Here is a 56,322-nt window from a genome sequence, read left to right on the forward strand (position 1 = left end):
GAAGGGCCGCAGCTAACCGAGACTCAGAAGCTGCCCGTGAACTGATAACGCCCGCCCGGATGCCACATGGTCGCCACCGAGGCGACCTGGCCTTGCGACAACGTTTTTCGCCGCAGCATCAGGCAGGGCTCGCGCACGTCCATGTGCAGCATTTCGGCGATCTCGCGAGTGGGCAGGCGCGCCTCGATGCCGTAATCCACGCCCTGCAACGGGGCGGCACGCATCAGGTAGGCGTTGGGCGTAGTCTGCGTGAAATCCTGCTCCATGTATTCGGGCGCCAACGCCGCGTTGACCCAACGGTCTTCCACCTGGATCGGCAGGTCGTTTTCGAAGTGCACGATCAGTGAATGAAACAGCACGCGGCCGGCGGGCACGCCAAACGAAGCTGCCATCGCTTCGTTGGCGCGGGCGCGTTCCAGCTTGTGCAGTTCGGCGCGGTGCCGATGGCCGCGCGCTGCAATCTCCTCGGCGATATTGCGGATCGCCACCAGCGTCGCCTGGTATTTCTGCTGCGCGACGAACGTTCCCAAGCCTTGCACGCGCGTGAGGATCTGCTCGGCGGTCAACTCACGCAGCGCGCGATTGACCGTCATGCGCGACACGCCAAAGGTCTGCGCGAGCGTCGTCTCCCCGGAATCATTTCCCCTTCCTGCCACTCCCCGCTGCGAATGCGCGTGAGGATGTCTTCCTTGATGCGCTGGAAGGCGGGGGTGCTGGCGGACGGGTCGTGTGACATGGGCGTGGCTTGCAGTGCGGCGGTGGCCGCGGATGTGATGTGCGGATGGCGGTCATCATCAGGGTTTGCTCTTAGCTTGTAAAGTTTTCTTGCCTAAGTTGTATATACAACATAAGATGCGCTCCATGACAAAGGAGTTCGCAGGAGACCTCACATGAACGCCCCGACCCACGCTGCCCACCTGACCGACGATCCGCGCTACGACGCTTCGCGTGAAATCCGCGCCCCGCGCGGCACCGAGCTGCACTGCAAGAGCTGGCTGACCGAAGCGGCTTACCGGATGCTGCAGAACAACCTCGACCCGGATGTGGCCGAGAACCCGAAGCACCTCGTCGTGTATGGCGGCATCGGCCGCGCCGCGCGCGACTGGGCCTGCTTCGACAAGATCCTGGAAACGCTGCACGAGCTGAACGACGACGAATCGCTGCTCGTGCAATCGGGCAAGCCGGTGGGCGTGTTCAAGACCCATCCGGACGCGCCGCGCGTCCTGATCGCCAACTCCAACCTCGTGCCCAAGTGGGCGAACTGGGAACACTTCAACGAGCTGGATCGCAAGGGCCTGTTCATGTACGGCCAGATGACGGCCGGCAGCTGGATCTACATCGGCAGCCAGGGCATCGTGCAAGGCACGTACGAGACGTTTGCCGAAGCCGGCCGCCAACATTACGACGGCAAGCTGGCCGGCAAGTGGATCCTGACCGCCGGCCTGGGCGGCATGGGCGGCGCCCAGCCGCTGGCCGCCACGCTGGCCGGCGCCGTGTCGCTGAACATCGAATGCCAGCAATCGAGCATCGATTTCCGCCTGCGTACGCGCTACCTCGACAAGCAAGCCAAGGACATCGACGACGCATTCAACCTGATTCGCCACCATTGCGAGCGCGGCGAGGCCGTGTCCATCGGTCTGCTCGGCAATGCGGCGGAAATCCTGCCGGAGCTGGTCAAGCGTGCCCGCGCCGGCGGCCTGAAGCCGGATCTGGTGACCGACCAGACCTCGGCGCATGATCTGGTCAACGGCTATCTGCCGATTGGCTGGACGGTCGAGCAATGGCGTGCTGCTCAACGCGACCCGTCGCAGCACGCCCGCCTGACCGACGAGGCCGCCAAGTCCTGCGCCGTGCACGTGCAGGCCATGCTGGATTTCCAGGCCATGGGCATCCCGACCGTCGACTACGGCAACAACATCCGCCAGGTCGCGTTCGATCAGGGCGTGAAGAACGCCTTCGACTTCCCGGGCTTCGTGCCGGCCTACATCCGTCCGCTGTTCTGCGAGGGCAAGGGCCCGTTCCGCTGGGTGGCGCTGTCGGGCGATCCGGAAGACATCTACAAGACCGACGCCAAGATCAAGGAACTCTTCCCGCACAACACGCACGTGCATCGCTGGCTCGACATGGCGCGTGATCGCATCGCCTTCCAGGGCCTGCCCGCGCGCATCTGCTGGCTGGGCCTGGGTGAGCGTCACCTGGCCGGCCTGGCGTTCAACGAGATGGTCAAGAATGGCGAGCTGAAGGCGCCGATCGTGATCGGCCGCGACCACCTCGACACGGGCTCGGTCGCCAGCCCCAACCGCGAAACCGAAGCCATGCGAGACGGCACCGACGCCGTGTCGGACTGGCCGCTGCTCAACGCGCTGCTCAACACGGCCGGGGGTGCCACGTGGGTGTCGCTGCACCATGGCGGCGGTGTCGGCATGGGCTATTCGCAGCACTCGGGCGTGGTGATCGTCGCCGACGGCACCGACGCTGCGGCCAAGCGCCTGGGCCGTGTGCTCGTCAACGACTCGGGCTCGGGCGTCATGCGCCATGCCGATGCCGGGTACGAAACCGCCATCGCCTGCGCCAAGCGCAACGGTTTGAACCTGCCGATGATCGGCTAAGTTAAAGACATCCTCTCGCATTGCTATGAACACCATGACCACGCCCCCATCATCACGTTGCAGCCGGGCGAAATGTCCTTCGCCGACTTGCGCCGCGTCTGGCTCGCCCCGACGCCTGTTGCGCTGTCGGGCGATTGCGCGGCCGCCATCGAAGCGTCTGCGGCCACCGTGCAGGCCATCGTTGCCAAGGCGACCCGGCCTACGGCATCAACACCGGGTTCGGCCTGCTGGCCAAGACGCAGATCCCCACGCACGAGCTGGAGCGCCTGCAACGCAACCTCATCCTCTCGCACGCCGTCGGCACGGGTGAAGACCTGAGCGACAACGTCGCGCGTCTGGTGCTGCTGATGAAGGCCGCCAGCCTGGCGCGCGGCTATTCGGGCGTGCGCCGTGTCGTGATCGACACGCTGCTGGCACTCCTGAACGCCGGCATCGTGCCGTGCATTCCGTCCAAGGGTTCGGTGGGCGCGTCGGGCGATCTGGCGCCGCTGGCGCACATGACGCTGGCCCTGCTGGGCGAGGGCGACGTGCGCGTGAACGGCGTGCGCACGCCGGCGCGTGCCGCATTGGCCGCCGCCGGTATTGAGCCGATCGCGCTGGCCGCCAAGGAAGGCCTGGCGCTCATCAACGGCACGCAGGTGTCGACGGCGCTGGCGCTCAACGGCCTGTTCCTGGCCGAGCGACTGCTGCAAGCCGCTACCGTGTCGGGTGCGTTGTCGGTGGATGCCGCGAAGGGCAGCGATGCGCCGTTCGACCCGCGCGTGCACACCGTGCGCGGACAAGCCGGCCAGATCGCCACCGCCGCCGTGTACCGCAACCTGCTGGCCGGTAGCGCCATCCGCCAGTCGCACCTCGTGGGCGACAAGCGCGTGCAAGACCCGTACAGCCTGCGCTGCCAGCCGCAAGTCATGGGCGCATGTTTCGACCTGATCCGTCAGGCCGGCGCCACGCTGCTCACCGAAGCCAACGCAGTCACCGACAACCCGCTCGTCTACGCCGACGCCGGTGAAGTGATCTCGGGCGGCAACTTCCACGCCGAACCGGTGGCGTTTGCGGCCGACATGCTTGCGCTGGCGATTGCCGAGATCGGTGCGCTGTCGGAGCGCCGCATCGCGCTGCTGATCGACTCCACGCTGTCTGGCCTGCCGCCGTTCCTGGTCGAGCAGCCGGGCCTGAACTCGGGCTTCATGATCGCGCACGTCACGGCCGCGGCGCTGGCCTCGGAAAACAAGACGTTCGCCCACCCAGCCAGCGTCGACAGCCTGCCGACGTCCGCCAACCAGGAAGACCACGTCAGCATGGCGACCTTCGCGGGCCGCCGTTTGCAGGACATGGCAGAGAACACCGCCACCATCGTCGGCATCGAAGCGCTGGCGGCGGCGCAGGGCATCGACTTCCACAAGCCATTGGCGACGTCCGACACGCTGCAGAAGGCACATGGCTGCATCGCGCGCGCGTGGCCTACTACGGTGAAGATCGGCTGTTCGCCCCCGACATCGAAGCCGCCCGCCGCCTCGTGCTCGATGGCGACCTTGGCGATTCGTGCCGCGCGCACGTCGGCGAACTCGCACTCGTCTGACCATGCTCGCCCAAGCCGAACCGAACGTCTGGCAAGGCCGCGTCGATGCGGAAGAAGGCCCGCTGGGCTTGCGTTGGCACCAGACGGTGCGCCGCATCGATGCAGCGACGCCGTTGGCCAACACCGTCGCCCTGGCGGGCTTTGCCTGCGATGCGGGTGTCGCACGCAATCACGGGCGAACCGGTGCACAGGCGGGCCCGGCCGCCATCCGCAAGATGCTCGCGAACTTGCCCGCGCGTGCCGGCCGTGGTCGTCGACGCAGGCGATGTGACTTGCCAGGGCGATGCGCTGGAAGACGCGCAGAGCGAATTGTCGGGTGTGCTCCACGATCTGCTCGACCGCGGCGCATTTCCGATCGCGCTCGGCGGCGGGCATGAGATCGCGTGGGCCTCGTTTGGCGGCTTGGCGCGGCATCTGGCGGCGAAATCCGACCAGCCCCCGCGTATCGGCATTCTCAATCTGGACGCGCATTTCGATTTGCGCGCGGGCGAGCGGGGCAGCTCCGGCACGCCATTCCGCCAGATCGCCGAAGACTGCGCGCGGCGCGGATGGCCGTTCCACTACGCCTGCCTCGGCGTGAGCACTTACGCCAACACCGAGGCGCTGTTCGCGCGTGCGCGCCAGCTCGGCGTGCGCTGGATGCACGACGACGAGATGGACGTCATGCAACTCGCGCACGTGTTGAAGGTGGTGGAGGTGTTCCTGAGCCAGGTCGACCACGTCTATCTGACGATGTGCCTCGACGTGCTACCGGCCGCCGTGGCCCCCGGCGTGAGCGCGCCGTCCGCACGCGGCGTGGGGATGGACGTGATCGAGCCCATCGTGGATCGCGTGGTCAGCTCGGGCAAGCTGCGGCTGGCAGATGTGGCAGAACTGAACCCGTCGCTCGACATTGACAACCGCACGGCACGTGTCGCCGCCCGTCTCGTGGCGCGCGTGGCAGACGGCATTGGCCTGCAGGGAGCTGCGCATGACTGATCCGGCCAACCCGCACTGGGACGCGCTCTGGACCAACGTCCACCTCGCCACGCTCGCCGCCGATGCCGACGGCTACGGTGAGATCCGCGACGGTGCCATCGCCGTCAAGGATGGCCGCATTGCGTGGCTTGGCTATCGCGCCGATCTGCCCGTTAACGCCCACGCCACACGGCAGCACGATGGCGGCGGCGCGTGGCTCACGCCCGGCCTGATCGATTGCCACACACACCTCGTCTACGCCGGCAACCGCAGCAATGAATTCGAAGCGCGCCTGAACGGCGTGCCATACGAAGAGATCGCGCGCGCGGGCGGCGGCATCCTCTCGACCGTTCGCGCCACGCGGGCCGCCAGCGAAGACGCGTTGGCCGACGCCAGCCTGCCGCGCCTGAATGCCCTGCGCGCCGAAGGTGTCACCACCGTCGAGATCAAGTCCGGCTACGGCCTGAACCTGGAAACCGAGCGCCGCATGCTGCGCGTTGCACGGCGCTTCGGCCAGTCATTGCCGGTGCGCGTGCGCACGACGTTCCTCGGCGCGCATGCGGTGCCGCCCGAATTCGCCGGCCGCGCGGATGACTACATCGATCATCTCTGCGCCGATGTGCTGCCCGCGCTCGCTGCGGAGGGCCTGGTCGATGCTGTTGACGCCTTCTGCGAAACCATTGGCTTCACGCCCGCACAGACGGCGCGCATGTTCGACGCGGCGCAGCGCCACGGCTTGCCGGTCAAGCTGCACGCCGAGCAGCTCTCCGATCAGGGCGGCGCGGCGCTGGTGGCTCGCTACGGCGGGCTGTCAGCGGATCACCTCGAATGCCTGACCGAGGCCGGCATCGCAGGCATGGCGCAAGCCGGCACGGTGGCCGTGCTGCTGCCCGGCGCGTTCTACTGCCTGCGCGAAACGCGCCTCCCGCCGATGGCCGCGCTGCGCGCCGCCGGTGTGCCCATGGCCGTGTCGACCGACTGCAACCCTGGTACCTCGCCGTTGTCGTCGCTGCTGCTGGCGATGAACATGGCGTGCACGCTGTTCCGCCTGACGCCGCTGGAAGCGCTGACCGGCGCGACGCGTCATGCTGCCGCAGCGCTGGGCCTGTCTGGCACGTGTGGCGTGCTGGCTCCGGGCTGCGCGGCCGATTTCGCCCTGTGGCGCATCGACCGGCCTGCCGATCTGGCCTACGCGATGGGGCTCAACCCGTGTGTGGGCGTGATCAAGGACGGCACCGTGGTGGCGTAAGGAACACGCGAGGACGCGGCTCGTATAATCGGCCGGTCTATCGCGAACCCGCGCCCATGCCCTTCTTGCCCGAACCCCTGTTCCAGCACGGTCAGCCCGATCGCACGGCGATCCTGCTCGTCAACCTCGGTACGCCTGACGGCACATCGCCGCGCGAGGTCGGCCGCTACCTGCGTCAGTTCCTGTCCGACCCCCGCGTTGTGGAAATTCCGCGCGCGGTGTGGTGGTTCATCCTCAACGGGCTGATCGTGCCGCTGCGTTCGCGCACGTCGGCGCACAAATACGAAAGCATCTGGCTGCGCGAGGCCAACATGACGGGCTCGCCGCTGCTCGTCTACAGCGAGCGCCAGGCGCATGCGCTGCAGCAGTTGCTGAACGCGCAGGGCCACGATGTGGTGGTCGCCTGTGCAATGCGCTATGGCAATCCGTCGATTCCGTCCGTCATGCAGGCGCTGCGCAAACAGGGCGTCGAGCGCATCCTCGTGCTGCCGATGTATCCGCAGTATTCCGGCACCACCACCGCCACGGCCTTCGACGAGGTCTTCCGCGTGCTGGGCGAAATGCGCAATCAGCCGGAGTTGCGGCTGGTCAAGCATTTTCACGATGACCCCGCTTACATCAACGCACTGCACCAGCAGGTGGGGGCGTATTGGGCGCAGCACGGCGCTCCAGATTTTGCGCACGGCGACAAGCTGGTGCTGTCATTCCATGGTGTGCCGCGACGGACGCTGGAATTGGGCGATCCGTATCACTGCGAATGCCTGAAGACCGGCCGCTTGCTGGGCGAAGCGCTCGGCCTGCAGCCGGGTCAGTACCTGGTCACGTTCCAGTCACGCTTTGGCCGCGCCGAATGGTTGCAGCCGTACACCGCGCCCACGCTGGAAGAGCTTGGCCGCGTCGGCACCCATCGCGTCGACGTGTTCTGCCCGGGCTTTCCGGCCGATTGCCTGGAAACGCTGGAAGAGATCGCCATGGAAGGGCAGTCCACTTTCCGTGTCGCCGGCGGCAAGGAATTCCATTACATCCCGTGCCTGAACGACAGCGAGGTGTGGATCGCCGGCATTGCCGACATTGCGCTGGCGCATCTGCAGGGCTGGCCGCTCACGCTCACGCATCCGCATGTGCTGGAGGCGAGCCGCACGCGTGCGCAGAGCAAGGGGGCCGCCGCATGAAAGTGAGCACGGACGCGGCCGATCGCGTGCGCATCGACAAATGGCTGTGGGCGGCGCGCTTCTTCAAGACACGTTCGCAGGCGACGGATGCGGTCGAACGCGGTCGCGTGCAGATCAACGATCAGCCGGTCCGCCCCGCCAAGGATGTCAAAATTGGTGACCGCGTGCGGGTGCACGCGCATGAACAGCAGTGGGAAGTCGAGGTATTGGCGCTGGCGGAAGTGCGCGGCCCGGCTTCGGTCGCGCAAACGCTCTACGCCGAGACGGACACCAGTCGCTTAAAACGCGAAGAGAACGCCGACAAGCGCCGCCTGTATCGGGAACCCGCCACACAAATTGCCGGCCGGCCGACCAAGCGAGACCGGCGACGCATCGACAAACTTGGCGGAGAATGAAGCGCTCCGCGCAAGTGTGTGCTAACTTGATACGCTCATCAGGCCGCGCGGCAACTGCTGCATCTGTGCGGGCTTGATAATGTAGTGCTTGAAGAATGCCTTGCCGCTGCCGTACTCCGTATAACGCGGCGTGACGGCGCCAGACAGGCAGATGAACGTTGTGGCTGCGGTCAGCGTCAACAGCAGGAGCACGGTCAGAACGGGCAATTTGTTGTGCATGGTACGAACCCTCAAAGAAGCTCGCGCCCCCCAGTTTTTTCTTGCATCATAGGTGGCTCATCAGGGCGCCGCAATTGCTGTGCCGTGGCAGTCTGATGAAAGTTGTAACCCCATATTTCGTGATGCACGGCGCACAGTTACCGCGCATCCGGCGCCCTTGAAAAGCGCGCCAATTGCCCCATAACGGGGACAAATCGTTTGTAAAAATCCAGCGGATCGTCTTCGGGTACATCCCGTGCGTCGATGCCCTTTATCCAGCGCTATGAATCACTCTTCGCACACCCCTTCTAACTCGGACATGCCAGCGGACACTCAAGCCACCCAGCCGAACCCATCGGCGACGGGCCAGGCGGCCCACGCCTATTCGAGCCAGGCTCAGCGCGCGAGCGCCGATGCCCAGGCTGTCGCCGGTGACGAAGCCGCCGTGGCGGAGGCCGCGGCCGACGTGGACGTTGCTGAACTGCGCCGTCAGCTCGAGGCCGCTGAAGAAAAGGCTCGTCAGAACTACGAGAACTGGGCGCGCGCCACGGCCGAAGGCGAGAACATTCGCCGCCGTGGCCAGGAGGATGTGGCCAAGGCGCACAAATTCGCCATCGAAGGCTTCGCCGAATATCTGCTGCCCGTGATGGATAGCCTGCAGGCCGCCTTGGCGGACACTTCGGGCGACGCCACCAAGCTGCGCGAGGGCGTTGAACTGACGCTCAAGCAGCTGTACGCCGCGTTCGAAAAGGGCCGTGTGACCGAGTTGAACCCGGTGGGCGAAAAGTTCGATCCGCATCGCCATCAAGCCATCTCGATGGTGCCGGCCGATCAGGAAGCCAATACCGTGGTGGCGGTGCTTCAGCGCGGCTACACGCTGGCCGACCGCGTGCTGCGCCCGGCTCTCGTGACCGTGGCGGCGCCGAAGTAAGCCAACGCCCCGTGATCCAGAACACAGCCACGTCGCATGATGCCCAACGCGCGATTCCGGTCGACAAGACCGCGTTCGCGGCGTTTGGCATGCGCGAGGTAAACACCGCCACCTTCGACGCGGCCATTGCGGCTGCGGGCGATGCGCTCGTGTGCGTGTTCTTCTGGGGCGTCGATTGCTTCAACTGCGAGATGGCCAAGAAGGCCATGCTCGCGCAACCGGGCGCCGTGCGTGAGCTGGGGCTGACGTGGCTGCATGCCGACGTCTATGGGCACCCGGAACTGGGCCAGCGCTTTGGCCTGCACGGTGTTCCGGTATTCATGTTCTTCCATCGTGGCAAGAAGCTCGGCCGAGCGACCGGCTGGCATGGCCACGCGCAATTTGCCGCCGCCGTTGCCAATGCGCGCAACAAGCTGGCCGGCAAGCCGCTCATTTGAGGCAGCGACCGTCATGACGTCGATGCCGATGGCTGCGGCCCTCTTCCTCGTTTCGCCTTCCCGTGCTGTGCGCCCCAAGCGCATGGCGCGCACCTTGCCGCGCGCCGCTCAGGCGATGACCGCGGCCCTTGCCGCCGCCCGGCGGTCGTTCTAGTGCCCCTGCGGCACGTTGCCGCCGGGCTCTCTCTTTCACCAGCAGTTTTAGTTCGTATTACCGCCGGCCGGCCTGTGTGCCTGCCGGTTTCCTTGCCGCTGCTTTGCGTTGGCCTGCGGGGCTATCGGCAGCGGCTTTGCCTCGTGTTGAACACAGACTTGTAGGAGATCGTCATGTCCAAAGCAGCCGCCATCTACCTGACCGAGCTTGACCTCACCCGCCTCGAAAATGCCGCCGCGCGCGCTGGCAGCAACTCGCCGCTGGCCGACCTCGTCGACGACCTGATCGCCCGTGCCAACGTTGTGCCTGGCGACAAGATTCCCGCCGACGTGGTCACCATGAACTCGGTCGTGTGCGTGGTGGATGACACCGGCGCTGAGCAAGAGTGGACGCTCGTCTACCCGGAAGAGGCCAACGTGACGTCGGCCAAGTTGTCGGTGCTCTCGCCGATGGGCGCTGCGCTGTTGGGTGCGCGTGCGGGCAAGTCGGTCAAATACTCGGCGCCAAATGGCGCACAGCGCTCCTTGCGCATCGACCGCGTGGCATTCCAGCCAGAGGCCAGCGGCCAGCACACGCTCTAAGCCGGCTGCGTTCTATCGCGAGAGGCTGTACCCGACACGCACCTGCGAGCCCAGCTTGTGGTTGTAGTCGAGCAGGCTCTCGCCGTAGCCGGTGAAATACTGGATGAACAGATAGCCCGCCGTGCCAGTGAAGATCCGGCTCATCGGATACGTCAATTGCGCGTCGACGCTGCCATAGGCCTTGCGGGTGCCCTTGCGCAGCGTGGCGGCCAATTCCCAGCCGTTGGGCGCGCCGTACGACACGCGGAAATCCCCAAAGCCGCGGTAGTGCGCGATATCGGTGTTGCCCGTGCGCGTGAGGTAGGCGTAGAGCTTCGGTTCGAACTTCCAGTGGTAATCGTTCAGGTCACCAAAGTGGAACGTGGGGCGTACGAAGACGGTGTTGATGGCGCGTGACGCGTTGCCGTCGCGGCCGTTCGATTCGTGCTCGATGCCGCCCGCGAACGACAGCCGTGTGAGCGCGCCGCCATGGATGCCCGTGTCGGGGCGGTAATAGAAGATGCTGGGCCGGTAATTCGTATCGCGGAACGGCGCCGATTCCTTGCCCAGATCCCACAGCGAGAACTGCGTGTAACCGAAATACAGGTTATCGAGCAGCCCTGCCGATGCGGGATTCTCCGGCTGAAAAATCCGGAACTTGAAGCTCAGCTGGAACTTGGCGTTCAGGCCCCCGTGTGCGCCCACGGCGGCGAACATGGGCTCGTGGAACGTCAGGCGCGCGGTGTCTTCTGGCGGACGGGATGCTTCGCCACTGCCCGCCACGGCCACAGGAGTGGGCGGTGCGGCCGTTGCGCTGGCAGGGGGCACTCGGGTTGGTGCCCAGCGCGCCGCCCGGCTGGGTCGCTTCGGCCGCGGCGTTACGGGCCGCGCCGGCGGGAGCGCCATCGGCGGCAATCTGCGGGGCGTCAGGGCCGCGCACGAGCGTCACCAGAACGGGTGCCGCATCCAGATCGGGAACATCGATCCGAACCGTACCGCGCAGCACCTCGGGCAGCGTGCCGGTATAGGCGACGGTGCGGACCTGCCCCGGGCGCAGATGCAGGGTCTCCGCCCCGGCGTTATGTCGATTGAGGATCACTTCCACCGCGCCTTGCAGATCGGCGGTGGCGGTTGCGCGCAGCTTGGCCGGCACGGCATAGCTGCGCTGGGCGGCATCGCCCGAAATGACCAGGGTCAGGGTGAAGGGCTGGTTGGCATCGATGCGGCGGGAGGGCTGGAGCAAGGCAACAGCGGCATCGGCGGAGGGCACGGCGCATGCGGCAAGGAGCGCAGCGCCAAGAATGGATCGAAGCGGATGCAAAGGCATGGGCGCAAAAGCCGGGTTGGCGTCCGGCGAGTGGCAATGCGCGCAAGGGTAACACCCAGACCTTTTGTGCCCGGTTTGCGGTTCCGGGCATTCAAAACGCCCGTTTTGCCGGGGAGCGCACGTTTTCGGGTGCTTTCCCAAGAAAAACCGGCCAAAATGCTCAACTTTTCAAAATTCGGCCTTGAAAAGCCAGACGGCACTCCCACATCCGATCCAAGTTTGTATTCAGTGCAGTCCTGACACCAGATTCGAGGAGCAAGAACATGGGCAAAATCATCGGTATCGACCTCGGTACCACCAATAGCTGCGTGGCCATCATGGAGGGCAACACGCCCAAGGTGATCGAGAACGCCGAAGGCGCACGCACCACCCCGTCGATCATCGCGTACATGGAAGACGGCGAGATCCTGGTCGGTGCCCCGGCCAAGCGCCAGGCGGTGACCAACCCGAAGAACACGCTGTACGCCGTCAAGCGCTTGATCGGCCGCAAGTTTGAAGAGAAGGAAGTCCAGAAGGACATCGGCCTGATGCCGTACACCATCACCAAGGCCGACAATGGCGACGCCTGGGTGGAAGTGCGCGACAAGAAGATGGCGCCGCCGCAGATTTCGGCTGAAGTCCTGCGCAAGATGAAGAAGACTGCCGAGGACTACCTGGGCGAGGAAGTGACCGAAGCCGTGATCACGGTGCCGGCCTACTTCAACGATTCGCAGCGCCAAGCCACCAAGGATGCCGGCCGCATCGCCGGTCTGGACGTCAAGCGCATCATCAACGAGCCGACCGCGGCTGCGCTGGCATTCGGCCTGGACAAGAACGAAAAGGGCGACCGCAAGATCGCCGTGTATGACCTCGGCGGCGGTACGTTCGACATCTCGATCATCGAGATTGCCGACGTGGACGGCGAGAAGCAGTTCGAAGTGCTGTCGACCAACGGCGATACGTTCCTGGGCGGCGAAGACTTCGACCAGCGCATCATCGATTACATCATCGGCGAGTTCAAGAAGGAGCAGGGCGTCGACCTGTCGAAGGACGTGCTCGCGCTGCAACGCCTGAAGGAAGCCGCTGAAAAGGCCAAGATCGAGCTGTCGAGCACCCAGCAGACCGAAATCAACCTGCCGTACATCACGGCTGATGCCTCGGGTCCGAAGCACTTGAACCTGAAGATCACGCGCGCCAAGTTGGAAGCGCTGGTCGAAGACCTGATCGCCCGTACGATCGATCCGTGCCGCACCGCCATCAAGGATGCTGGCGTGAAGGTGTCGGACATCCACGACGTGATCTTGGTCGGCGGCATGACGCGTATGCCGAAGGTGCAGGAAAAGGTGAAGGAGTTTTCGGCAAGGAAGCTCGCAAGGACGTGAACCCGGACGAGGCCGTTGCCGTGGGCGCTGCCATCCAGGGTCAGGTGCTGGGCGGTGACCGTACCGACGTGCTGCTGCTGGACGTGACGCCGCTGTCGCTGGGCATCGAAACGCTGGGTGGCGTGATGACCAAGATGATCGGCAAGAACACGACCATCCCGACCAAGTTCTCGCAGACGTTCTCGACCGCGGACGACAATCAGCCGGCCGTGACGATCAAGGTCTATCAGGGCGAGCGTGAGATGGCCTCCGGCAACAAGCTGCTGGGCGAATTCAACCTGGAAGGCATTCCGCCGGCACCGCGCGGCACGCCGCAGATTGAAGTGTCGTTCGACATCGACGCCAACGGCATCCTGCACGTGGGCGCCAAGGACAAGGCGACCGGCAAGGAAAACAAGATCACGATCAAGGCAAGCTCCGGCCTGTCGGAAGCCGAGATCGAGCGCATGGTGAAGGACGCCGAGGCCAACGCCGAGGAAGACAAGAAGCTGCGCGAACTGGTCGACTCCCGTAACCAGGGTGAAGCGCTGGTGCACTCGACCAAGAAGGCACTGGGCGAGTACGGCGACAAGCTGGAAGCTGGCGAGAAGGACAAGATCGAAGCCGCGATCAAGGAACTTGAAGAGACCCTGAAGGGTGCCGACAAGGCCGCGATCGACGCCAAGACCGAAGCGCTGGCAACCGCCTCGCAGAAGCTGGGCGAGAAGGTGTATGCCGACATGCAGGCCAAGGGCGAGGCAGGCGGCGCTGAACACGCGGCCGGTGCCCAGGCAGGCGCGCAAGCCGGACAAGGCGCACCGCACGACGATAACGTCGTCGACGCCGAGTTCAAGGAAGTGAACGACAAGAAGTAAGCCAACTCGTCCGCCAGGCGGACGTTACGGTACGCCGGGCAGTGATCATCGGGTTGTGCGGGACGCACCTGATGTCACGCTCGGCTTTTTTGCTATTCGACACGCAGTAAAAACAGGCGACGACTGAAGCCACCATGGCAAAACGTGATTACTACGAAGTGCTCGGGGTGGGCAAAAACGCGAGCGACGACGAGATCAAGAAGGCGTATCGCAAGCTCGCGATGAAGTACCACCCGGACCGCAATCCGGACAGCAAGGAAGCGGAAGAGAAATTCAAGGAGGCCAAAGAGGCCTACGAGATGCTCTCCGACGCCGAGAAGAAAGCTGCCTACGACCAGTACGGCCACGCGGGCGTTGACCCGAACATGGCTGGCGGCTTTGGCGCGGGCGGTGCAGGCTTTGGCGGGGGCTTTGCCGAAGCCTTCGGTGACATCTTTGGCGATATCTTTGGCCAAGCCCAGGGTCAGGGCGGGCGCCGCGGTGGCGGCCCGCAGATGTATCGCGGCGCCGACCTGCGCTACAGCATGGAGATCACGCTGGAGCAGGCCGCGCATGGCTACGATACGCAGATCCGCGTGCCGCACTGGGATGAGTGCGACCACTGTCACGGCAAGGGCGCCGAGCCCGGCTCCAGCGTGGAGACGTGCCCGACCTGCCACGGCGCTGGTCAGGTGCGTGTGTCGCAGGGCTTCTTCACGATGCAGCAGACGTGTCCGAAGTGCCACGGCAGCGGCAAGTACATCCCCAAGCCGTGCACCAAGTGCCACGGCCAGGGCAAGCTGAAGAGCCAGAAGACGCTGGAAGTGAAGATTCCGGCCGGCATCGATGAAGGCATGCGCATCCGTTCGTCGGGTAATGGTGAGCCGGGCATCAACGGCGGGCCTCCGGGCGATCTGTATGTGGAAATCCACATCAAGCCGCACCCGGTGTTCGAGCGCGACGGCGACGACCTCCATTGCCAGATGCCGATTTCGTTTGCGACGGCGGCCATCGGCGGCGACATCGAAGTGCCGACCCTGGGCGGCCGCGCGTCGTTCACGGTGCCCGAAGGCACGCAGGCCGGCAAGACGTTCCGCCTGCGTGGCAAGGGCATCAAGGGCGTGCGTTCGGGCTATGCGGGCGATCTCTATGTGCACATCAACATCGAGACGCCGGTCAAGCTGACGGAGCACCAGAAGGAGCTGCTCAAGCAGTTCGACAAGTCCGTGCACGAAGGCGGCTCGCGGCACAGCCCGCAAGAGCAGTCGTGGATGGACAAGGTGAAGAACTTCTTCTCCTCAAACTCTGCAAAGCTACTGCGCGTCCCGATCTTGGCCCTGCGATGCTCGCCGTACCCATGTACGGCTGCGCTTCTCGGACCAACCTCGGGGCGCTCGCTACGCTTTTCAGAGCTTCCGAAAGCGTCAGATTATTGATAACCGAGGACGTCGTCATGCAGTTGCCAGAAGCCGGCGCGCCGTTCGCGCTGCTGGACGATGCCACCTCGGGCGGGGCGCCGTGCTCGCGCTGGTACACCGGTTATGCCGGCGAGTTTTTCCGGCCGGCCGGTATCCTGGATGGGCTGGACGATGACCTCCGCGCCGCCTGGCGCGAGGGTTTGCATGCCCTGATCGTTGCGCCGTATGAGTTTGGCGAGCCGCTGGTCGGTCTGCCGGCTTCCACTGAAATCTCTTCGTCCTTGCCCGGTCACGATGGCCGTTTGCGCGTGCTGCTGTTCCGCACGATGCAGGTGCTGTCGCCGGCGGATGTCGATTCGCTGTTCGAGGCTTGGCCTGAAGCGGCGGGGGCGGCCGGTCTGTTCGACTGTGCTGCCAGCGTTGATCACGCCACCTATACCGACGCCATCGCGCGCATCCACGACTGGATTGCGGCTGGCGACACCTACGAAGTCAACTACACGTACCGCCTGCGCATGACGGCGTTTGGCGCGCCCGCGGCGCTGTATCGGCGCCTGCGCGCGCGCCAGCCAGTGCCGTACGGCGCGTTCATCGGGCTGCCGGAGGGCGGCGCGATTCTGTCGTGCTCGCCGGAGCTGTTCTTCTCGCACCAGGCCGGCCAGCTGGTTGCGCGGCCGATGAAGGGAACCGCGCCCGCATCCGGCGACGTCGAAGTCGACGAAGCCCGCGCCATCGCGCTCGCAGCTGATGAGAAGAACCGCGCCGAGAACCTGATGATCGTCGACCTCTTGCGCAACGATCTGGGCCGTCTCGCACGCGCGGGTTCGGTACGTGTGCCGACGCTGTTCGAGGTGACGCCGTTCGGCAGCGTGCTGCAGATGACGTCGACCGTGGAGGCCGAGATTCCGCCTGCCACCGGCCTTGCCGATTGCCTGCGCGCGCTGTTTCCGTGCGGCTCCATCACGGGCGCGCCCAAGCGGCGGACGATGGAAATCATCAAGGCGCTGGAGCCGGAGCCGCGTGGCCTGTACACCGGCGCGATCGGCTGGATCGACGCGCCTGCCGACGATCGCGCGATGGGCGACGCATGCTTCTCGGTGGCGATCCGCACGTTGGTGCTGAGCGCGCCCGGCACCGATGGCCTGCGCCGCGGTGAACTCGGCATCGGCTCCGGCATCGTGCATGACAGCATCGCCGATGAGGAATACGCGGAGTGCCAACTGAAAGCGCGCTTCGTGACGGCGCTCGACCCGGGGTTGTCGTTGTTCGAGACGATGCGCGCGACGCGCGGCGGGTGCCTTTGCTGGATTGGCATCTGGCGCGGCTGGGGCGTTCAGCGGCTGCGTTTGGTTTCCCGTTTGATCGGACCGCGCTGGCGGACAACGTGGCGCGTGCGTGCGCATCGTTGGATGGCGGGGGCGCTTACCGCATGCGCCTATTGCTTACGTCGGACGGTGTGGCCAACGTATCGGCCGTGCCTCTGTCGCCCCTGCATGCGAGCTGGGATGCGCCGGTCCGCCTGCTCGTCGCACCGCAACCGCGCGAGGCCACGCACAGTCTGCCGGCGCACAAGACCACGTTGCGCGAAGGTTACGACGCTGCGTGGCAGGCAGCGGAGCGCGAAGGTGCATTCGATGCCGTGTTCTTCAACGCGGACGGCACCTTGGCTGAAGGCGGGCGCAGCACGTTGCTGGTCAAGCTCGATGGTGCGTGGTGGACGCCGCCGCTGTCCGCGGGGGTTTTGCCCGGGGTGATGCGCGCCGTGCTGCTGAAAGACGCATCGCCCTGGCTCGGTGGGCCGCTGCAAGAGCGTGTCCTCACGCGCGCCGATGTTGCCCGCGCCGAGGCCATCGCTGTATGCAATGCCCTACGCGGCGTGGTGCCCGCGCATTTCGAGCCGGCCCTGACCGCCGACGTGCTCTAGCTTCCAGCGCGCCACGCCGGGCAGGTTGATGAGCTCGCGGTCGTGGCAGACCATCAACAGTGTGCGGCCCTCCGCTGCCAGCTCGCCGACCAGCGCAATGACTTGCTCGCGTGCGGCGCCATCCAGATTGGACGTCGGTTCGTCGAGCAGCAGCACATCCGTGTGCAGCGCGCGAGCACGCGCCAAGGCGAGGCGTTGCGTCTCGCCGCCGGACAGCCGTTCGGGCGACACATCCACCACGTGCTCCAGACCCGCCCAGCGCAGCGCATCGTCGACACGCGCAGCGAGCTCCGCATGCGGTACGCGGTGTGCTCCCGTGGTCAGGCCATAGGCGAGATTCGCGCGTACCGACGTGCGGAACAGATAGGGATGCTGGTGTACGTAGGTCAGCCGCTTGCGCAGCTCCGCCGGGTAGGGCGACAGCGCCTGCCGCCCCTTGCCCATGTCAACCGTCGCGCCATTGGCGGGTGCAAGCCCGGCCAGCATGCGCAGCAGCGTTGTCTTGCCGACACCGTTTGCGCCCGTGATGACAATCGCATGTCCGGCCGAGAGGGCCAGGCGCGGAATCTCGAACAGAACGCGCGCGCCGTGCTGGCAGCGCAAGCCTTCAAACACCATCGTGGGCTGCGACGACGCGCTCATGCCGGCTCCCTGCGATAGTTGCCAGCCCCTTGCAGCCACGCCAGCACAAGGTTGACGAGCAGTGCCAGCACGATCAGCACGATGCCGAGCGCGATGCCCTGTGCGAACTCGCCCTTGCTGGTTTCCAGCGCAATCGCCGTGGTCATGGTGCGCGTGACGCCTTCGATGTTGCCGCCCACCATCAGCGCCGAGCCCACTTCGGCGATGACGCGTCCGAAGCCGGCGACCACCGCCGCCATCAGACCGAAGCGCAATTCGCGAAACACCGTCAGCAGCAACCGGACGCGTCCGGCGCCCAGCACGCGTGCGGTTTCTGCCAGACGCGGATCCGCGCGCTCAAGTGTGGTCAGCGCAAACGCGACGATCACCGGCAGCCCAAGCACCGCTTGCCCGAGGATCATCCCGCCTTGCGTGAACAGCAGTCCGAAGCCGCCAAGCGGCCCCTGGCGCGACAGCAGCAGATACAGCAGAAGCCCGATCAGCACGGTCGGAAACGACAGCGACGCCTGCGCCAGCACCACCAGCGCACGGCGGCCCATAAAGCGGTGCATGGCGATGAGGTAAGCGATGAGCAGACCGGCAGGTGCCGCCAGCGCTAGCCCCGCGATCGCCACCTTCACCGACACCCAGACGATCCGCCACAACGCCGCATCGCCGCTGGCGAGCAGGGCGAAGGCGTCGACGGTGGCCGACCAGATTTCCATGCGGATGCCGCTCAGGCGAAGGTGTGTTCCGGGCCGGGGAACGTGCCGTCCTTGACGGCGGCCACGTAGGCCGCGACGGCGCCGTCGATGGTGGCTTGCCCGTCCATGAAGTTGCGTACGAACTTGGGCCGGTGGCCGGGGAATACGCCCAGCATGTCGTGCATGACGAGCACCTGGCCCGAGCATTCCAACCCCGCACCGATGCCGATGGTGGGAATGGCCAGCAGACGCGTCACCTCGCCAGCCAGCGCGGCAGGAATCGCTTCCATCACGACGAGCTGCGCGCCCGCATCCTGCACGGCCAGCGCGTCGGCTTTCAGTTGCGCAGCCGCCTCATCGCCGCGGCCCTGCACCTTAAAGCCGCCAAACGCATGCACCGATTGCGGCGTCAGGCCGATGTGCGCACACACCGGAATGCTGCGTTCAACGAGAAACTTGATCGTCGGCGCGAGCCACACGCCGCCTTCGAGCTTGACCATCTGCGCGCCGGCCTGCATCACGCGCACGGCGCTGTGGAATGCCTGTTCGGGCGTGCCATAGGTGCCGAACGGCAGGTCGGATACCAGCAGCGCTTTCTCGATGCCGCGCGATACGCATTCGGTGTGATAGACGATGTGCTCGAGCGTGACCGGCAGCGTGGTCTTCTGGCCCTGCATCACGTTGCCGAGCGAATCGCCGACGAGCAGCACGTCGGTGCCGTTGCGATCCATCAGCGCGGCGAAACTGGAGTCGTAGGCGGTCAGCATGGCGATGCGCTCGCCGGCGGCACGCATGGCCTGCAGCGAAGTCACCGTGACGGCCTTGCGGTTCGATTCCTGGAGATAGCTCATGGACTGAGACTCATTGGGGCATCGCGAGCGCCCACGCAGACCATGCGGTGCGTCGACTGACTAGCGCGTTGCCAGCTTGATGAATTCCTTGGGTCCGCGCATCGCGTCGATGCGGGCGAGCAAGGTGCGGAAATCGTCGTCGTTGCCTGCGGGGTCGAAGGCAGCGGTGTCGACGATCATCGTCGGTGCGGCATCGTAATACAGAAACAGCTCGCCGTATGCGGCGCAGATGCGTTCGAGATACTCCGCATCGATGCCTGTTTCGTAAGGAACGGCGCGACGGGTGATGCGTGGCAGCAGGTCCTCGGCGCGCGCCTGCAGGCAGATGACGAGGTCGATGCGCTGTTGCGGCAGGGCCAGCGCATTGGCCATCGCGTCGTACAACGCGAGTTCATCGGCGGGCAGCGTGAGCTGGGCGAACAGCCGGTCGCGCGGCAGGAAGCTGTCGGCGACGATGCGCTCGCCGGCGAGCGTCGCGTTGTGCCAAGCCTTCAGGCGCTCGGCACGTTGCAGCAGGAAGCGCAGCTGCACCGGCAGCGCATAGCGCGCGGGTTCTTCGTAGAAGCGGGCGATGAAGGCGTTTTCGGCGGGCGTCTCGAATAACGTCGACGCGCGCAGATGATCGGCCAGGCGCTGGGCCAGCGCGGTCTTGCCCACGCCAATGGGCCCCTCGACAACGATACGGCGCAGGTGGTCCAGGGCCATCGGCAGGTGTTTGTGCGTGGTGCGGATGATCAGGCGGCGGGCTGCTTGGCGCGCATGCACTGACACATCGTGGTCTTTTCGATGCGCTGGTCGGCCACGCCGGGTAGCAGTGCAGCCACGGCGCCAATGCCCGGAATCACAAGATCGGGCGCCAGTTCATGCAGGGGCAGCAGGGTAAAGGCGCGCTGGCCCACGCGGGGGTGCGGCACCGTCAGCTCGGGTGAGGTGAGGACGTGGTCCCCGTAGAGCAGCAAGTCAAGATCAAGCGTGCGCGGCGCGTTGTGGAACGGGCGCTCGCGGCCGAACTGGTCTTCGATGTGGTGACAGATGCGGAGCAGCTGGTCGGCGGTGAAATGCGTATCGATGCGCACCACGGCGTTGATGTAGTCGTCGCCGCTGGATTCGATGGGCGCGCTGCGATACAGGCTCGATTTGCCGGTGACGGTGATGCCGACCTGCTGTGCGAGGCAGACCACGGCGTCTTTCACTGCCTGGCGCGCGTCGCCCAGGTTGGCGCCGATGCCGATGTACGCCACTGTCTTCACGTTTCCTCCGAACTTCCCGGATTGACGTCACCGACTGTATCCGATTTTGCCGGACCACGTCGGCGGCGACGGCGCTTGCCCGGGCTGGCCGGGCCGGCATTTGCCGAGGGGCTCGGGGCGTGCTTCGCTTGTGCCATGAGGGCTTCGCGGGCTTCGCCGTCACCGTTCTGGAAGTCGGTCCACCAGTCGGCGAGTTCCTGCGGCAATTCGCCCGAGGCGCAGCGCAGGACCAGGAAGTCATATCCGGCGCGGAAGCGCGGCGATTCCAGCAAGCGATACGGCATGCGGCCCGAGCGCTTCTCAAGCGCGGCTGCATGCTCCAGATTTCCTTCATGTCGGAGGTGAAGCGGCGCTGGATGGCGAGCTGCTCGGTCTGGCGGTCGAGCACTTCGTCCATGGCGGTATGCAGCGCAGGGATCAGCGGCTCGCCGGCGGCGCGGCGTCGGTTCCAGTGCTCGACCACGTGGTGCCACAGCAGCGCGGCAAAGAGGAAGCCTGGCGAGACCGGCTTGCCAGCCTTCACGCGATCATCGGTGTTGTCGAGCGCGAGCTGCACGAAGCGCTGGCCCATCGGCTGCTCCAGCGCGACGTCCAGCAGCGGCAGCAGGCCGCGGTGCAGGCCCGCCTTGCGCAGCTCCTGCAGCGATGCCCAGGCGTGGCCCGACATCAGCAGCTTCAACATCTCGTCGAACAGGCGGGCGGCTGGCACGTTGTGGATCAGCGGGCCCAGCTCGGCGATCGGTGCGCGCGTGTCAGGGTCGATGTCGAAGCCGGTCTTGGCCGCGAAGCGGACCACGCGCAGCATGCGCACCGGGTCTTCGCGGTAGCGGGTATGCGGATCGCCGATCATGCGCAGCGTGCGGGCGCGCATGTCTTCCATGCCGTGATGGTAGTCATGCACGGTTTCGTCGGCGGGGTTGTAGTACATCGCGTTGACGGTGAAGTCGCGGCGGGTGGCGTCTTCGGCCTGGGTGCCCCAGACGTTGTCGCGCAGCACACGGCCGCTGGCGTCGACGGCGTGCGTGTGGTGGTCCAGCTCGGTGCGCTTGACGCGCTTGCCGGCGGGCACCTGCTCGGCGTCCACCGCGTCGACGAGCGCGCGGAAGGTCGAGACTTCGATGATTTCCTGATCGCGTCCGCCGTAGAACGTGACGTGCACGATCTGGAAGCGGCGTCCGATGATGCGCGAGCGGCGGAACAGCGCCTGGACCTGATCGGGCGTCGCGTTGGTCGCCACATCAAAGTCCTTCGGCTTGATGCCGAGCAGCAAGTCGCGCACGGCGCCGCCCACGATGAAGGCGGCATAGCCGGCGTCCTGCAGCGTGGACGTGACCTTGACCGCGTTGCGCGAGAGTAGCTTCGGGTCGATACCGTGCTCGTCCACGCTCCACACGCGCGCCTGGCGCGGCACGCCACCGGCGGACTTGGTGCGCGCCTTGGCGGTTTTGGCCGCCTTGGGCGCGCGGCTCTTCCTGGCGGCGGGCACCCCGGTTCAGCGGGAGCGGTGGGCTCTGCGGAGGTCTTGCCCAGCAGGCGATTGATGAGTTTCTTGATCACGCCGCGCCTGCTTAAAGAGATCCATGATGCGCCAGTTGCGCGCAGCTGCGAGGTTGCGCAGCGTGTCGTCCGGATTGGTGGCGACGGGGTCGGTCACTTCCTCCAGCAGCGGCACGTCGTTGGCCGAATCGCTGTAGAAGGTGCTGCGCTCGAAATCGCTCCAGCCGCGGCCCATGTTGGCCAGCCACTCATGCACGCGGGCGACCTTGCCTTCGCGGAAACTCGGTGTGCCCGCCACGTCGCCGGTGAAGGCGCTGTCCGGGTTGCCGTCGGCGGTGGCGGGTTCGGTGGCGATGAGGTGGTCGATGCCGAACGCTTCGGCAATCGGGCGCGTGACGAAGCTGTTGGTGGCGGTGACCACGCAGCACAGGTCGCCGGCATCCAGGTGCTTGTAGACCAGTGCCTGCGCCTGCGGTGTGATCTTCGGACGGATCACGTCGTGCATGAACTCGGCGTGCCACTGGGCGAGCGTGTCGCGCGGGTGGGCGGCGAGCGGTGCCAGGGCAAAGCGCAGAAAGGCATGGATATCCAGCGTGCCGGCTTTGTAGTCGGCATAGAACTGATCGTTCTTGCGCTGGTATTCGGCTTCATCCACCACGCCGCGGCGGATGAGGAAGCGTCCCCACTCGTGGTCGCTGTCGGTGGGGATGAGGGTGTGATCGAGGTCGAAGAGGGCCAGATTCATGGGGCGCGATTTTACCCGAACGTTACATCAGCGGCCGCGCGAGCCCGGGATTCACTTCATCAGCGCGAGCATGTCGCGCACAAGCGGAAGGGTGACGGCGCGCTTGCGGGCGAGCGAATAGGTGTCGAGGGCGTCCAGCAAAGCCATCAGGCTCGGCATGTCGCGGTAGGAGTGCGTCACAAGCCACTGCGGCACGTCGGCCGAGAGCTGCATGCCGCGTTCGCGGGCGGCTTGGCGCAGCGCTTCCACCTTGTCGGCGTCGGACAGGGGCGCAGCCAGTAGACCAGGCCCCAGCCGAGGCGGGTGCGCAGGTCTTCACGCAGCGGCATCGCCATCGGCGCGGCGGCCCCGGAGATAGCAATGGCGGCATGCGGATGCGCGCGCACTTCATTGACGAGGTTGAACACCGCGATCTGCGCCCATTCGTCCAGGCGCTCGGCATCGTCGATCGTCCAGACCGTGATGGTCGGGTCGAATTCGAAGGCTTCGGGCGGGGCGTCGGGTTCCAGCGTGCGGACTTCGTAGCCGCCGGCTTCGGTCTGGGCGCAAATGGCCTGCAGCAGGTGGCTGCGGCCGCTGCCTTCCTCGCCCCAGAGGTAAACCAGGCGGTCGGTTGCGGTGCCGTCCACCACTTGCGGAATCAGGGCGCGCAGGCGAAGCACCGCCTCTTCGTTGCCGGTGGCGACGAAGTTGTCGAAGGTCGGGGCGGGTGTCGCACCGAGTTCGAGCGGGAGCTGTTCGGGTGTGGCCATGAAACGTGGAGTGGAGTCGCCGTACTTTTCAGTTGCCTTCAGTCGCCTTCAGTGGCTTTCAATCCTGGTAGAGCCGGCTGCCCAGATAAAGCTTCCGGATCTGCCGCAAACCGACCAGCAGCACAGCACTCATCGGTAGGGCGAGGAGGATACCGAAAAAACCGAACAATTGGCCAAAAGCCAGCAAGGCGAGGATGACCGCCAGCGGATGCAGACCGATGCGTTCGCCCACCAGGCGGGGCGTCAGGTAGAAGCTTTCCAGGAACTGGCCGATGCCGTACACCACGGCCACCGCCAGCAGGCCGTAGAGGTTGCCGAACTGCAACAGTGCGGCCAGGATGGCCAGCGTGAGGCCCACGCCAAAGCCGATATACGGGATGAACACGGCCAGCCCCGTAAAAATGCCCACCGGCAGCGCCACGTCAAAGCCGGCCAGTGCCAACCCCGCCGAGTAATACACCGCCAGCACCAGCATCACGATGATCTGCCCGCGCAGGTATTGGGAGAGCAGGCCGTCGGTTTCGGCGGCCAGTTCGCGCGTTTTGGCAGCCAACGGCGTGGGACGGCGGTTTCGATCCGGCGCATGAGCATGTTCCAGTCCATCAGCAGGTAGAACATCACAATGGGCACGAGAAAGAAGATGCCCAGCACCTGGATGGCCGCGGAGCCCGACACACGCAGATAGGTCAACACCCGAGCCACCACGTCGTCCGGGCTGGCGGCGAGCTGTTCCGTGAGCAGGGCGCGCAGGCCCGGAAAATCGAAGCTGACATGCAGACCCAATTCGTCCAGCTTGGGCGACAGAAATGCGTTGAGCTTGGCGAGCATCCCAGGCAATTGATCTCGGATCGCCGGAATCTCCCGCTGCAGCACCGCCAAAATCAGCAGCATCAGCGCCACGCCCACCACCGAGAGCACCAGGATCATCAAAAACACGCCCAGCACGCGCGGTACGCGATGGCGCTGCAGCCATTCCACGCCCGGGTGCAGGATGTACGACAGGATGAACGCGAAGACGAAGGGCGTGAGCGTCGGCGCCAGCGCCTTGAGCAGGGCCAGGAAGACAAGCGCCACGGCGATCCAGGCGAGCGTGCGCTTGGTTTCCTGCGTCAGCACGGGGGCGTTCATGGGGGCGACGGTTCCGATGGCGGGGTGGAGGAGTCGGAAAAGCGGCCATCGTGACGGCCGCATCCGGTAAAATCGCGATTTTACTGGACCGGCGGGTCCGATTTTGTGACTTCCCGCCGCCGTCTCGCTTTCTTTCCAGGTTTTTCAATTCAGACGACTGTATGAGCGCTTCCGAAACCCCATCCGCATCGACCGGCCTGTCTTACCGCGACGCGGGCGTCGACATCGAGGCGGGTGACGCCCTTGTCGACCGCATCAAGCCGTTTGCCAAGCGCACCATGCGCGAAGGCGTGCTGGGCGGCATCGGCGGCTTCGGCGCGCTGTTCGAGCTGTCCAAGAAGTATCAGGAACCGGTGCTGGTGTCGGGCACTGACGGCGTGGGCACCAAGCTGAAGCTGGCGTTTGCGCTGAACCGCCACGACACGGTGGGCCAGGATCTGGTCGCCATGAGCGTGAACGACATCCTCGTGCAGGGCGCCGAGCCGCTGTTCTTCCTGGATTATTTCGCCTGCGGCAAGCTTGACGTCGACACCGCTGCCACGGTGGTCAAGGGCATCGCCCAGGGTTGCGAGCTGGCTGGCTGCGCGCTGATCGGCGGCGAAACCGCTGAAATGCCCAGCATGTACCCGGACGGCGAATACGACCTGGCCGGCTTTGCTGTCGGCGCGGTCGAAAAGCGCAAGATCATCGACGGCACCACCATTGCCGAGGGCGACGTGGTGCTGGGCCTGGCTTCGTCGGGCGCGCATTCGAACGGCTACTCGCTGGTGCGCAAGATCATCGAGGTGTCGCGCCCGGACCTGAATGCCGATTTCCACGGCCAGCGCCTGCAGGACGCCATCATGGCGCCGACGCGCATCTACGTGAAGCCGCTGCTGGCGCTGATGGAGAAACTGACCGTCAAGGGCATGGCGCACATCACCGGCGGCGGTTTGACCGAAAACGTGCCGCGCGTGCTGCAAGACAACTTGACCGCCGTGCTGCACAAGGACGCCTGGACGCTGCCGCCGCTGTTCCAGTGGCTGCAAAAGGCCGGCAACGTGGCCGATGGCGAAATGCACCGCGTCTTCAACTGCGGCATCGGCATGGTGGTGATCGTGTCGGCAGCCGATGCACCGGCCGCCATCGCCCACCTGAAGGACGCAGGCGAGACGGTCTACCAGATCGGCGAAATCCGCGCCCGCCAGGCAGGCGAAGCGCAGACGATCGTGGTCTGACGCGAAGTTCGCCCCCGCAAAAACCGCCGATACGTTCGGCGGTTTTTTGCGCGTTCTGTCTTGCGGGCGCTTATTTGAGCGGGACGTATTCGCCGCTGGCGGGGTCGTCCTTCTGCAGCGCGCCGGTGTTCTTGTCGATGAGCAGCGTGACGACGCGCGGTGCGGTGTTCGGGTCGCCGCCGCAGGCCGGGGTGTGGTTTTCCAGCACTTCAACGCTGTTGTGCGTGTCGTCGGCGCGGTCCACCACGAACGACAGGCATTCCTGCGACAGGGTGGTCAGCTTGTATTTTTCGATGGCGGCGCGGGCCAGATCGACGGCCTTGGCCTGTTCGGCTTCGCTGACGGCGGGCGCGCTGGCGGTCGGCGCATTGGCCGAGTTGGACGCGCCAGGGGCGGAGGCCGCAGGTGCGGAAGCCGTAGCGGGGCGGCAGGTTTGTGCGCGTCGTCGGAGCGGCCGCAGCCCGCCAGCGCGAGAGCGGTGAGCAAGGCAAGCAGCAGGGTTGGGTCATGATGTGCGGAGCGTGTCGGCGATGTTCAGCCCCCGACTTTACCCGGAACTGACCGATCGTTTCCATGCCGCATACGCCTGCGGCATGCACACTGCGCAGGGCCGGTAGCCGGCGGCACGCGCGTCGGCTTCGTTCAGGAAGAACACGCGGTAGCGAACATAACCGCCGCGCGCGATGGCCCGGCGTGCGGCGGCGCAATCGAGGCGGCCATAGATGCGAGCACGCCGATGCCCGCCCAGCGTGCCGGGCACGGCGCTCTCATAAGGCTGGCCGCCCGCGCCGATGAGCGTCCACGTTCTCACGCGGTTTCATGCGGCGGATTGCGACTCGCGCTCCAGCAGCGCCAGCTTGCGCTCCACACCCCAGCGATAACCGGAGGTGTTGCCGTCCCGGCGGATCACCCGATGGCAGGGAATCGCCACTGCGATGTGATTGGCCGCGCAGGCCTGCGCAACGGCGCGGACGGCCTGGGGCGCGCCGATGCGCGCGGCAATCTCGGTGTAGCTGGTGGTGCTGCCGGGCGGCACTTCGCGCAGCGCCTGCCATACGCGCTCCTGGAACGCGGTGCCGCGCACGTCCAGCGGTAGGTCCAGTCCGATGGACGGCGCCTCGACAAAACCCACGACCTTCGCCACCAGATCTTCGAAGCCCGCATCGCCGCCGATGAGTTCGGCCTTCGGGAAGGTGTCCTGCAGATCGCGCGCGAGAGCGTCGGGGTCGTCGCCCATCAGGATCGCGCAGATGCCGCGATCGCTCTGCGCCACCAGGATCGAACCGAGCGAGCATTCGCCCACCGCAAAGCGGATCGTCGTCTGCACGCCGCCGGCGCGGTAGCGGCTGGCCGTCATGCCCAGCACGTTGTCCGACGCCTCGTAGAAGCGGCTGCTGGCGTTGAATCCGGCGTCGTAGATGGCTTCAGTGACGGTGCTGCCGCGTTCCAGTTGCGCGCGCAGCTTGCGGGCGCGATGCGCATCTGCGTAGGCCTTGGGCGTGAGGCCGGTGACGCTTTTGAACAGCCGATGGAAGTGATAGGGGCTCAGGCCGGCGTCCTGCGCAAGCGCTTCAAGCGTGGGCGGTGTGTCGGCTGCCTCGATGCGGCGGCAGGCTTGCGCGACCAGCGCGGCTTGCTGCGCCCGGACGGTGGTCTGATCCGGGCTGGCGCGGCGGCTCGGGCGGTAACCGGCGGCTTCTGCGTCGGCAGGGGTGTCGAAAAACTCGACGTTTTCCGGGCGCGGCAGGCGCGACGGGCTGCTCGGCTGGCAATACACGCCGGTGGTCTTTACCGCATAGACGAATTGCCCGTCGGCAGAGGCATCGCGCGCCAGCACGCGAGCCCAGCGCGGGTCATGTTCAACGGAGGTGGTGTCCGGTACGGTACGGGCGGAGGTTTGCATGGCGTCATCCAGTGGACTGCGATGACTGTACTGTAGGTGCGGCCCCCTGGCGGGACACTCCGGGTCTTGCGGTCAAATTCGAAGCACCGATTGCTTCACTTTCTGCGCGGTGCCTTTTGCTGACCGGCGCGCGCGGCGGCCAAGTTGGCCGCGATTTGCTTGGCGCCGGAAGATTCGGGCGGCAGCAACTGGTAGAGGTGCTCCCACTGGGCGATGGCCTCGGCCACGTCACCACGTTCTACGGCGGCGGAAGCGGCCAGCGCCAGCGCTTTGGGCTCGTCCGGATCGCTCTTCAGTGCGAGGCGTACCTGCTCCATGGGCGCTCCGGCGAGGGCGCCGCCCTGCGCTGTGGCGAGTGCGTCGGCGTAATCGGCGCGCAGGCTCGCGACGTCGGGCGCAAGGGCGACTGCCTTGGCGTAAGCGGCGACGGCATCGGCCGGGCGCTCCATCGTGCTGTAGGACCGGGCGAGCAGGGCCCAGCCGGGCGCGTCGTCAGGCGTGTCGCGCAGGCGTTGCGCGAGGCTGTTGACCATCGATTCGATCTGCGCATCTCCACCGGTGTGGTCGCTGCGCGCGGCGGTCAGCATGTCGCCCGGCATCCACAGCGCGGCGGGCTTGCCCAGGTGCTGATAGAGCAGCACTGCGGACGTGGGCAACGCAGCCAACAGCAGTGCCGCGAGCACGACGGGGCGGCGGTCCGGGCGCGCCGGCGGCGTGGTGGCGCTGTCGGCGGTATCGGCGGTATCGTCCAGCAGCCGTTGGCCCAGCTCCGCGCGTGCATGCGCGTGGCCGGCGGCATCGATAGTGCCGGCGCGCAGATCGGCATCCAGCTCGCGCAGTTGATCGTGGTACCAGCGAACCATCTGGCTGCGCGCCGTGGGGCCTTGGATGCGCGTATCGAACTGATGGGTGCGCGCGCCGCAACAGCGGCGTCAGCAACACTGCCATGGTGACGGCCGTGAGGGCAGCCGCCAGCAGCCAGAACAGGGTCATCACAGTCATGGGCGGGGGTCGTCCGGTGACGACGACGCAAGCAGTGCAGCGAGGCGCGCCTGGGCGTCGGGGTCCATCTCGGCAGGCGCCGGCTTCCGCTGTTTGCGGGACGACACGATGCCGAACACCACCGCCATCAGCAACAGCACCGGGCCGAACCACAGCAGATACGTCAGCGGTTTGACGGGCGGACGGTACAGGACGAAATCGCCATAGCGCTGCACGAGGTACTGCTTCACGTCGGCTTCGGTGGCGCCGGCGCGCAGTTGTTCGCGAATCTGGCGGCGCAGGTCGACGGCGAGGTCGGCGTTGGAGTCGGCGAGGGTCTGGTTCTGGCAGACGAGGCAGCGCAACTGCTCCGACAGCGCATGGACGCGGGTGTCGAGATCGACGTCCGACGCCGTCGCACGGGCGGGCATTTGCAACGTGAACGCCGCGACGCCTGCGAGAACCAGCGCAGCCAGTCGTTTATGCATGACCGCCCTCCTGCTCCAGTTGCTGCAGCAGCGGCACGATCTTGCGTTCCATGGATTCGGCTGTGACGGGGCCGACCTGGCGATAGCGGATCACGCCGGCGCGATCGATCACGAAGGTTTCCGGCACACCGTACACGCCGTAGTCGATGCCGACCTTGCCGTCTGCATCGATGAGCGAGGCGACATACGGATCGCCCATCTGCTTGAGCCACGCGCGGGCGGCGCTGGCGTCGTCCTTGTAGTTCAGGCCGTAGATCGGCACAGGCGATTGTTTGGCGAATGCGTTCAGCACGGCGTGCTCTGCGCGGCATGCGGTGCACCACGACGCCCAGACGTTGAGCATCCACACCTTTCCGCGCAGGTCTTGCGGCGTGACGGTGGTGGCAGTTGAATCCAACGCCGTCAGCCGGAACGCCGGTGCGGGCTTGCCGACCAGCGGTGAGGGCAGCTCACGCGGATCACGCGACAGCCCTGCCGCCAGCGCAATCACCAGAACAAAGAACGCTGCCAGCGGCAGCACGTAACGCAGCTTCACCGGGGCTCCTCTGTTGCCGGCATCGCCAATGGGGACTCGCCAGTGCGGTGTCGGGTGCGGTGCGCGATGCCGTGGAGCGGCGGCGGAGCCGGTAGCGGCGGTCGCACACGGCCAGCAGGCCGCCCAGCACCATCAGCACGCAGCCGCCCCAGATCCAGCTGACGAAGGGCTTGATGTAGACGCGCATGGCCCAGTTGTCCTGTCCGAGTGATTCGCCGAGCGCGACATAGAGGTCGCGCGTGATGCCGCTGTCGATGGCGACCTCGGTCGTGGGGTTGTCTTGGCTGTGATACAGGCGCCGCTCAGGCAGCAGTGTGGCCACGGGTTTGCCGTCGCGGCTGACGTCGACGTGGCCGCGCAAGACGTCGTAATTGGGGCCCTGGGCCGGTACAACGCTGGTGAGGTGGAACGTGTAGCCGCCCACCTCCACCGTGCCGCCTACGCGCACGGGCAACTCGCGTAGCGTCTCTTGGCTGAGCACGAGCGTGACGCCCGCGATGAACACACCGACTCCCGCGTGCGCCACGAGCATGCCGAAGTAGCTCGGCGGCAACTGCCGCAATGTCGTCAGTCGATTGCCGGGCCGCCGGAGCTTTTCGGCCAGACTGGCCAGCGCGCTCGCAAGACACCATGCGGCGAGCGTCAGCCCCAGGCCTGCCAGTGCGGACGTCCGATAAAACACCGCGAGTCCGAGCCCGACCACAACACTCGCCACTGCCGCCCAGCGCAGCCGCACGGCCATCGGCGGCAGCGCACCATGACGCCAGCGCGCCAGCGGCGCCGCGCCCATCAGCAGCACCGCAGGCGACATCAGCGGCACAAAGACCTGCTCGAAATACGCGGGTCCGACCGAGATCTTCCCCAGCCGCAGCACATCGAGCACCAGCGGATACAGCGTGCCGAGCAACACCGTGGCGGCAGCCACAGCCAGCAGCACGTTGTTGGCCAGAAGGAACGATTCACGCGCGAACAGTGAGAACGTGGCGCCTTCCGCCGCGTTGCCGGACAACCGCTTTGCCCGCCACGCAAACAGACCCAAGGCGCCCCCCGTCACGATCCCCAGCAAGGCGAGGATGAAGAGACCGCGTTTCGGGTCGACCGCAAACGCGTGCACCGACGTCAGCACGCCCGAGCGGACGAGGAACGTGCCGAGCAGACTGAGCGAGAACGTGAAGATGGCCAGCAGCGCCGTCCATGCGCGGAACACGCCGCGCTTTTCCGTCACGGCCAACGAGTGGATCAGCGCCGTGCCCGCCAGCCACGGCATGAACGAGGCGTTTTCGACCGGGTCCCAGAACCACCAGCCGCCCCAGCCGAGTTCGTAATACGCCCACGCGCTGCCGAGCATGATGCCGGTCGTCAGGCATGCCCAGGCGGCCGTCGTCCACGGCCGCGACCAGCGCGCCCAGGTGGCATCGAGCCGGCCGGACAGGAGTGCGGCCATGGCAAACGAAAACGCCACCGCAAAGCCCACGTAGCCCATGTAGAGCATGGGGGATGCGACACCATGCCCGGGTCTTGCAACAGCGGATTGAGATCACGCCCTTCCATCGCCGGCGGCAACAGGCGCAGGAACGGGTTGGATGCGAACAGCAGGAACAGCAGCAGCCCCGTGCTGATGGCGCCCATCACGCCCAGCACGCGCGCCACCACGGGCAGCGGCAGCTGTCGGCTGAACAACGACACGGCCAGCGACCACAGCGCCAGCATCGTCGTCCACAGCAACATCGATCCCTCGTGCCCGCCCCACACGGCGGCCACGCGATAGGGCAGCGGCAGCGCGCCGTTCGAGTTGGCAGCGACATAGAGCACGCTGAAGTCGTTGCTGACGAAGGCCCATGTCAGCGCGCCATACGCCAGAAGCACCAATGCGCATTGCAAGCGCGCGGCAGGGCGCGCCACGGCCATCCAGCGCTCGTCGTCGCGCGCGGCGCCCACCAGCGGCAGCACGGATTGCATGGCCGCAGTCAGCAGCGCGAGGATCAGCGCGAAGTGGCCCAGCTCGGCGGTCATCGTGACGCACTCCGGGCGGATTCCTTCGCCATCTGTTCGTTGACCTGCGCGGCGCGTCGTACGGCATCGGCGGCTTCGGGCGGCATGTAGTTCTCGTCGTGCTTGGCGAGCACCTCGCTGGCGACGAAGACGCCGTCCTGGCCGAGACGGCCGCGCGCCACCACGCCCTTGCCCTCGCGGAACAGGTCGGGCAGCAAGCCGCGGTAGACGACTGGCACGCCGCGCGCGGTGTCGGTGACGATAAAGCGGATCGTCATGCCGTCACGTTCGCGCTGGATGGAACCGCGCTCAACGAGCCCGCCCAGACGGAAGACCTGCGCCACGGGCGCTTCCTTGGCGGCGATTTGGCTCGGGCTGAAGAAAAACACCAGATTCGAGCGGAACGCATTCAGCGTAAGTGCGGTGGCTGCACCCGCGCACACCAGTGCGGCGATCAGGATGCCGAGACGGCGTTGTCTGCGTGTCATTGGTCGCCGCCGTCTGGATGGGCGTGACTGGCGCGGTTGGCCGCGCGCAAGCGGCGGGCAAGCAGCAGCATCTCGGCCGCAATGCAGATCGCGGCCACAATAAACGCGCCCGCAATATAGTCGACGTGGTTGACGGAGAACTGGCTCATGCGGGCGTGCTCAAGTTGTGGTCATCGTCGGCGCGTTCGCGCATGATGCAGCGCACGCGAATCAGCGCCACGCAGATGCTGTACATCCAGCACGCGAGCGTCATCAGCAGCATGCCGAGCAGCATCGTCATCGCCATGGACGGTGCCGCCGTCAGGCTGATGGACGCGCCCTGGTGCAGCGTGTTCCACCACTGCACCGAGAAATAGATCACGGGGATGTTGACTACGCCGACCACGGCCAGCACGGCGCAGGCGCGTTCGGCGCGGCGCGGGTCTTCAATGGCGCTTTCCAATGCGATGAAGCCGAGGTACAGAAACAGCAGCAGCAACTCCGACGTCAACCGCGCATCCCATACCCACCATGTGCCCCAAGTGGGCTTGCCCCACAGCGCGCCGGTCCATAGCGCGATGGCGGTGAAGAGCGCACCCGTGGGCGCGAGTGCTGACGCCATCATCGACGAAAGCCGCGTGCGCAGTACCAGCCCCAGCGCGCAATAACCGGCCATCACGAGGTAGATGAACATCGACATCCACGCAGCCGGCACGTGCAGGAAGATGATGCGATAGACCTCGCCTTGCTGCGCATCGGTGGGCGCCACCATGAAGCCGACATAGAGGCCGGCGATGAGGAACAGAAGTGCGGCCACGCCAAACCACGGTGCCAACTTGCGCGCGAGCGGATCAAACCGCACGGGGGACGCATACGCGAGCCAGTTCCAGCGCCGCGACGCAGGCTGGCGCACGGTGATGGGCGTGGTGTGGGTCCGGATCGATTCGTCATCGGGTCATTCCACGGCAATGCGCAGCCCGGCAGCCGTGGCCAGCGGGCAGACAAACAACGACAGCGCCAGGCAAGCGCCCAGCAACGACAGATGCGGCATCACATCGAGCCCCGCATCAGCGGCAGATCCGGCGCCCGCGCCAAACACAAGCACGGGCACACAAAGCGGCAGCACGAGGATGCACAACAGCGCTGCGCCGTTGCGCACGCCCAGTGTGAGCGCTGCACCAACGGCACCGATCAGCGCAATGGCTGGCGTACCGATCAGCAGCGTGACGGTCAGCAGTAGCGTTGCATGCAGCGGCAGGCTGTACTGCTGGGCCAGGATGGGCGTCAGCAGCAGCAATGGCAAGCCGCTGGCGAGCCGGTGTGCGGCAATCTTCGTCAGCACGATCAGCGCAAGCGGGTGCGGCGACAACAGCAGTTGATCCAGGCTGCCATCGGCGCGTTCCTGCGCAAACAACCGAGAGAGCGAGAGCATCGACGCCAGCAGCGCCGCGACCCACAGGATGCCCGGCGCGAGCATGCGCAACTGCTGCGGGTCGGGGCCGATGGCCAGCGGGAACAGGCTCGCCGCAATGACGTAGAACACCACGCCGCCGACAAGGTTGCCGCGCCGCCGCCATGAGAGCGCAAGGTCGTGTCGCAGGATGGCCATCAGCATCGGCTTCATGCGGTGCCTCCCAGCCTGAGCACGCGATTCGCCCCTTGCGGGCGCGACAGCAGGTGGTGCGTGGCCATGATCGCCATGCCGCCTGCACGCAAGTGCGCATCGAGCTGTGCGGTGAAGAGGCCGACTGCATGATCGTCGAGCGAGGCGATCGGTTCATCGAGCAGCCACAGTTCGCGCCGGGCGAGCAGCAAGCGCGCCAGTGCCACGCGCCGACGCTGTCCCTGCGAGAGCTTGCGCACCGGCGCGGCGGCAAGCTCGCCGAGTTCGAGCGCTTCCAGTGCGCGCCCGATGCCAAACGGCTCAGATGCCGGGCCGCGCAATCCGGCCAATTGCATGGCCAGCCGCAGGCTCGGTCACCGTGAGATCAGGGTCGATGCCGTTGGTGTGCCCAACGTAGCAAAGCGCATTGAGGAAAGCAGGGTCGTTGCTGCGCACGGGCACGCCCTGCCATGTCAGCGTGCCGCTTGCCGGTGCCAGCAGGCCGCAGAGCACACGCAGCAGCGTGGTCTTCCCGCTGCCGTTCGCTCCGGTGATCTGCACCAGCTCGCCTGCCGACACCGAGAGCTCCAGCTCGCGGAAGATTCGTCGGCCTGCGCGCGAAAACGTCAATTGGCTGGCAACAAGCACGTCAGGTGTCGGAGTCGAATGGGGGCTGGCACATGTTGCACGATCGCGTGCGTCACTCGGTTTTCATCTTCGACATGTCAGGCAGATGGTGCGCAATGCCCTTGTGGCAGTCGATGCAGGTCTTCTCCTTGCTGCCCAGGTACTGGGAGTGCATGGCAGACGCGCGCGGGCTTTGCCGTGTGAAATCCATCGAATCGTAGTTGTGGCAGTTGCGGCATTCCAATGAATCGTTGGCCTTGAGGCGATCCCATTCGTGCTGGGCCAGTTCGAGCCGGTGGGCTTCGAATTTCTCGCGCGTATCGATGGTGCCGAATATCTTGCCCCACACTTCCTTGGAGGCCTGCATCTTCCGTGCAATCTTGTTCGTCCAGGCGTGCGGAACGTGGCAGTTCGAGCAGATGGCGCGTACACCGCTGCGGTTGGTGTAATGGATGGTGCTCTGCAGCTCCTGGTACACGTTGTCGTGCATTTCGTGGCAGCCCGTGCAGAACGCTTCGGTGTTCGTCACCTCCATCGCGGTGTTGAACGCGCCCCAGAACACCACGCCGGCAACAAAGCCACCCAATGTCAGAAAGCCCAGGCTGAAATACGCACTGGGCCGGTTGATGGTGCGCCAGTAGCGCTTGATCAGGTCGAACATGGCTGCACCGCCTCAGTTCTTGCCAACGCTCTTGCCGTCAGGCTTGCGTTTGAGCAGTTCATCGACATCGACAAACGTATTGGTGATAAGCGGCTTGGCGTCGGCCTGCGGCACGTGGCATTGCGTGCAGAAGAAGCGGCGCGGCGAAACGTCGGCCAGTTGATGGCCGTCGCGGTCAACGTAGTGCGTGGGGCTGATCGGAATCGCCCGCATCTCTTCGGCCTTCGTACGCGCATGGCAGGACAGGCAACCGTTGTTGTCCTTGGTGATCTGATACATGTAGGTGCCGTCGATCTTGTGCGGAATCGTCGGCGGCTGCCCGGTGTAGTTGCGCTCGCGGCGCACGTCCTTGTTCTCGGTCGGATACAGGATGGGCGGTGTCGATTCGGCCGCGATCGGCGTGGCGCCGCGCATGGCGTCGACAACGCCTTGGGCCTGCGCGGGCAAGTTGGCAAGGGTCGCCAGCAGCAGCGCACAGAGTGCGGCTGGCAGTCCCAGGAGTCGGCTGAGCTTCATGACGTTTTCCGGTTGCGCGTGTGTCGTCTGCCTGGGCTCGTCAGACCTTCACGATCTTGACGGCGCATTTCTTGAAATCCGTCTGCAGCGAGATCGGGCAGGTTGCATCCAGGGTGACCTTGTTGATGAGCTGGCTTGCATCGAACCAGGGCACGAACACCAGGCCCTTCGGCGGCTGGTTGCGGCCGCGCGTTTCAATGCGGGTGCGCATCTTGCCGCGCCGCGAGATCACCTCGACCTCGACGCCACGCCGCAGCCCCAACGCCTTCGCGTCTTCGGGGTGCATGAAGCAGACCGCATTCGGGAATGCGCGATACAGCTCGGGCACCCGCCGCGTCATCGAGCCCGAGTGCCAGTGTTCCAGCACGCGGCCGGTCGACAGCCAGAACGGGTATTCCTTGTCCGGCACTTCCGGCGGCGCCTCATAGGGCAGGGCGAAGATCACCGCCTTGCCGTCCGGGTTGCCATAGAACTGGTAGCCGGTGCCGGCCTTGACGTACGGATCGCTGCCTTCCTTGTAGCGCCAGCGTGTTTCCTTGCCGTTGACCACCGGCCAGCGCAATCCGCGCGCATTGTGATAGTCGTCGAACGGCGCCAGGTCGTGGCCGTGGCCGCGCCCGAAGCTTGCATATTCCTCGAACAAGCCCTTCTGCAGGTAGAAGCCGAACGCCTTGGCTTCTGCATTGTTGTATTCCGGGTCGACGTCCTTGAGCGGGAACTTGTCGACGTTGCCGTTGCGGTAGAGCACGTCGTAGAGCGTCTTGCCGCGCAGCTCCGGCTTCTTGGCGATGAGGTCTTCCGGCCAGACTTCTTCCACCTTGAAACGCTTGGAGAATTCCACCAGTTGCCACAGGTCGGAACGTGCCTCGCCGGGCGCATCAACGAGTTGATGCCAGAACTGCGTGCGGCGCTCGGCGTTGCCGTAGGCGCCTTCCTTCTCGACCCACATGGCGCTCGGGAGGATCAGGTCGGCGGCCAGTGCGGTGACGGTCGGATACACGTCCGAGACAACGATGAAGTTCGCCGGATTGCGGTAGCCCGGGTAGCCTTCCTCGTTGATGTTGGCGCCGGCCTGGATGTTGTTGTTGACCTGCACCCAGTACGCATTGAGCTTGCCGTCTTTCAGCATGCGGTTCTGCAGCACGGCGTGATAGCCCGGCTTTTCCGGGATCGTGCCGGCGGGCAGTTTCCAGATGTGCTCGGCTTCCTCGCGGTGCTTCGGGTTCGTCACCACCATGTCGGCCGGCAAGCGGTGCGAGAACGTGCCGACTTCGCGTGCGGTCCCGCAGGCCGAGGGCTGGCCCGTCAGCGAGAAGGGGCTGTTGCCCGGCGTGGCGATCTTCCCCGTCAGCAGGTGCAGGTTGTAGATCATGTTGTTCGCCCAGGTGCCACGCGTGTGCTGGTTGAAACCCATGGTCCAGAACGAGACGACCTTGATCTTCGGATCGGCGTACAGCTCGGCAAGCTTCTGGAGCTGCTGCTTGAACTCCTTCTCCTTGCTCTTGTCCGGGTTCGCCAGCTTGGTGGTGTAGTCCAGATCGTACGTCGAGACGAACTTTGCGAACTCGTCGAACGAGATCGGTTTGGAATCGCCCACCTTGTCGGCATTCTTTGCGGCCTTCTGCACGGGGTTGTCCGGCCGCAGGCCGTAGCCGATGTCGGTCACGCCCTGCTTGAAGACGGTGTGCTTGTTGACGAAGTCCGTGTTGACCTTCTTGTTGATGATGATGTAGTTCGCGATGTAGTTCAGCATCGCGAGGTCGGCCTGCGGCGTGAAGACGATCGGAATGTCGGCCAGATCGAACGAGCGGTGCGTGAACGTCGACAGCACCGCGACCTTCGTCTTCGGCGCAGACAGGCGCCGATCCGTCACGCGCGACCACAGGATCGGATGCATCTCCGCCATGTTCGAGCCCCACAGCACGAACGCGTCGGCGACTTCGAAGTCGTCATAGCAGCCCATCGGCTCGTCCATGCCAAACGTGCGCATGAAGCCGGCCACGGCGGAGGCCATGCAGTGGCGCGCGTTGGGGTCGAGGTTGTTCGAGCGAAAGCCCGCCTTCATCAGCTTGACGGCGGCGTAGCCTTCAAAAACGGTCCATTGGCCGGAGCCGAACATGCCGACAGCGGTCGGGCCCTTTTCCTTGATGACGCGTTTGAACTGCACCGCCATCTCGTCGAACGCACGGTCCCAGCTCACCGGCGTGAACTCGCCGTTCTTGTCGTACTTGCCGTTCTTCATGCGCAGCAGCGGCTGGGTCAGCCGGTCCTTGCCGTACATGATCTTCGACAGGAAATAGCCCTTGACGCAGTTCAGGCCCCGGTTGACCTCGGCCTTCGGGTCGCCCTGCGTGGCCACCACACGGTTGTCCTTGACGGCCACTTCAACGCCGCAGCCGGTGCCGCAGAATCGGCAAGGCGCCTTGGACCACTTGAGCTGCGTCAGCTCTTTGTCGGTGACGAGGTTTGCGGCGCCGACAGGAAGCGTGACGCCCGCTACCGAAGCGGTGGCGGCGGCAGCGGTCTGCTTAATGAACGCGCGGCGAGAGACTTTCATCGTCCATTTCCTCATTCATGGCGTCTGCCATTTCGTTGTGCTGATAGATCAGCGCGGTGTTCAGCACACCGTCGATCTGCTGAATGAACGCCAAGTGGGCTGCAATGGCGCGCGAGCTGGGCGCCTCGAGCGTGACCACGAGCTTGCCGTTGTCGCTGGCCGCATGGATTTCGCTGCCGGCGATGGCTTCGATGGATTGGCTTACCGATGCAAGCTGGGTTGGCCGCGTCTGGACCAGAACCCCGGCGATATGCCACTCGTCATCTTCGAGCGGCGCCGGCCGAATGGGGATGTCTATTTTTCTTGTGTGTCGCATGACGCTGTTGTGGCGATCAACGCCTTTTCTAATCAGTGCTGCGCGAACATATGACCGACTCGCCCTCGGACCCCCCGGGGCGTTAAATCAATGCGTTGGCGGACCGCTCAGTAATTGCGTTGCCCAGACGATAAAGCCGTATCCGGACACGATAAGTACGGAAAGAACCGGCACCATCACCGCTGTCAGAAACAGGAAGCTCCGCAGTTCTTCGGATTTACGTTGCGCGTCGACGTTTTGGGGCTGTTCCACGATGACTCGACCAATGAGGGCGGCGCAATGGCGCGCGAACATTTTCCAGTAAAGCGAACGTCGCACGGGAATTCAAGGTTTTCGCATGATCCCGGCGTGCCCGCTATCGCGCAACCGATATGTCGGTGGGGCGTGATCTAGCGCAAGATTTGCCCGATTCACGCGCGTGAAACATTGACGGGCACGCGCCATAAATACCAGGCCGCGACGGTCCGATATGGGCTCCATGCAACGCCGAGTTTTTCCATCTGCTTGCGCGTGGGCGTGCTGTCGAGCCGCTTCAGGCGGCGGTAGCCATCACGCACGCCGAAGTCATCTGCGGGCAGGATGTCGGAGCGCTCCAGCGTGTAGATCAGCAGCATTTCGACCGTCCACCGGCCGACTCCGCGCAATGTCACCAGACGTTCGATGAGCGTTTCGTCCGGCATGGCGCGCGCCTGTTCACGCGTCGGGACGACGCCGTCGAGCGCGGCTTGTGCGATGCCGCGAATGGTCGCCAGTTTGGTCGCCGAGAAGCCGCAGGCGCGCAGCGCCGCCTCGTCGGTGGCCAGCACTTGCTGCGGTGCAGGAAAAGCCGCTGCCGGATACAGCGCGAGGAAACGTCCCAGGATGGCGTCGCCGGCCTTGGCGTGCAACTGCTGATAGGCGATCGCGCGGATCAGCGCTTCATAAGGTTCGCGCGCAGGCTTGGCGGCGTGGCGGCACGGTCCGATCGCTGCGATATGGCGGGCCCAGTCTTCGTCCAGCGTGGCAAGGAAGGCTTCGGCTTGTCGGTAGGCCGTATCGGACAGGTCTGCGGCGATGGTCATGCGGTAATTTGCCGGTCAGCCGGCCTTGCGGAACGTGAGGTTGATGCGCTGGCTACCAAGCAGCGCATGCGGGTGGTCTTTGAGCGGCGCAACGCCGTGATAGCGCAGGCGATCCGGCCCGCCCCAGACGACGACATCGCCGTGAAAAAGGGGGATGCGCTGCGTCTTGTCGGCGCGGCGATGTCCGCCAAACAGAAAGACGGCCGGCATGCCGAGCGACACGGAGACGATCGGCGCGCCGTAATCCTGCTCGTCCTTGTCCTGATGCAGCGACAGGCGTGCGCCGGGCACATAGCGGTTGATGAGGCAGGCGTCGGGCGTGAAGCCCGGGAAGCCGGCCGCTGCGGCGGCGTTGCGCGCAAGGCGCAGGAACACGTCGGGCAGCGGTGGCCACGCGGCTCCCGTGAGCGGGTCGTGCGTGGCGTAGCGGTAGCCGCGGCGGTCTGAAGTCCAGCCCAGCGTGCCGCTGTTGGTGAGCGCGACCGACATCTCAAAACCGCCCGGTGTGACCATGTGGCGAAACGCTGCCTGCTGCGCGATGGCGTCGACCGCTGCGAGCAGGGCCGGTGCATCCGCCAGCGCAAAACCACGCAGTACGAACGCCGCCTCGCCGAGCGCAATGCGGGCGTCATCGGCGGGTGCGCGATCGGCAAACAGATCGCCGGTGGTCATGGTGTGGTCGCTACAGCGCGTCGTGGAAGATGATGCCAACAGTATGCCGCTGGCCGGAGCGCAGGCGGCTCACGCCGTGGCGCATGTTTACGCGGTACGTGCCGCGCGTGCCTTGCACGGGGCGATGGTGTACTGCAAAGACCACCGCATCGCCTTTGCGCAATGGCACCACCTCGGGCCGCGACTGCATCCGCGGGCGCTGCTCCGTCATGACGAACTCGCCGCCGCTGAAATCGACGCCCGGTTCCGACAACAGGATGGCGACCTGCAGCGGGAAGACGTGTTCACCGTAGAGGTCCTGATGCAGGCAGTTGTAGTCGCCAGGGCCGTATCGCAGGATCAGCGGCGTCGGACGCAGCTGGCCGGCTTCGTGGCAGCGGCGTAGAAAATCGGCGTGTTTAGCTGGATAGCGCGCGTCGATATCCATGGCTTGGTTCCAGCGGTTGGCGATGGTCGCCAGCGGCGGGTAGAGCGAGGAGCGCAACTGTGCGATGAGGTCCGGCAGCGGATACGCGAAATACTGGTATTCGCCGCGCCCGAAGCCATGACGCTCCATCACCACGCGTGAGCGGTATAGGCGGTCCTGCGGGTACAGCGCGGTCAGGGCGTCACAGGCATCGTTGTCCAGCAGGCTCGGCAATACGGCGCTGCCGGCATCGTTGAGCGCGTCTTCAACGGCGAGCCAGTCGATGCCTTCTAGATCGGGACGGTGCCCCGCGCTGATATGTGCGCCGGCCGTGGAAGGCGGCATATGCGCTCCTTTCGGAGATTCGATATGCCAAGCCTACGCTCGCTGGAGTGCGCGCGGCACTCCGGAGCTTGCGGTCAAATTCAGGCGGCTGCGGCCAGGCTGGCGGGCATGGTGGTGGCGGCCAGCTTGGTCAACGCATCGCCGGTGGCGCGGCAGATGCGCCACTCGGGCAGCACATCGGCGCCCATGGCTTCGTAGAAGGCGATGGACGGCGCATTCCAGTCCAGCACGCTCCATTCGAAGCGGCCGCAGTCTCGCTCCCGCGCCAGGCGCGCCAGGTGGATCAGGAGTGCCTTGCCGATGCCCAGGCCGCGGTATTCGGGTTCCACGAACAGGTCTTCCAGATACAGGCCCGGCTTGCACAGGAAGGTCGAGAAGTTGTGGAAGAACAGCGCAAAGCCCACGGCCCGGCCGTCGACTTCCGCCAGCACCGCTTCGCAATACGGGCGTGGCCCGAACAGCATCGTCGCCAGCGCTTCAGGCGTGGTCTGCACCAGGTGCGTGAGCTTTTCGTACTCGGCCAGCGCAGAGATCAGGCGAACGAGCGAGGCGCAGTCGTCCGGCGTGGCAGGGCGCAGCGTGAAGCTGCTCGCTGTGGTGGCGGTCATTGTCATCGTGGTTCCAGTGAGGTTTGGACCAGGCGCGCAACCTGGTCGACGTAATCGGGCGCGAGGCAGTCGACCACGTGCCGCTCCGGCGTGCTGCGCAGCCACGTGATCTGGCGCTTGCAGAGCTGGCGCGTGGCGGCGATGCCTTGTTCGCGCAGAGCCGCCATGTCGATTTCGCCGTCCAGATAAGCCCACGCCTGGCGATAACCGACGCAGCGGATGGACGGCAGCGTGGGCGAAAGATCGCCGCGGCGGCGCAAGGCCTCCACCTCGTCGAGCAGGCCGCCGGCGAGCATCGCGTCAAAGCGCTGTGCGATGCGCGCATGCAGCACGAGGCGGTCGGACGGTTCCAGCGCAATCGTCGATACGGCGCAGCCGCATCGTGTTGCTGGAATGCATTTGCGCCGACCTCGCGTGCGAGCAGGGCAGACATCGGCTGGCCTGTCAGCCGATACAGCTCCAACGCGCGCTGGATGCGCTGCGCGTCGGTTGCGTGCAGTCGCGCGGCCGTCACCGGATCGACCTGCGCCAGTTTGGCGTGCAACGCCGGCCAGCCATCGCGGGCGGCTTCGGCATCGATCTCCGCGCGGATGGCGGGATCGGCGCCGGGCAAATCGGAGAGCCCTTGCGTGAGCGCCTTGTAATACAGCATCGTGCCGCCGACGATCAGCGGTAGCCGGCCGCGCGCGCGGATGGCATCGATCAGCGCATTCGCATCGTTGGCAAACTGCGCGGCGGAATACGCATCGAGCGGATCGATGATGTCGATCAGGTGATGCGGCGCGATGGCTTGTTCTTCGGCGCTGGGCTTGGCGGTGCCGATGTCCATGCCGCGATACACCAGCGCGGAATCCATGCTGATGATCTCGACCGGCCAGCGCTCGGCCAGCTTCAATGCCGCGGCGGTCTTGCCAGACGCGGTCGGGCCCAGCAGGCAAATCGCGCGCGGGGCGCTTGCAGCGGACGCAGTCATCGGAACTTACTGGCCACGCAGGAAGAGGCGATCCAGGTCAGCCACGGTGAGCTGGATCCACGTCGGGCGACCGTGGTTGCATTGGTCGGCGCGTTCGGTGGCTTCCATCTGGCGCAGCAGCGCGTTCATCTCATCGAGATTCAACCTGCGGTTGGCACGCACGGCGGAGTGGCACGCCAGCGTGGCCAGCAGTTCGTTCTGACGTTCGGCCAGCACGCGCGAGCCACCGTAGGCCTGCAGATCGCGGAGCACGTCGCGGGCCAACGCCTGCGCATCGGCCTTCTGCAGCAGCGTGGGCACCGATCGCACGGCCAGCGTGGTCGGCGACACGGCGGAGATGTCGAAGCCGAGGAGCGTGAGCGTGTCGCGGAACTCCTCTGCGGTGCCGATCTCTACCGGGCTCGCGGCAAACGTCACCGGAATCAGCAGCGGCTGCACTTCCACGCGCCTGGCTTCCAGCGCGGTCTTGAGCTGTTCGTAGAGGATGCGTTCGTGTGCGGCATGCATGTCGACGAGCACCATGCCGCGCGTGTTCTGCGCCAGCACGTAGATGCCGTGCAACTGAGCGACGGCAAAGCCGAGCGGGTGCGCATCGTCGCCATCGTCATCGGCGTGCTGCACAGCGGCCGGCTCCGCAACGGCGACAGGCGCTTGCGCAGTTGCGGTACCGCCGTCGAACAACGTCGCGGCGCTCGCCACATCGGTCATCCAGGCCGGGCGGCTCGACGGCATGGGCGCGCTATCGCCGCGCATCATCGACAGGTATTCCGCACGCGGCTGCGCAATGCCGAGCGACGTCTGCCGCGCGGCCATCTGGTTGATCCAGCGCGTGGTGTTGTCGGCGGGCGAGGGCGCCGTCGTGACGCCCGCAACCTCCGGCGCATCGGCGATGTCGGTGCGCAGGCTGTCGCCCTGTTCGCCGGCGTGGCGGGACAGGGCGCGTTGCACCGCGTGATAGACGAACTGGTGCACCGCGCGGCTGTCGCGGAAGCGCACCTCGATCTTGGACGGATGCACGTTGACGTCCACCGCTTCGGGCGGCAACTCGAGGCACAGCACGTAGGCGGGGAAGCGGTCGCCGTGCAGCACATCTTCATAGGCGCTGCGCACGGCGTGCGTGAGCAGGCGATCGCGCACGAAGCGGCCGTTGACGTAGAAGAACTGATGATCGGCCCGGCCGCGCGACGCGGTCGGCAGGCCGGCAAAGCCGAACAGGCGCAGCTCGCCGGCGGATTCTTCGAACGGCAGGCGCGCGCGGGCGAATTCGGTGCCGAGCACAGCCGCCGATCGGGAATCCGCCTGCGTGGCGTTCCAATGTTCCAGCGGCTTGCCGTTGTGATGCACGGAGATGGCCACGTCGGGCCGCGCCAGCGCGGTGCGGCGGATCACCTCCATGCAGTGGCCCAGCTCGGTCTGCTCGGTCTTCAGGAATTTGCGGCGCGCCGGCGTGTTGAAGTACAGATGCTGGACATCGACCGTGGTGCCGACGCCGCCCGAGGCGGGCTGCGCTCGCCCCGTTTGCGCAATGATCTGCGTGGCGTGGGCATCGTTGGCCGTGCGCGACGTGAGCGTCAATTCGGCCACCGAGGCAATCGAGGCCAGCGCCTCGCCCCGGAAGCCGAGCGTCGCCACCGATTCCAGCTCTTCCAGCGAGCCGATCTTGCTCGTCGCATGCCGCATCAGCGCGACGGGCAGTTCGTCGGCCGGAATGCCGCCGCCGTTGTCGGTAATGGCAATGCGCCGCACGCCGCCTTCCTCCAGCTTGATCTGCAGCTGCGTGGCGCCGGCATCCAGCGCGTTTTCCAGCAGCTCCTTGACCACGGACGCAGGCCGTTCGACCACCTCGCCGGCCGCGATCTGGCTGATCAGCTGGTCGGGAAGGGGGCGGATGGGGCGGCGGGAAGTCGAGGCGGAAGTCATCGCGGCATTATAAATGTCACGCCCTGTGCGGCGCACTGCAGCAAGCCCCGCCAAGGGCAAGGGGAAATCTAAGTCACATCCGGTATCATTTCCCGCTCGTTCAGGGGGAAGGTTTGGATATCGTGATGCAATTGGTCGACATCGTGTTGCATGTCGACAAGTCGTTGGGCTTGCTGATTCAGCAATACGGCGCGTGGGTCTACGTGCTGCTGTTCGCCATCGTGTTTGCCGAAACCGGCCTCGTGGTGCTGCCTTTTCTGCCGGGCGACACGCTGCTGTTCATTGCTGGCGCCATGTGTGCCACGGGCCAGATGGACGCCTGGCTGCTCATCGTGCTGCTGGTGATTGCTGCGACGACGGGCAACACCGTCAACTATTTCGTCGGCTCCTGGATCGGTCCCAAGGTATTCGACGGTCACATCCGCTTCCTCGATCACGAAGCGCTGATGAAGACCCACGGCTTCTATGAGCGCCACGGCGGCAAGACGCTGGTGATGGCGCGCTTCATCCCGGTGGTGCGCACGTTCGCGCCGTTTGTCGCGGGCGTGTCGAAGATGACGTTCGCGAAGTTCCAGCTCTTCAACATGATCGGCGCCGTGCTGTGGGTCGCGATCCTGGTGCTGTCGGGCGAGGCCTTCGGTAATGTGCCCGTGATTCGTGATCACCTGAACACGATCGTGCTGATCGGCCTGGGCGCGGCGATCGTGCCGCTGGCGCTGGGCGGGCTGTGGAAGCTGCTCAAGCGCCGTCGCGGCGTGGCGCCGAAGTAGGCGTCAATTCAAGTGCTTGCTCATGGCGCGCAGCGTCGGCATGCGCTCCTTGAGCTTGGCCGTGTCGGCTGCGTCCGGCCGGGCATCGACGTACGCTTCCAGGTCTTCCAGCGCGGGCCGGAAGCACTCCAGGTTGGCGTAGGCCAACCCCCGGTCGCGCACTTCCTCGATTGAATCGGGCAGCAAAATCACCAGCCGCTGCTGCACCGCCAGCAGGCGCTGCCAGCGCGATTCCTGCAGGTAGATCGCTTTCAGATTGCGCAGCATGCGCGCGATGATCTCGCGGTGCGTGGCCACTTGCAGGAACACCCCGAGCGGCACCGTGTTCGGATCTTCGATGCCTTCCTTTTCCAGGTACGGGTCGAGCATGTCCTGCAACTCTTCCTTCGATAGCGTCTGCCCCGTCAGCGGATCGAGCACCACCTCGCCCGCAGGAATGCTCATGCGCACCAGGAAGTGGTTGGGGAAAGACACGCCCTTGAGCGGCAGGCCGATCTGCTGGCCGATCTCCATCAGCAGCACCGCCAACGAGATCGGAATGCCGCGCCGGCTTTGCAGCACGGCATTCAGATAGGAGTTCTCGGGATCGTAGTAATCGTTTGCATTGGGCCCGAAGCCCAGCTCGCGATAGAAGAACTGATTGAGCAGGCGCAGGCGCTGGATGGCCGGCGTGCCGTCGGCGATGCGGTTCTTGATCCGCGCGACGAGCACGTCAATGGCGGCCAGCTCGGCTTGCAGGTCCAGATCCGGATACGCGTCCTGCGCAATCGACAGGGCGGTTTCTGTGAGAGGGATGCTGTCGTCGTCCGCGACCAGGGCCGAAAAATAATCGAGGACTTTAGTGGTCATCAGATGGCCTTTTTTCGGAACGTGGAGAACTTCAATCCGGTGAGCCACAGTGTACCGAAATAGACCACCGCGCACAGGACCAGGCTTGCCCCGAGCAGCGCGATGCGCACAAGCGGCTTGGCGCCCAGTCCCACCCAATCGAAATTGTGGGCGAGCCATAGCAGCGCCCCGGCCAGCAGCAATACCGCCGCCATCACCTGCGCGATGAACAGCCCCCAGCCCGGCAGCGGATGGTAATAACCGCGTCGGCGCAGGCCGAAGAACAGCAGCGCCGCATTGATAGTCGCGCCAAAGCTGATCGACAGCGCCAGCCCCGCGTGCCCGAAGATCGGCACGAAGACATAGTTGGACAACTGCGTCGCCACCAGCACCACCAGCGCAATCTTCACCGGCGTGCGAATGTCCTGCCGCGCATAGAAGCCGGGCGCCAGGATCTTGATGACGATCAGTCCGATCAGGCCCACGCCGTACGACGTCAGCGCCTGGCGCGTCATCTCGACGTCCATGCCGGTGAATTTGCCGTAGTGGAATAGCGTGGCCGTGAGCGGTGCGCCAAACACGAACAGCCCCACCGCAGACGGCACCGCCAGCAGCACGGTGAGCCGCAGGCCCCAGTCGAGCAGCGATGAGTACTCTTCACGGTTGTTCTCGGCGCTGGCCTTCGACAGGCTGGGCAGCAGGATCGTCCCGAGCGCCACGCCCAGCAGCGCGGTCGGGAATTCCATCAGCCGGTCTGCGTAGTTCAGCCACGACACGCTGCCCGTGGGCAGGCGCGACGCAATGTTGGTGTTGATGATCAGGCTGATCTGCGCGACGGACACCGATAGCGTTGCCGGCAACATCTGCTTGAGCACGCGCCGCACGCCCGGGTGATGCCACGCCGCCCGCACGTTGAACGACACGCGCGGCAGCATCCCGACGTTGCGCAGCGACGGGATCTGAATGGCGAGCTGCAGGATGCCGCCCACCATCACCGCGTAGGCCTGGGCGTAGATCGGCGTCTCAAGGTGCGGCGCCACAAACACCGCTGCCACGATGAACGACAGGTTCAGCAGCACCGGCGTGAACGCCGGCACCGCGAACTGCCGCCACGTATTCAGAATGCCCGACGCCAGCGCGACCAACGACACCAGCCCGATGTACGGAAACATCACGCGCGTCATGAAGATCGCCGAGATGTACGCCTGGCTCTCGTGCTCCTTGAAGCCGGTGGCGACCGCGGTGACGATCAATGGCGCGCCAATCACGCCCAACGCCGAGATGATCACCAGGAACCACGTCATCACCGTGGCCACGGAGTCGACCAGCGCGCGTGTTTCGGCTTCGCCCTGGCGGTTCTTGAATTCCCCAGGATCGGCACGAACGCTTGCGAGAACGCGCCCTCGGCGGACAGCCGACGCAGCAGGTTGGGAATGCGGAAGGCGACGTTGAAGGCGTCGGTGTAGACCGAGGCGCCGAAGGCGCGGGCGATCAGCGTCTCGCGAACGAGCCCCGTGATGCGCGAGAGCATCGTCAGGCCGCTGATCGTGGCGAGGGTTTTGAGGAGATTCAAGATGAATGCGTGGTTGGGCGCCGCCTGAGAGGCAAACACGGCGATGGCGGTCTGACCGACGGCGCCATGCGGGGTTCGCGCCCGGCGTGACGAACGTGACCGGAAGGCACAATTGCGGCCGTATTATAGGGACCGGCTCGCCACGCGCCCAAAAGTGCCGCAAAAGTCGCAAACTGCGGCTATCCGGGCGATTTCACAACAGGGTTTGCGTTGAAGGCGGAAGTCTGCGTATAATTGCCGTCTTTCACCAATTTGCGCGCTTCGGCCTTCCGTGTCTCCCGGGGCGCTTGCTACCGTTTCTTCAGGGATTTTTCCATGGCAAACACCGCACAAGCACGCAAGCGCGCACGCCAAGCCGTCGTTCAAAACGCTCACAACTCGGCTCTGCGCTCGCGTCTGCGTACCGCAATCAAGGGCGTCCGCAAGGCTGTGGCTGCTGGCGACAAGACTGCCGCTGCTGCTGCATTCAAGACCGCCCAAAGCACGATCGACAGCATCGCTGACAAGAAGATCGTTCACAAGAACAAGGCTGCACGCGCCAAGTCGCGTCTGTCCGCTGCCATCAAGGCAATGGCTGCCTAAGTTCGGGTGATGCCGGCCTAGCCGGCATGGCGCGACACGCAACGTCGCGCTCCGACGATAAAAAGCCCGTCTTCGGACGGGCTTTTTGCATTCTGTGCGCCTGCACCGTGCACGGCGTTGCGTGGAGGCGTTCTTGGGGTATCAGGCTTTCGCTGCAGCGCCGCCTTCCGGCAGGATGCAGGCTTCTACGAGCTGGAGATTGTTGTCGTGCGCGAAGTTCAGCACGAAATCCAGCGCCTTGGGTTCGATGTCGCGCAGGCGCTCGTCGACGAACACGCTGCGGATGCCGCCCGACATGACGGGGCGCACATACGGGGAATAGGTGAAGCGGGGATCTCCGGAATCGCCGGCAGGGCGGAACTGCGCCATCACACCGCACAGCCGGTCGGCCCAGTCGCTCGGGCGGAACGTTTTTCCGTCGCGGGTGACGCCCTGGATAAAGAATTGGCGAGGGTTGGCTGCCATGGACTGCGTGGGGCTGTGGAGATTTGCAAACGACTTCGACCGTGCGGGTGCCGCAACGTTCGAACGGGGTGCACTTGTGGTGCGGATGATGCGCCTGCCTGGTTGCCGATTCGTGAAGCGGACAGACCGGTTTGTCGTACCGGTGTGCGGACGGTTGGGGCATCCGAGGCAGCCAGTATTATATCTTATATAAGACTTTCATCGGCCTTTCAGCCAGGCCTTTATGGTAGCGGGCGCGCGCGGGCACGAAACTCGCCAAACCGGTGGCGATCCCGTATGATGGGCTGAATCTTCAACAGGCAAGGCGGCTAGGGCGACGTGCTACGGGATGTTCCCGGTGCGTCATCTGCAGGCCGCCTTCGTTGTTTTATGAACCCACCAAGCTCGATCAAGCACTACCTGCAGTTCAAGGACTTTTCGCTGGAAGAGTACGAATACCTGCTGGACCGTTCCGCGATCCTCAAGGCCAAGTTCAAGAACTACGAGACGTGGCACCCGCTGCACGACCGCACGCTGGCCATGATCTTCGAGAAGAATTCCACGCGTACGCGCCTGTCGTTCGAAGCTGGCATTCACCAGCTCGGCGGCCACGCGGTCTTCCTCAACACGCGTGATTCCCAGCTGGGACGCGGTGAGCCGATCGAAGACGCGGCGCAGGTCATCTCCCGCATGACCGACATCATCATGATCCGCACGTTCGGGCAGGAGATCATCGAGCGCTTTGCCGCGCATTCGCGCGTGCCGGTCATCAATGGGCTGACCAACGAATACCACCCGTGTCAGGTGCTGGCCGACATCTTCACCTTCATCGAGCACCGCGGCCCGATCAAGGGCAAGACGGTCACCTGGGTGGGCGATGCCAACAACATGGCCTACACGTGGATCCAGGCGGCCGAGATTCTCGGTTTCCGCTTCCATTTTTCTGCGCCGAAGGGCTATCAGCTGGATCCGGCCATGGTGGCCGATTCCGCTTTGCCGTTCGTCCATGTATTCGAAAGCCCGCTCCAGGCCTGCGACGGCGCGCATCTGGTGACCACCGATGTGTGGACCAGCATGGGCTACGAAGCCGAGAACGAAGCGCGCAAGAAGGCCTTTGGCGACTGGATGGTCACCGAGGCGATGATGCAGCGCGCGCAACCCGATGCGCTGTTCATGCACTGCCTGCCCGCGCACCGCGGCGAGGAAGTCGAAGCGGCCGTCATCGACGGCAAGCAGAGCGTCGTGTGGGACGAGGCGGAAAACCGCCTGCACGTGCAGAAGGCGCTGATGGAATACCTGCTCTGCGGTCGTTATTGAGCGCGCAGCCGCCCCAATCTGCAGGCATAAAAGGCCGCTCGATTGACGTCGGAGCGGCCTTTTTGCCTTGATGCGGCAGGCAGTTACTTCTTGCCGCCGTCGAGTTGGGGCAGCGCGTTGGCGGTGCCCAGCGACAGCAAGCCGGCCTTCGAATAGATGGCCAGCTTGTCGCGCGTGTCCATCAGGTCGAGGTTGCGCATGGTCAGTTGGCCGATACGGTCGGCCGGGCTGAACGGCGCGTCTTCGACCTTCTCCATCGACAGACGCTCCGGCGCGTAGGTCAGGTTGGGCGACTCGGTGTTCAGAATCGAGTAGTCGTTGCCGCGGCGCAGCTCCAGCGTGACGGTGCCGGTCACGGCGCGGGCCACCCAGCGCTGGGCGGTTTCGCGCAGCATGATGGCTTGCGGGTCGAACCAGCGGCCTTGGTACAGCAGACGGCCCAGGCGCAGACCGTTGATGCGGTACTGCTCGATGGTGTCTTCGTTGTGGATGCCGGTCACCAGGCGCTCGTAGGCGATGTGCAGCAGCGCCATCCCCGGGGCTTCGTAGATGCCGCGGCTCTTGGCTTCGATGATGCGGTTCTCGATCTGGTCGCTCATGCCCAGGCCGTGACGGCCGCCGATGCGGTTCAGCTCCAGGAACATCTCCACCGGGTCGGCGATTTCGCGGCCGTTGACGGCGACTGGGCGGCCTTCGTCGAACGTGACCGATACTTCTTCCGCCTTGACCTCGACTTCCGGCTTCCAGAACGCCACGCCCATGATCGGGTTGACGATGCGGATGCCGCTGTTCAGGTGCTCCAGATCCTTGGCTTCGTGCGTAGCGCCAAGCATGTTGCTGTCCGTCGAGTAGGCCTTCTCGGCGCTCATCTTGTAGCCGAAACCTTCCTTGGTCATGAACGCCGACATTTCAGCGCGGCCGCCGAGTTCGTCGATGAAGGCCTGGTCCAGCCAGGGCTTGTAGATCTTCAGTGCCGGGTTGGTCAGCAGGCCGTAGCGGTAGAAGCGCTCGATGTCGTTGCCCTTGAAGGTCGAGCCGTCGCCCCAGATGTTGACGTCGTCTTCCTTCATGGCGGCGACCAGCATGGTGCCGGTCACGGCGCGGCCCAGCGGCGTGGTGTTGAAGTACGTAATGCCGCCAGTGCTGATGTGGAACGCGCCGGATTGGATAGCGGCAATCCCTTCATTGGCCAGCTGCGGGCGGCAGTCGATCAGGCGGGCCTTCTCTGCACCGTACTCCATCGCCTTGCGCGGGATGGCATCGTAGTCTTCCTCGTCGGGCTGGCCGAGATTGGCGGTGTAGGCATAGGGCAGCGCGCCCTTGTTCTTCATCCAGCGCAGCGCAGCGCTGGTATCGAGACCGCCCGAGAAGGCAATGCCGACCTTCTGGCCGACGGGAACGTGTTGCAGGATGGTTTCCATGGTGTGTCTCTTCAGTCTTTCAGTTCTGTGAACCTGTTCAGAATCCGTAGCGAGCGGTTCGAGGTTGGCCTGAGAAGCGCAGCCGTACACGGGTACGGCGAGCATCACAAGGTCAAGATCGAGCCGCGCAGTAGGATCCTGAACAGGTTCAGGCGTAGTGGCAGATGTAGTGGTAGGCCTCGGTCACCCGAATGTCGAACTTCGAGTTGGCCGGAACCTGGAAGCTTTCGCCTGCGCCGGACGTCTTCCACTCGTCGGTGCCGTCGAGCTTGTATTCGCACGAGCCGCCCACGCATTCCATGATCTCGGCCGCGGCCGTGCCGAAGGTCAGCGTGGCCGGCAGCACCACGCCCACGGACTTCTTGGTGCCGTCGGGCAGGGTAAAGCTGTGGCTGACGCACTTTCCGTCAAAGTACACATTGGCCTTGGTGGTCAGGCGGACGCCGTCAAAGGTTTCGGTGGTCATGAAATGGAACGCGAAAAGGGAGATCGTGGGGTCAAACCAGCCATTTTAGGCCATTGGATCGACCGCGGGTACGTCTGGCAGGGGCTGCGCGAATCCAGACACGCTGCATGTGGCGCAAGATGCCCCGCGCGCCCCTCCGGCCGCCTGTCTACACCACGACGGGCTCAGGTTCGATGCGCACGCCAAAGCGTGCATGAACCGCGTCCTGGATTTCGCGCGCCAGCGTCATCAACTGGACCGCGCTGCCGCCGCCACGGTGCACCAGCACCAGCGCCTGTTTTTCGTACACCCACCGCGCCGCTCTGCCGGCCCTTGAAGCCGCACTGATCGATCAACCAGCCGGCGGCGAGCTTGTACGTGCCGTCGGGTTGCACATATCCGACCAGATTCGGGAAACGCTCGGCGAGGGCATCGCGCGTGGCGGCATCGACGATGGGGTTCTTGAAGAAGCTGCCGGCGTTGCCGATCTCGGCCGGGTCGGGCAGCTTGCGGCGGCGGATGGCGACCACCGCATCGAAGATGTCCTGCGCCGTTGGGCTGGCGATGTGTTGCGCGGACAGCTCGCGCGCGAGTTCGGCGTAATGCGTGTCGGGCTGCCAATCGGCCGGCAGGGCGAAGGTGACCTCGGTGATGACGTAGCGATCGGCGCCGGCACGCTTGAAGAGGCTGTCGCGATAGCCGAAGGCGCAATCGGTGGCGTTGAGGGTGACGAATTCGCCGGCGTGGCGGTCGTAGGCGCGCAGGGAATGGAAGCGGTCCTTGATCTCGACGCCGTACGCGCCAATGTTCTGGATGGGCGCGGCGCCCACCGTGCCCGGAATCAGCGCGAGGTTTTCCAGCCCAGGCAAGCCATGCGCCACCGTGTGGGCGACCAAGCCATGCCACGATTCGCCGGCGCCTGCGGTGACGGTGTGGACTGCGCGGCCATCGACCATGCTTCGACCGGTGGCGATGCCCGGAATCTCCATCAGCAACACCAGGCCTTCGAAATCGCGTGTGAGCACGACATTGCTGCCACCGCCCAGCACCAGCACCGGCAAGCCCTGCACGCGCGCGTCGGCCAGCGCGGCGGGAATGTCGTCCGGCGTGCGAACGTGGGCGGCATAGCGCGCAGTGGACTCGAAACGGAACGTGTTGTGCTGGCCTAGGGGATAATGCGTGTCGAGCAACGCCATGGCGCCAAATCTGCTGGGAAAGCCGAGATTATAGAAGCCATGGCGCACGCGGCCCCCGCACAGAGACGCCGCAGCAACCCGATTCAAGTCTGCAAGGAGAACACGATGCCGTCGTTTGACGTGGTATGCGAAGCCAACATGGTGGAAGTGAAGAACGCCGTGGAACAGGCCAACAAAGAAATTTCGACGCGATTCGACTTCAAGGGCTCCGACTCCCGCGTCGAGCACAAGGAGCAGGAACTCACGCTGTTTGCCGACGACGATTTCAAGATCGGTCAGGTCAACGACGTGCTGATGAACAAGCTTGCCAAGCGCAACGTCGACGTGCGCTTCCTGGACTACCAGGACAAGCAAAAGATCGGCGGCGACAAGATGAAGCAGGTCGTCAAGATCAAGAAGGGCGTCTCGGGCGACCTGGCCAAGAAGATCGTCAAGACGATCAAGGACAGCAAGATCAAGGTGCAGGCGAGCATCCAGGGCGATGCGGTGCGCGTGACCGGCGCCAAGCGCGATGACCTGCAAAGCGTGATCGCCATGCTGCGCAAGGACGTGAGCGATACGCCGCTGGATTTCAACAACTTCCGCGACTGAGCCATCGGCCCGTTGTTCAAGCAAAACGCCCCGCACAAGCGGGGCGTTTGCATTGGTGGTGACGGACTTTATTGCGACAGCTTGGTCACCTTCAGTGCCGGATCGGCGGCGATGGCGGCTTCCGAGAACGGCAACCGGTTCCAGCGCTTGGCCGAAAACTCGCGCATCTGGTCGAACGCATGCGGCGAGGCCGGGTCGGTCGATTCACCGTAGGTCAGAAGCGCATCCGCCACCGGGCCCTGATCGTCGAACGTGACGGTCTGGATATAGCTCGTGCCGAAATACACCTGCAAGCCCTTCGGCCCGATCGGCGTGCTTTGCAGCTTGTTGAGCACGCCTTCATACTCCTCGCCGCCGTGCAGGGCGATGTCGCCGCCCGGTGCGTGTGCCGCCTGAACCGTACCCAGCGGTGCGTCGAGCGCAAAGCCAGCGGTGCGGACGGCGCCCACGGCATCCTTCAAGGCTTTGAACATCGCCGTGCGCACGGTGGGATCGCTCATGCGCAGGCTGCGCGGCGTGTAGACAGGATCCGCCGGGTTGAAGTCGACCGCGTAGACATTGGGGATGTCCTTGGCGCGCATCCAGAACTCGCGGAACACATGCGCGGCGCGCGCGTCGACGTTGTCTGTGAGGTTCCATTGCGCCAGGGCAGCGCAACCGTCGCGCACGTCGGCGTCAAGGTTTGCCGTGGCTTTGCAGGCGGCCAGCAGATCGTCGCGCACGAGGTGGCCGGCGAGGTTGGCATTGCGGAAGATCATCGCCTGCAGGTTCGACAGGTTCACCTTGTTACCCGGCAGCCCATCTGTCCCGGCGAGGCGACGCTCGATTTCGATGATGCCGATGCGGGTGCGCAGGCGTTGCGGCACGTCGGTCGAGCCCATCACCGGTGAGAAGCCAGTCAGCTTCTGCGCCGGGTTGGTGAGCCACGAGCTGTCGTTGCTGTTGGCGACGTAGTCATCGCGCTCCAGCACGGGCATGCGCGCGGGCGCCACCAGGCCCGGCACCGGCGATGCGGGGTCGACCTGCCAGTTGCACGCGCTGCGTGAACCGTCGAGCAGCACGAGGCCCACGCCCTTGAAGAGCTTGTCTGCGAGCGGGGACGGCGCGCAGCGCTTGAGCGCTTCGGTCGACACGTCCGGCGTGGTCGACACATCGGCAAACAGCGCACGGCCGTTGCGGTCGGTGGCGATCGTGTTCACCCAGGGAATGCCGAGATTGCCGATGGCCTGCCGGATACCCGCCACATCCTTGGCCTGCGCGATATGCAGCCACGTATCGATGGAGCGCGTGTTGTTGCGATTGACGTCGCGCAGCGTGTAGGCCTTCTGCGAGGTCCACGGCATGCCACCGGCGGGCATCGACAGCACCGGCCCGTACACCGTGTTGTAGAGGGTGTGCGTGCGGCGCTCGATGCGACCGTCCGGCAGCTTCACGTCAAAGGCCACGGTGCGCGTGGTCATCTTGTGCGGCTTGCCGTCGATCAGGTAGGTGGTCGGGTCGCCTTCGGCCAGCTTCAGCTCGAACAGCGTGAAGCGGCGGCCGGTGGAGACGGTATGCGTCCACGCCACGTCTTTGTTGAAGCCGATGCTGACGACAGGGAAGGCGGCGATCGAGGCGCCCATCACGTCCAGCTTGCCGGGCACGGTCAGGTGGACCTGGTAGAAGCGGTTGGTGGTCGTCCACGGGAAGTGCGGATTGCCGAGCAGTACACCGCGGCCGTTGTCGGTGGCCGTCTTGCCGAAGGCCCAGCCGTTGGAGCCGATGGGCATGTCGCGCAGCTGCAGGTCGCGGTCGAGCGCGGCGGTGTCGACGGCATGCGGTGGAATGACCGCCGATGCCGGTGCGCCCCCGGCGGCTGCGCTGCGACGATGCTTTGCAGCATGGCGCCCGCGCTCGCCTGAATGGCTTTCTTCGCCCATCAGCATCATGTCGGCCACCGTGAGCGGGCGCACCCAGTCGGCATTGCGGCAGGCGGCCGGGCGGTTGGCGGGGGGCGTGTCTTTCAGATAGCGGTTGTAGCCGGCGATGTAGCCGCGCAGCAGTTCACGCGCTTCGGGCGACATCTGTGCATAGCCGGCGCGCAGGCCAGCCTCGTCGAATGCGCCCTTGAAGAAGGCGTCGGCTTGGGTGTTCGGCACCGGCTTGAACGACACCACGACCGTGCCGTCCGGCCCGAATGTCTTCGAACGTTCGCCGTTGACAGTGACGACCTGGTCGGCCAGCAGGCAGACGTTGTCCTGCGCATAGGCGTAGGCCATGCCGAAGCCGAGGCTCGCGTAGTCGTGGGCGCGGACGTGCGGAATGCCGAAGCGGGTGCGGCTGATGTCAGCCGAGAGGCCTGTGTCCGAAGGCGTGGCCCAGCCGCTGCCTGTGCTTGCGCAGCCGGCCAGCGCCGCAAGCGCGGCCGTGGCAAGCGCGCCGCGCGCGAATCCCTGCATGAATCGCTGCATCGTGCGTTGTCTCCTGATGTCGATGTTGTTATGGGCGGTTGCGTCTGTGCGCAGCCACCGCGGCATCGTCAATCGGGCGGGTCCGATTCGAAAGAGGTATTCCCGCCAGAATTCGGGGCAATATCGCCACGCGTATTGCCGCCCGGACCTATACTGCGGCATGCCGAAAATCGACTTGCTGACCTTTCCTGACGCCGGTTTCTCT

The 56,322-nt window shown here is 65.2% G+C and carries 46 protein-coding genes and 15 pseudogenes (1 of these 61 only partly in view); 18 read left to right on the plus strand and 43 right to left on the minus strand.

What is annotated here, in order from left to right; genetic code table 11:
* Nucleotides 1-23: 23 nt before the first annotated feature.
* Nucleotides 24-736: pseudogene (gene hutC, locus OWR21_RS09220) on the minus strand (histidine utilization repressor).
* Nucleotides 737-890: 154 nt separating this feature from the next.
* Here hutC and hutU point away from each other — a divergent pair.
* The 6 genes and pseudogenes from hutU (at nt 891) to OWR21_RS09250 (ending at nt 7,961) form a co-directional block, all read left to right on the plus strand.
* Nucleotides 891-2,609, plus strand: a complete 1,719-nt coding sequence (hutU, locus tag OWR21_RS09225) for a urocanate hydratase (RefSeq protein ID WP_332395059.1) — start codon at nt 891-893, stop codon at nt 2,607-2,609.
* 25 nt (nt 2,610-2,634) lie between these two features.
* A pseudogene (gene hutH, locus OWR21_RS09230) lies at nt 2,635-4,188 on the plus strand (histidine ammonia-lyase).
* Between the two features lie 2 nt (nt 4,189-4,190).
* A pseudogene (gene hutG, locus OWR21_RS09235) lies at nt 4,191-5,166 on the plus strand (formimidoylglutamase).
* A complete protein-coding gene (gene hutI, locus OWR21_RS09240; protein WP_332395060.1) occupies nt 5,159-6,394 on the plus strand; it encodes an imidazolonepropionase in 1,236 nt (411 codons plus the stop codon). Before hutG ends, hutI begins: the two are co-directional and overlap by 8 nt.
* A 56-nt stretch (nt 6,395-6,450) precedes the next feature.
* Nucleotides 6,451-7,566 (plus strand): ferrochelatase, encoded by a 1,116-nt coding sequence (gene hemH, locus OWR21_RS09245; RefSeq protein WP_332395061.1) that lies wholly within the window; start codon nt 6,451-6,453, stop codon nt 7,564-7,566.
* The gene (locus OWR21_RS09250; RefSeq protein ID WP_024974832.1) at nt 7,563-7,961 is read left to right on the plus strand and encodes an RNA-binding S4 domain-containing protein; all 399 of its coding nucleotides are present in this window, start codon (nt 7,563-7,565) and stop codon (nt 7,959-7,961) included. The genes hemH and OWR21_RS09250 overlap by 4 nt, the downstream gene beginning before the upstream one ends.
* A gap of 21 nt (nt 7,962-7,982) precedes the next feature.
* Here OWR21_RS09250 and OWR21_RS09255 read toward each other — a convergent pair whose 3' ends face one another.
* A complete protein-coding gene (locus OWR21_RS09255; RefSeq protein WP_206274242.1) occupies nt 7,983-8,180 on the minus strand; it encodes a hypothetical protein in 198 nt (65 codons plus the stop codon).
* 262 nt (nt 8,181-8,442) lie between these two features.
* On the opposite strand from OWR21_RS09255, the gene grpE reads away from it, so the two are divergent.
* From grpE to rnk, 3 genes are all read left to right on the plus strand, one after another.
* The gene (gene grpE / locus OWR21_RS09260; protein ID WP_316889971.1) at nt 8,443-9,090 is read left to right on the plus strand and encodes a nucleotide exchange factor GrpE; all 648 of its coding nucleotides are present in this window, start codon (nt 8,443-8,445) and stop codon (nt 9,088-9,090) included.
* A gap of 11 nt (nt 9,091-9,101) precedes the next feature.
* Nucleotides 9,102-9,527, plus strand: coding sequence for a thioredoxin family protein (locus OWR21_RS09265; protein ID WP_332395062.1), 426 nt, complete (start codon nt 9,102-9,104; stop codon nt 9,525-9,527).
* 327 nt (nt 9,528-9,854) lie between these two features.
* Nucleotides 9,855-10,262, plus strand: coding sequence for a nucleoside diphosphate kinase regulator (gene rnk / locus OWR21_RS09270; RefSeq protein ID WP_147219135.1), 408 nt, complete (start codon nt 9,855-9,857; stop codon nt 10,260-10,262).
* A 12-nt stretch (nt 10,263-10,274) separates the two neighbouring features.
* Here rnk and OWR21_RS09275 read toward each other — a convergent pair whose 3' ends face one another.
* Nucleotides 10,275-10,946 (minus strand): phospholipase A, encoded by a 672-nt coding sequence (locus OWR21_RS09275; protein ID WP_332395063.1) that lies wholly within the window; start codon nt 10,944-10,946, stop codon nt 10,275-10,277.
* Complete coding sequence (locus tag OWR21_RS09280) at nt 10,849-11,484, minus strand: hypothetical protein (protein ID WP_332395064.1); 636 nt, start codon at nt 11,482-11,484, stop codon at nt 10,849-10,851. The genes OWR21_RS09275 and OWR21_RS09280 overlap by 98 nt, the downstream gene beginning before the upstream one ends.
* 347 nt (nt 11,485-11,831) lie before the next feature.
* On the opposite strand from OWR21_RS09280, the pseudogene dnaK reads away from it, so the two are divergent.
* The 3 pseudogenes from dnaK (at nt 11,832) to OWR21_RS09295 (ending at nt 17,104) form a co-directional block, all read left to right on the plus strand.
* Nucleotides 11,832-13,783, plus strand: a pseudogene (dnaK, locus tag OWR21_RS09285) (molecular chaperone DnaK).
* Between the two features lie 134 nt (nt 13,784-13,917).
* Nucleotides 13,918-15,060 (plus strand): annotated as a pseudogene (gene dnaJ / locus OWR21_RS09290) (molecular chaperone DnaJ); the annotation flags it as partial.
* 155 nt (nt 15,061-15,215) lie between these two features.
* Nucleotides 15,216-17,104: pseudogene (locus OWR21_RS09295) on the plus strand (chorismate-binding protein).
* On the opposite strand, the gene OWR21_RS09300 reads toward OWR21_RS09295, so the two are convergent.
* From OWR21_RS09300 to OWR21_RS09340, 9 genes and pseudogenes are all read right to left on the minus strand, one after another.
* On the minus strand, nt 17,048-17,746 hold the full coding sequence (locus OWR21_RS09300; protein WP_316899842.1) for an ABC transporter ATP-binding protein: 699 nt from the start codon (nt 17,744-17,746) through the stop codon (nt 17,048-17,050). The pseudogene OWR21_RS09295 and the gene OWR21_RS09300 sit on opposite strands and share 57 nt — an antisense overlap.
* Nucleotides 17,743-18,450, minus strand: a complete 708-nt coding sequence (locus tag OWR21_RS09305) for an ABC transporter permease (RefSeq protein WP_332395065.1) — start codon at nt 18,448-18,450, stop codon at nt 17,743-17,745. The genes OWR21_RS09300 and OWR21_RS09305 overlap by 4 nt, the downstream gene beginning before the upstream one ends.
* An 11-nt stretch (nt 18,451-18,461) precedes the next feature.
* Entirely contained in the window at nt 18,462-19,280 is an 819-nt protein-coding gene (panB, locus tag OWR21_RS09310; protein WP_147213423.1) for a 3-methyl-2-oxobutanoate hydroxymethyltransferase, read from the minus strand.
* Nucleotides 19,281-19,340: 60 nt separating this feature from the next.
* Nucleotides 19,341-19,985: a deoxynucleoside kinase gene (locus OWR21_RS09315; RefSeq protein ID WP_332395097.1), complete on the minus strand. Its 645-nt coding sequence runs from the start codon at nt 19,983-19,985 to the stop codon at nt 19,341-19,343.
* A 29-nt stretch (nt 19,986-20,014) separates the two neighbouring features.
* Nucleotides 20,015-20,530 carry a 2-amino-4-hydroxy-6-hydroxymethyldihydropteridine diphosphokinase gene (gene folK, locus OWR21_RS09320; protein WP_206274232.1) on the minus strand — a complete coding sequence of 172 codons (516 nt, stop codon included), beginning with the start codon at nt 20,528-20,530 and terminating at the stop codon, nt 20,015-20,017.
* Nucleotides 20,527-22,087 (minus strand): annotated as a pseudogene (gene pcnB / locus OWR21_RS09325) (polynucleotide adenylyltransferase PcnB). Before pcnB ends, folK begins: the two are co-directional and overlap by 4 nt.
* 13 nt (nt 22,088-22,100) lie before the next feature.
* Nucleotides 22,101-22,772, minus strand: a pseudogene (locus tag OWR21_RS09330) (HAD family hydrolase); the annotation flags it as partial.
* A 51-nt stretch (nt 22,773-22,823) separates the two neighbouring features.
* Nucleotides 22,824-23,524 (minus strand): annotated as a pseudogene (hda, locus tag OWR21_RS09335) (DnaA regulatory inactivator Hda).
* Between the two features lie 58 nt (nt 23,525-23,582).
* A pseudogene (locus OWR21_RS09340) lies at nt 23,583-24,652 on the minus strand (AI-2E family transporter).
* Between the two features lie 161 nt (nt 24,653-24,813).
* On the opposite strand from OWR21_RS09340, the gene purM reads away from it, so the two are divergent.
* A complete protein-coding gene (gene purM / locus OWR21_RS09345) occupies nt 24,814-25,869 on the plus strand; it encodes a phosphoribosylformylglycinamidine cyclo-ligase (RefSeq protein WP_316899835.1) in 1,056 nt (351 codons plus the stop codon).
* A gap of 70 nt (nt 25,870-25,939) precedes the next feature.
* Here the strand turns inward: purM and OWR21_RS09350 are convergent, their stop codons facing one another.
* The 23 genes and pseudogenes from OWR21_RS09350 to mutL form a co-directional block, all read right to left on the minus strand.
* Nucleotides 25,940-26,113 carry a hypothetical protein gene (locus OWR21_RS09350; RefSeq protein ID WP_332395066.1) on the minus strand — a complete coding sequence of 58 codons (174 nt, stop codon included), beginning with the start codon at nt 26,111-26,113 and terminating at the stop codon, nt 25,940-25,942.
* Between the two features lie 303 nt (nt 26,114-26,416).
* Entirely contained in the window at nt 26,417-26,680 is a 264-nt protein-coding gene (locus tag OWR21_RS09355) for an Ada metal-binding domain-containing protein (protein ID WP_316899831.1), read from the minus strand.
* Nucleotides 26,681-26,686: 6 nt separating this feature from the next.
* Nucleotides 26,687-27,772: a bifunctional DNA-binding transcriptional regulator/O6-methylguanine-DNA methyltransferase Ada gene (ada, locus tag OWR21_RS09360; protein WP_316899829.1), complete on the minus strand. Its 1,086-nt coding sequence runs from the start codon at nt 27,770-27,772 to the stop codon at nt 26,687-26,689.
* Nucleotides 27,773-27,867: 95 nt separating this feature from the next.
* Nucleotides 27,868-28,635: a c-type cytochrome biogenesis protein CcmI gene (ccmI, locus tag OWR21_RS09365; RefSeq protein ID WP_332395067.1), complete on the minus strand. Its 768-nt coding sequence runs from the start codon at nt 28,633-28,635 to the stop codon at nt 27,868-27,870.
* A gap of 135 nt (nt 28,636-28,770) precedes the next feature.
* Nucleotides 28,771-29,241, minus strand: a complete 471-nt coding sequence (locus tag OWR21_RS09370; RefSeq protein WP_316899826.1) for a cytochrome c-type biogenesis protein — start codon at nt 29,239-29,241, stop codon at nt 28,771-28,773.
* Nucleotides 29,234-29,776 (minus strand): DsbE family thiol:disulfide interchange protein, encoded by a 543-nt coding sequence (locus tag OWR21_RS09375; RefSeq protein ID WP_316899824.1) that lies wholly within the window; start codon nt 29,774-29,776, stop codon nt 29,234-29,236. The genes OWR21_RS09370 and OWR21_RS09375 overlap by 8 nt, the downstream gene beginning before the upstream one ends.
* Nucleotides 29,773-31,789: pseudogene (locus OWR21_RS09380) on the minus strand (heme lyase CcmF/NrfE family subunit). Before OWR21_RS09380 ends, OWR21_RS09375 begins: the two are co-directional and overlap by 4 nt.
* Nucleotides 31,786-32,256: a cytochrome c maturation protein CcmE gene (gene ccmE / locus OWR21_RS09385; protein WP_316889946.1), complete on the minus strand. Its 471-nt coding sequence runs from the start codon at nt 32,254-32,256 to the stop codon at nt 31,786-31,788. The pseudogene OWR21_RS09380 and the gene ccmE overlap by 4 nt, the downstream one beginning before the upstream one ends.
* Nucleotides 32,253-32,405, minus strand: a complete 153-nt coding sequence (locus OWR21_RS09390; protein WP_316889945.1) for a hypothetical protein — start codon at nt 32,403-32,405, stop codon at nt 32,253-32,255. The genes ccmE and OWR21_RS09390 overlap by 4 nt, the downstream gene beginning before the upstream one ends.
* Nucleotides 32,402-33,148, minus strand: coding sequence for a heme ABC transporter permease CcmC (ccmC, locus tag OWR21_RS09395; RefSeq protein WP_332395068.1), 747 nt, complete (start codon nt 33,146-33,148; stop codon nt 32,402-32,404). Before ccmC ends, OWR21_RS09390 begins: the two co-directional genes overlap by 4 nt.
* 42 nt (nt 33,149-33,190) lie before the next feature.
* Nucleotides 33,191-33,859: a heme exporter protein CcmB gene (gene ccmB, locus OWR21_RS09400; RefSeq protein WP_332395069.1), complete on the minus strand. Its 669-nt coding sequence runs from the start codon at nt 33,857-33,859 to the stop codon at nt 33,191-33,193.
* Nucleotides 33,856-34,486, minus strand: a pseudogene (gene ccmA, locus OWR21_RS09405) (cytochrome c biogenesis heme-transporting ATPase CcmA). Before ccmA ends, ccmB begins: the two are co-directional and overlap by 4 nt.
* 52 nt (nt 34,487-34,538) lie before the next feature.
* On the minus strand, nt 34,539-35,126 hold the full coding sequence (locus OWR21_RS09410; protein ID WP_147213409.1) for a cytochrome c3 family protein: 588 nt from the start codon (nt 35,124-35,126) through the stop codon (nt 34,539-34,541).
* A gap of 12 nt (nt 35,127-35,138) precedes the next feature.
* Nucleotides 35,139-35,642 carry a nitrate reductase cytochrome c-type subunit gene (locus OWR21_RS09415; RefSeq protein WP_332395070.1) on the minus strand — a complete coding sequence of 168 codons (504 nt, stop codon included), beginning with the start codon at nt 35,640-35,642 and terminating at the stop codon, nt 35,139-35,141.
* Nucleotides 35,643-35,682: 40 nt separating this feature from the next.
* Nucleotides 35,683-38,199 (minus strand): periplasmic nitrate reductase subunit alpha, encoded by a 2,517-nt coding sequence (gene napA, locus OWR21_RS09420; protein ID WP_332395071.1) that lies wholly within the window; start codon nt 38,197-38,199, stop codon nt 35,683-35,685.
* A complete protein-coding gene (locus OWR21_RS09425; protein WP_147213406.1) occupies nt 38,171-38,515 on the minus strand; it encodes a chaperone NapD in 345 nt (114 codons plus the stop codon). Before OWR21_RS09425 ends, napA begins: the two co-directional genes overlap by 29 nt.
* Nucleotides 38,516-38,602: 87 nt before the next feature.
* On the minus strand, nt 38,603-38,767 hold the full coding sequence (gene napE / locus OWR21_RS09430) for a periplasmic nitrate reductase, NapE protein (protein WP_442968613.1): 165 nt from the start codon (nt 38,765-38,767) through the stop codon (nt 38,603-38,605).
* Nucleotides 38,768-38,925: 158 nt separating this feature from the next.
* Nucleotides 38,926-39,576, minus strand: coding sequence for a DNA-3-methyladenine glycosylase family protein (locus OWR21_RS09435; RefSeq protein ID WP_147213405.1), 651 nt, complete (start codon nt 39,574-39,576; stop codon nt 38,926-38,928).
* A gap of 15 nt (nt 39,577-39,591) precedes the next feature.
* Nucleotides 39,592-40,248: a DNA oxidative demethylase AlkB gene (alkB, locus tag OWR21_RS09440; RefSeq protein WP_332395072.1), complete on the minus strand. Its 657-nt coding sequence runs from the start codon at nt 40,246-40,248 to the stop codon at nt 39,592-39,594.
* A 10-nt stretch (nt 40,249-40,258) separates the two neighbouring features.
* Nucleotides 40,259-40,999 (minus strand): 2OG-Fe(II) oxygenase, encoded by a 741-nt coding sequence (locus OWR21_RS09445; protein WP_332395073.1) that lies wholly within the window; start codon nt 40,997-40,999, stop codon nt 40,259-40,261.
* Nucleotides 41,000-41,079: 80 nt separating this feature from the next.
* Nucleotides 41,080-41,607, minus strand: coding sequence for a GNAT family N-acetyltransferase (locus tag OWR21_RS09450; RefSeq protein WP_332395099.1), 528 nt, complete (start codon nt 41,605-41,607; stop codon nt 41,080-41,082).
* A gap of 2 nt (nt 41,608-41,609) precedes the next feature.
* Nucleotides 41,610-42,580: pseudogene (gene miaA / locus OWR21_RS09455) on the minus strand (tRNA (adenosine(37)-N6)-dimethylallyltransferase MiaA).
* A 6-nt stretch (nt 42,581-42,586) separates the two neighbouring features.
* A complete protein-coding gene (mutL, locus tag OWR21_RS09460; protein WP_332395074.1) occupies nt 42,587-44,500 on the minus strand; it encodes a DNA mismatch repair endonuclease MutL in 1,914 nt (637 codons plus the stop codon).
* A gap of 125 nt (nt 44,501-44,625) precedes the next feature.
* Between mutL and OWR21_RS09465 the strand changes: the two genes are divergently transcribed.
* Complete coding sequence (locus OWR21_RS09465; RefSeq protein WP_037027145.1) at nt 44,626-45,270, plus strand: VTT domain-containing protein; 645 nt, start codon at nt 44,626-44,628, stop codon at nt 45,268-45,270.
* A 3-nt stretch (nt 45,271-45,273) separates the two neighbouring features.
* On the opposite strand, the gene OWR21_RS09470 is transcribed toward OWR21_RS09465, so the two are convergent.
* Nucleotides 45,274-46,119: a SirB1 family protein gene (locus tag OWR21_RS09470; protein WP_027680649.1), complete on the minus strand. Its 846-nt coding sequence runs from the start codon at nt 46,117-46,119 to the stop codon at nt 45,274-45,276.
* Nucleotides 46,119-47,671, minus strand: a pseudogene (gene murJ / locus OWR21_RS09475) (murein biosynthesis integral membrane protein MurJ). The gene OWR21_RS09470 and the pseudogene murJ overlap by 1 nt, the downstream one beginning before the upstream one ends.
* Nucleotides 47,672-47,986: 315 nt before the next feature.
* Between murJ and rpsT the strand changes: the two are divergent.
* Complete coding sequence (gene rpsT, locus OWR21_RS09480; protein ID WP_004631753.1) at nt 47,987-48,253, plus strand: 30S ribosomal protein S20; 267 nt, start codon at nt 47,987-47,989, stop codon at nt 48,251-48,253.
* A 141-nt stretch (nt 48,254-48,394) separates the two neighbouring features.
* Here the strand turns inward: rpsT and OWR21_RS09485 are convergent, their stop codons facing one another.
* Nucleotides 48,395-48,718: a DUF3579 domain-containing protein gene (locus tag OWR21_RS09485; RefSeq protein ID WP_027680651.1), complete on the minus strand. Its 324-nt coding sequence runs from the start codon at nt 48,716-48,718 to the stop codon at nt 48,395-48,397.
* Nucleotides 48,719-49,087: 369 nt separating this feature from the next.
* Here OWR21_RS09485 and argF point away from each other — a divergent pair, with 369 nt between their 5' ends.
* A complete protein-coding gene (argF, locus tag OWR21_RS09490; protein WP_332395075.1) occupies nt 49,088-50,014 on the plus strand; it encodes an ornithine carbamoyltransferase in 927 nt (308 codons plus the stop codon).
* A gap of 83 nt (nt 50,015-50,097) precedes the next feature.
* Here the strand turns inward: argF and argG are convergent, their stop codons facing one another.
* The 3 genes and pseudogenes from argG to murB all read right to left on the minus strand — a co-directional run.
* Nucleotides 50,098-51,435 carry an argininosuccinate synthase gene (gene argG / locus OWR21_RS09495; protein WP_012762767.1) on the minus strand — a complete coding sequence of 446 codons (1,338 nt, stop codon included), beginning with the start codon at nt 51,433-51,435 and terminating at the stop codon, nt 50,098-50,100.
* Between the two features lie 148 nt (nt 51,436-51,583).
* On the minus strand, nt 51,584-51,901 hold the full coding sequence (gene ppnP, locus OWR21_RS09500) for a pyrimidine/purine nucleoside phosphorylase (protein WP_027680653.1): 318 nt from the start codon (nt 51,899-51,901) through the stop codon (nt 51,584-51,586).
* A gap of 211 nt (nt 51,902-52,112) precedes the next feature.
* A pseudogene (gene murB / locus OWR21_RS09505) lies at nt 52,113-53,076 on the minus strand (UDP-N-acetylmuramate dehydrogenase); the annotation flags it as partial.
* A gap of 105 nt (nt 53,077-53,181) precedes the next feature.
* On the opposite strand from murB, the gene OWR21_RS09510 reads away from it, so the two are divergent.
* Nucleotides 53,182-53,667, plus strand: a complete 486-nt coding sequence (locus OWR21_RS09510; protein WP_009241389.1) for a YajQ family cyclic di-GMP-binding protein — start codon at nt 53,182-53,184, stop codon at nt 53,665-53,667.
* 68 nt (nt 53,668-53,735) lie between these two features.
* Here the strand turns inward: OWR21_RS09510 and OWR21_RS09515 are convergent, their stop codons facing one another.
* On the minus strand, nt 53,736-56,105 hold the full coding sequence (locus OWR21_RS09515; RefSeq protein ID WP_332395076.1) for an acylase: 2,370 nt from the start codon (nt 56,103-56,105) through the stop codon (nt 53,736-53,738).
* A gap of 172 nt (nt 56,106-56,277) precedes the next feature.
* Here OWR21_RS09515 and OWR21_RS09520 point away from each other — a divergent pair, with 172 nt between their 5' ends.
* A protein-coding gene (locus OWR21_RS09520; protein WP_332395077.1) for a GlxA family transcriptional regulator crosses the window boundary here: on the plus strand, nt 56,278-56,322 show its 5' portion. The gene runs 972 nt beyond the window's last position; the window shows 45 of its 1,017 coding nt (coding positions 1-45); its start codon is at nt 56,278-56,280; its stop codon lies beyond the right edge, outside the window.

It is taken from the genome of Ralstonia sp. 1B3 (genome assembly GCF_036631435.1).

What these genes read in the sequence shown, in the direction of transcription:
- OWR21_RS09435 (WP_147213405.1), bottom strand. Translation starts at nt 39,576, where the DNA reads ATGACCATCGCCGCAGACCTGTCCGATACGGCCTACCGACAAGCCGAA.
- hutI (WP_332395060.1), top strand. Translation starts at nt 5,159, where the DNA reads ATGACTGATCCGGCCAACCCGCACTGGGACGCGCTCTGGACCAACGTC.
- ccmB (WP_332395069.1), bottom strand. Translation starts at nt 33,859, where the DNA reads ATGAAGCCGATGCTGATGGCCATCCTGCGACACGACCTTGCGCTCTCA.
- OWR21_RS09305 (WP_332395065.1), bottom strand. Translation starts at nt 18,450, where the DNA reads ATGGAAATCTGGTCGGCCACCGTCGACGCCTTCGCCCTGCTCGCCAGC.
- OWR21_RS09485 (WP_027680651.1), bottom strand. Translation starts at nt 48,718, where the DNA reads ATGGCAGCCAACCCTCGCCAATTCTTTATCCAGGGCGTCACCCGCGAC.
- OWR21_RS09425 (WP_147213406.1), bottom strand. Translation starts at nt 38,515, where the DNA reads ATGCGACACACAAGAAAAATAGACATCCCCATTCGGCCGGCGCCGCTC.
- mutL (WP_332395074.1), bottom strand. Translation starts at nt 44,500, where the DNA reads ATGACTTCCGCCTCGACTTCCCGCCGCCCCATCCGCCCCCTTCCCGAC.
- rpsT (WP_004631753.1), top strand. Translation starts at nt 47,987, where the DNA reads ATGGCAAACACCGCACAAGCACGCAAGCGCGCACGCCAAGCCGTCGTT.
- rnk (WP_147219135.1), top strand. Translation starts at nt 9,855, where the DNA reads ATGTCCAAAGCAGCCGCCATCTACCTGACCGAGCTTGACCTCACCCGC.
- hemH (WP_332395061.1), top strand. Translation starts at nt 6,451, where the DNA reads ATGCCCTTCTTGCCCGAACCCCTGTTCCAGCACGGTCAGCCCGATCGC.
- panB (WP_147213423.1), bottom strand. Translation starts at nt 19,280, where the DNA reads ATGAGCTATCTCCAGGAATCGAACCGCAAGGCCGTCACGGTGACTTCG.
- OWR21_RS09470 (WP_027680649.1), bottom strand. Translation starts at nt 46,119, where the DNA reads ATGACCACTAAAGTCCTCGATTATTTTTCGGCCCTGGTCGCGGACGAC.
- OWR21_RS09390 (WP_316889945.1), bottom strand. Translation starts at nt 32,405, where the DNA reads ATGAGCCAGTTCTCCGTCAACCACGTCGACTATATTGCGGGCGCGTTT.
- ppnP (WP_027680653.1), bottom strand. Translation starts at nt 51,901, where the DNA reads ATGACCACCGAAACCTTTGACGGCGTCCGCCTGACCACCAAGGCCAAT.
- OWR21_RS09510 (WP_009241389.1), top strand. Translation starts at nt 53,182, where the DNA reads ATGCCGTCGTTTGACGTGGTATGCGAAGCCAACATGGTGGAAGTGAAG.
- alkB (WP_332395072.1), bottom strand. Translation starts at nt 40,248, where the DNA reads ATGACCACCGGCGATCTGTTTGCCGATCGCGCACCCGCCGATGACGCC.
- ccmE (WP_316889946.1), bottom strand. Translation starts at nt 32,256, where the DNA reads ATGACACGCAGACAACGCCGTCTCGGCATCCTGATCGCCGCACTGGTG.
- OWR21_RS09370 (WP_316899826.1), bottom strand. Translation starts at nt 29,241, where the DNA reads ATGCATAAACGACTGGCTGCGCTGGTTCTCGCAGGCGTCGCGGCGTTC.
- ada (WP_316899829.1), bottom strand. Translation starts at nt 27,772, where the DNA reads ATGCAAACCTCCGCCCGTACCGTACCGGACACCACCTCCGTTGAACAT.
- argF (WP_332395075.1), top strand. Translation starts at nt 49,088, where the DNA reads ATGAACCCACCAAGCTCGATCAAGCACTACCTGCAGTTCAAGGACTTT.
- OWR21_RS09300 (WP_316899842.1), bottom strand. Translation starts at nt 17,746, where the DNA reads ATGAGCGCGTCGTCGCAGCCCACGATGGTGTTTGAAGGCTTGCGCTGC.
- OWR21_RS09415 (WP_332395070.1), bottom strand. Translation starts at nt 35,642, where the DNA reads ATGAAGCTCAGCCGACTCCTGGGACTGCCAGCCGCACTCTGTGCGCTG.
- OWR21_RS09465 (WP_037027145.1), top strand. Translation starts at nt 44,626, where the DNA reads ATGCAATTGGTCGACATCGTGTTGCATGTCGACAAGTCGTTGGGCTTG.
- OWR21_RS09410 (WP_147213409.1), bottom strand. Translation starts at nt 35,126, where the DNA reads ATGTTCGACCTGATCAAGCGCTACTGGCGCACCATCAACCGGCCCAGT.
- OWR21_RS09515 (WP_332395076.1), bottom strand. Translation starts at nt 56,105, where the DNA reads ATGCAGGGATTCGCGCGCGGCGCGCTTGCCACGGCCGCGCTTGCGGCG.
- purM (WP_316899835.1), top strand. Translation starts at nt 24,814, where the DNA reads ATGAGCGCTTCCGAAACCCCATCCGCATCGACCGGCCTGTCTTACCGC.
- ccmI (WP_332395067.1), bottom strand. Translation starts at nt 28,635, where the DNA reads ATGGTTCGCTGGTACCACGATCAACTGCGCGAGCTGGATGCCGATCTG.
- hutU (WP_332395059.1), top strand. Translation starts at nt 891, where the DNA reads ATGAACGCCCCGACCCACGCTGCCCACCTGACCGACGATCCGCGCTAC.
- napA (WP_332395071.1), bottom strand. Translation starts at nt 38,199, where the DNA reads ATGAAAGTCTCTCGCCGCGCGTTCATTAAGCAGACCGCTGCCGCCGCC.
- OWR21_RS09250 (WP_024974832.1), top strand. Translation starts at nt 7,563, where the DNA reads ATGAAAGTGAGCACGGACGCGGCCGATCGCGTGCGCATCGACAAATGG.
- OWR21_RS09445 (WP_332395073.1), bottom strand. Translation starts at nt 40,999, where the DNA reads ATGCCGCCTTCCACGGCCGGCGCACATATCAGCGCGGGGCACCGTCCC.
- OWR21_RS09450 (WP_332395099.1), bottom strand. Translation starts at nt 41,607, where the DNA reads ATGACCGCCACCACAGCGAGCAGCTTCACGCTGCGCCCTGCCACGCCG.
- argG (WP_012762767.1), bottom strand. Translation starts at nt 51,435, where the DNA reads ATGGAAACCATCCTGCAACACGTTCCCGTCGGCCAGAAGGTCGGCATT.
- OWR21_RS09315 (WP_332395097.1), bottom strand. Translation starts at nt 19,985, where the DNA reads ATGGCCCTGGACCACCTGCGCCGTATCGTTGTCGAGGGGCCCATTGGC.
- OWR21_RS09255 (WP_206274242.1), bottom strand. Translation starts at nt 8,180, where the DNA reads ATGCACAACAAATTGCCCGTTCTGACCGTGCTCCTGCTGTTGACGCTG.
- grpE (WP_316889971.1), top strand. Translation starts at nt 8,443, where the DNA reads ATGAATCACTCTTCGCACACCCCTTCTAACTCGGACATGCCAGCGGAC.